General features: G+C 64.0%; 52 protein-coding genes, 1 tRNA gene and 1 riboswitch (1 of these 54 only partly in view). Of the genes, 19 read left to right on the top strand and 34 right to left on the bottom strand.

All coding sequences use genetic code 11. The features are described from left to right. Positions 1-762 carry the 5' end (the start) of a diguanylate cyclase domain-containing protein gene (locus ACNJYA_RS00790; protein WP_439401849.1) on the bottom strand. Its footprint begins 942 nt before the window's first position, so the window shows 762 of its 1704 coding nt (coding positions 1-762); the start codon lies at positions 760-762; its stop codon lies beyond the left edge, outside the window. 108 nt (positions 763-870) lie between these two features. On the opposite strand from ACNJYA_RS00790, the gene ACNJYA_RS00785 reads away from it, so the two are divergent. After that, positions 871-1560 (top strand): YggS family pyridoxal phosphate-dependent enzyme, encoded by a 690-nt coding sequence (locus ACNJYA_RS00785; protein ID WP_439401848.1) that lies wholly within the window; start codon positions 871-873, stop codon positions 1558-1560. A gap of 169 nt (positions 1561-1729) precedes the next feature. Here the strand turns inward: ACNJYA_RS00785 and ACNJYA_RS00780 are convergent, their stop codons facing one another. Beyond that, positions 1730-2299 carry a L,D-transpeptidase family protein gene (locus ACNJYA_RS00780; protein ID WP_439401847.1) on the bottom strand — a complete coding sequence of 190 codons (570 nt, stop codon included), beginning with the start codon at positions 2297-2299 and terminating at the stop codon, positions 1730-1732. 201 nt (positions 2300-2500) lie between these two features. On the opposite strand from ACNJYA_RS00780, the gene ACNJYA_RS00775 reads away from it, so the two are divergent. Together ACNJYA_RS00775 and ACNJYA_RS00770 are read left to right on the top strand one after the other, a co-directional pair. Then, entirely contained in the window at positions 2501-3187 is a 687-nt protein-coding gene (locus ACNJYA_RS00775) for a response regulator transcription factor (RefSeq protein ID WP_008142830.1), read from the top strand. Between the two features lie 58 nt (positions 3188-3245). Then, on the top strand, positions 3246-3689 hold the full coding sequence (locus ACNJYA_RS00770; protein WP_018646009.1) for a cyclic nucleotide-binding domain-containing protein: 444 nt from the start codon (positions 3246-3248) through the stop codon (positions 3687-3689). Between the two features lie 124 nt (positions 3690-3813). Here ACNJYA_RS00770 and ACNJYA_RS00765 read toward each other — a convergent pair whose 3' ends face one another. The 9 genes from ACNJYA_RS00765 to ACNJYA_RS00725 all read right to left on the bottom strand — a co-directional run bounded on the left by ACNJYA_RS00765 (position 3814) and on the right by ACNJYA_RS00725 (position 14120). Then, positions 3814-4629, bottom strand: a complete 816-nt coding sequence (locus ACNJYA_RS00765) for an exodeoxyribonuclease III (RefSeq protein ID WP_212257861.1) — start codon at positions 4627-4629, stop codon at positions 3814-3816. A 124-nt stretch (positions 4630-4753) separates the two neighbouring features. Further along, positions 4754-5512, bottom strand: a complete 759-nt coding sequence (locus ACNJYA_RS00760; RefSeq protein WP_172787899.1) for an outer membrane lipoprotein carrier protein LolA — start codon at positions 5510-5512, stop codon at positions 4754-4756. Between the two features lie 152 nt (positions 5513-5664). Then, positions 5665-8145 carry a DNA translocase FtsK gene (locus ACNJYA_RS00755; protein ID WP_439401846.1) on the bottom strand — a complete coding sequence of 827 codons (2481 nt, stop codon included), beginning with the start codon at positions 8143-8145 and terminating at the stop codon, positions 5665-5667. Positions 8146-8154: 9 nt separating this feature from the next. After that, positions 8155-9369 (bottom strand): aminotransferase class I/II-fold pyridoxal phosphate-dependent enzyme, encoded by a 1215-nt coding sequence (locus ACNJYA_RS00750; protein WP_172787840.1) that lies wholly within the window; start codon positions 9367-9369, stop codon positions 8155-8157. Between the two features lie 232 nt (positions 9370-9601). Continuing rightward, entirely contained in the window at positions 9602-10006 is a 405-nt protein-coding gene (locus ACNJYA_RS00745) for a GFA family protein (protein WP_439401845.1), read from the bottom strand. A 204-nt stretch (positions 10007-10210) separates the two neighbouring features. Further along, positions 10211-11659, bottom strand: coding sequence for an ammonium transporter (locus ACNJYA_RS00740; protein WP_212257864.1), 1449 nt, complete (start codon positions 11657-11659; stop codon positions 10211-10213). A 37-nt stretch (positions 11660-11696) separates the two neighbouring features. Beyond that, positions 11697-12035, bottom strand: coding sequence for a P-II family nitrogen regulator (locus ACNJYA_RS00735; protein WP_008142813.1), 339 nt, complete (start codon positions 12033-12035; stop codon positions 11697-11699). A 310-nt stretch (positions 12036-12345) separates the two neighbouring features. Further along, positions 12346-13647: an ammonium transporter gene (locus ACNJYA_RS00730; protein WP_172787843.1), complete on the bottom strand. Its 1302-nt coding sequence runs from the start codon at positions 13645-13647 to the stop codon at positions 12346-12348. A gap of 134 nt (positions 13648-13781) precedes the next feature. Beyond that, positions 13782-14120 carry a P-II family nitrogen regulator gene (locus ACNJYA_RS00725; protein ID WP_008142802.1) on the bottom strand — a complete coding sequence of 113 codons (339 nt, stop codon included), beginning with the start codon at positions 14118-14120 and terminating at the stop codon, positions 13782-13784. 248 nt (positions 14121-14368) lie between these two features. Here ACNJYA_RS00725 and ACNJYA_RS00720 point away from each other — a divergent pair, with 248 nt between their 5' ends. Both ACNJYA_RS00720 and ACNJYA_RS00715 read left to right on the top strand, forming a co-directional pair. Further along, positions 14369-15259, top strand: coding sequence for a DUF4339 domain-containing protein (locus ACNJYA_RS00720; protein WP_439365069.1), 891 nt, complete (start codon positions 14369-14371; stop codon positions 15257-15259). Between the two features lie 31 nt (positions 15260-15290). Then, complete coding sequence (locus ACNJYA_RS00715; RefSeq protein WP_439401844.1) at positions 15291-16154, top strand: DUF4339 domain-containing protein; 864 nt, start codon at positions 15291-15293, stop codon at positions 16152-16154. Here ACNJYA_RS00715 and tesB read toward each other — a convergent pair. Further along, positions 16151-17014 (bottom strand): acyl-CoA thioesterase II, encoded by an 864-nt coding sequence (gene tesB, locus ACNJYA_RS00710; RefSeq protein WP_439365067.1) that lies wholly within the window; start codon positions 17012-17014, stop codon positions 16151-16153. The two genes, ACNJYA_RS00715 and tesB, sit on opposite strands and share 4 nt — an antisense overlap. 149 nt (positions 17015-17163) lie before the next feature. On the opposite strand from tesB, the gene ACNJYA_RS00705 reads away from it, so the two are divergent. Continuing rightward, entirely contained in the window at positions 17164-18384 is a 1221-nt protein-coding gene (locus tag ACNJYA_RS00705; RefSeq protein ID WP_439401843.1) for a ubiquinone biosynthesis hydroxylase, read from the top strand. Between the two features lie 196 nt (positions 18385-18580). On the opposite strand, the gene ACNJYA_RS00700 is transcribed toward ACNJYA_RS00705, so the two are convergent. Together ACNJYA_RS00700 and ACNJYA_RS00695 are read right to left on the bottom strand one after the other, a co-directional pair. After that, positions 18581-18778 (bottom strand): Trm112 family protein, encoded by a 198-nt coding sequence (locus ACNJYA_RS00700; protein ID WP_027535355.1) that lies wholly within the window; start codon positions 18776-18778, stop codon positions 18581-18583. A gap of 120 nt (positions 18779-18898) precedes the next feature. Continuing rightward, positions 18899-19429 carry a TetR/AcrR family transcriptional regulator gene (locus ACNJYA_RS00695; RefSeq protein WP_212257866.1) on the bottom strand — a complete coding sequence of 177 codons (531 nt, stop codon included), beginning with the start codon at positions 19427-19429 and terminating at the stop codon, positions 18899-18901. 90 nt (positions 19430-19519) lie between these two features. Here ACNJYA_RS00695 and ACNJYA_RS00690 point away from each other — a divergent pair, with 90 nt between their 5' ends. The 4 genes from ACNJYA_RS00690 (at position 19520) to ACNJYA_RS00675 (ending at position 23719) form a co-directional block, all read left to right on the top strand. Next, on the top strand, positions 19520-19870 hold the full coding sequence (locus ACNJYA_RS00690; RefSeq protein ID WP_172787848.1) for a hypothetical protein: 351 nt from the start codon (positions 19520-19522) through the stop codon (positions 19868-19870). Between the two features lie 223 nt (positions 19871-20093). Continuing rightward, positions 20094-20372, top strand: coding sequence for a PepSY domain-containing protein (locus ACNJYA_RS00685; RefSeq protein ID WP_025033089.1), 279 nt, complete (start codon positions 20094-20096; stop codon positions 20370-20372). Positions 20373-20435: 63 nt separating this feature from the next. Further along, positions 20436-21029, top strand: coding sequence for a cytochrome b/b6 domain-containing protein (locus tag ACNJYA_RS00680; RefSeq protein WP_212257867.1), 594 nt, complete (start codon positions 20436-20438; stop codon positions 21027-21029). Positions 21030-21217: 188 nt separating this feature from the next. Further along, entirely contained in the window at positions 21218-23719 is a 2502-nt protein-coding gene (locus tag ACNJYA_RS00675) for an EAL domain-containing protein (protein WP_439401842.1), read from the top strand. A gap of 136 nt (positions 23720-23855) precedes the next feature. Here the strand turns inward: ACNJYA_RS00675 and ACNJYA_RS00670 are convergent, their stop codons facing one another. After that, entirely contained in the window at positions 23856-24533 is a 678-nt protein-coding gene (locus ACNJYA_RS00670; RefSeq protein WP_172787851.1) for an LON peptidase substrate-binding domain-containing protein, read from the bottom strand. 85 nt (positions 24534-24618) lie between these two features. Beyond that, positions 24619-25542, bottom strand: a complete 924-nt coding sequence (trxA, locus tag ACNJYA_RS00665) for a thioredoxin (RefSeq protein WP_172787852.1) — start codon at positions 25540-25542, stop codon at positions 24619-24621. A gap of 272 nt (positions 25543-25814) precedes the next feature. Here trxA and ACNJYA_RS00660 point away from each other — a divergent pair. Beyond that, positions 25815-25889: transfer RNA gene (locus tag ACNJYA_RS00660), tRNA-Gly, on the top strand. Between the two features lie 293 nt (positions 25890-26182). On the opposite strand, the gene dcd is transcribed toward ACNJYA_RS00660, so the two are convergent. The 3 genes from dcd to ACNJYA_RS00645 are packed head-to-tail and all read right to left on the bottom strand — an operon-like array spanning position 26183 to position 28578. Beyond that, positions 26183-26797: a dCTP deaminase gene (gene dcd / locus ACNJYA_RS00655; RefSeq protein ID WP_439401841.1), complete on the bottom strand. Its 615-nt coding sequence runs from the start codon at positions 26795-26797 to the stop codon at positions 26183-26185. After that, positions 26794-28128 (bottom strand): hypothetical protein, encoded by a 1335-nt coding sequence (locus tag ACNJYA_RS00650; RefSeq protein WP_439401840.1) that lies wholly within the window; start codon positions 28126-28128, stop codon positions 26794-26796. The genes dcd and ACNJYA_RS00650 overlap by 4 nt, the downstream gene beginning before the upstream one ends. Positions 28129-28140: 12 nt before the next feature. Further along, positions 28141-28578, bottom strand: coding sequence for a hypothetical protein (locus ACNJYA_RS00645; RefSeq protein ID WP_439401839.1), 438 nt, complete (start codon positions 28576-28578; stop codon positions 28141-28143). A gap of 342 nt (positions 28579-28920) precedes the next feature. On the opposite strand from ACNJYA_RS00645, the gene ACNJYA_RS00640 reads away from it, so the two are divergent. Next, positions 28921-29370 (top strand): hypothetical protein, encoded by a 450-nt coding sequence (locus tag ACNJYA_RS00640; RefSeq protein WP_439401838.1) that lies wholly within the window; start codon positions 28921-28923, stop codon positions 29368-29370. Between the two features lie 321 nt (positions 29371-29691). Here ACNJYA_RS00640 and ACNJYA_RS00635 read toward each other — a convergent pair whose 3' ends face one another. Then, entirely contained in the window at positions 29692-29952 is a 261-nt protein-coding gene (locus ACNJYA_RS00635) for a hypothetical protein (protein WP_439401837.1), read from the bottom strand. A 191-nt stretch (positions 29953-30143) separates the two neighbouring features. Here ACNJYA_RS00635 and ACNJYA_RS00630 point away from each other — a divergent pair, with 191 nt between their 5' ends. The 3 genes from ACNJYA_RS00630 (at position 30144) to ACNJYA_RS00620 (ending at position 33575) form a co-directional block, all read left to right on the top strand. Then, positions 30144-31130 carry an NAD-dependent epimerase/dehydratase family protein gene (locus tag ACNJYA_RS00630; RefSeq protein WP_439401836.1) on the top strand — a complete coding sequence of 329 codons (987 nt, stop codon included), beginning with the start codon at positions 30144-30146 and terminating at the stop codon, positions 31128-31130. 384 nt (positions 31131-31514) lie between these two features. Then, positions 31515-32789, top strand: a complete 1275-nt coding sequence (locus ACNJYA_RS00625) for a PQQ-dependent sugar dehydrogenase (RefSeq protein ID WP_172787854.1) — start codon at positions 31515-31517, stop codon at positions 32787-32789. Between the two features lie 192 nt (positions 32790-32981). Next, positions 32982-33575, top strand: a complete 594-nt coding sequence (locus tag ACNJYA_RS00620) for a c-type cytochrome (protein ID WP_439401835.1) — start codon at positions 32982-32984, stop codon at positions 33573-33575. Between the two features lie 82 nt (positions 33576-33657). Here ACNJYA_RS00620 and panE read toward each other — a convergent pair whose 3' ends face one another. From panE to ACNJYA_RS00600, 4 genes are all read right to left on the bottom strand, one after another. Continuing rightward, positions 33658-34581: a 2-dehydropantoate 2-reductase gene (panE, locus tag ACNJYA_RS00615; RefSeq protein WP_439401834.1), complete on the bottom strand. Its 924-nt coding sequence runs from the start codon at positions 34579-34581 to the stop codon at positions 33658-33660. A 120-nt stretch (positions 34582-34701) separates the two neighbouring features. Continuing rightward, on the bottom strand, positions 34702-35310 hold the full coding sequence (locus ACNJYA_RS00610) for a 2-hydroxychromene-2-carboxylate isomerase (RefSeq protein ID WP_172787857.1): 609 nt from the start codon (positions 35308-35310) through the stop codon (positions 34702-34704). Positions 35311-35412: 102 nt separating this feature from the next. Beyond that, positions 35413-36762, bottom strand: a complete 1350-nt coding sequence (locus ACNJYA_RS00605) for an MATE family efflux transporter (RefSeq protein WP_439365061.1) — start codon at positions 36760-36762, stop codon at positions 35413-35415. An 89-nt stretch (positions 36763-36851) separates the two neighbouring features. Beyond that, positions 36852-37433: a DUF2239 family protein gene (locus tag ACNJYA_RS00600; protein WP_439365060.1), complete on the bottom strand. Its 582-nt coding sequence runs from the start codon at positions 37431-37433 to the stop codon at positions 36852-36854. Positions 37434-37617: 184 nt separating this feature from the next. On the opposite strand from ACNJYA_RS00600, the gene ACNJYA_RS00595 reads away from it, so the two are divergent. After that, a complete protein-coding gene (locus ACNJYA_RS00595; protein ID WP_439401833.1) occupies positions 37618-38283 on the top strand; it encodes a glutathione S-transferase family protein in 666 nt (221 codons plus the stop codon). Positions 38284-38312: 29 nt separating this feature from the next. Here the strand turns inward: ACNJYA_RS00595 and ggt are convergent, their stop codons facing one another. Continuing rightward, the gene (gene ggt / locus ACNJYA_RS00590; RefSeq protein WP_439401832.1) at positions 38313-40064 is read right to left on the bottom strand and encodes a gamma-glutamyltransferase; all 1752 of its coding nucleotides are present in this window, start codon (positions 40062-40064) and stop codon (positions 38313-38315) included. A gap of 101 nt (positions 40065-40165) precedes the next feature. Between ggt and ACNJYA_RS00585 the strand changes: the two genes are divergently transcribed. Further along, the gene (locus tag ACNJYA_RS00585; RefSeq protein WP_439401831.1) at positions 40166-41551 is read left to right on the top strand and encodes an MFS transporter; all 1386 of its coding nucleotides are present in this window, start codon (positions 40166-40168) and stop codon (positions 41549-41551) included. A gap of 157 nt (positions 41552-41708) precedes the next feature. On the opposite strand, the gene purH is transcribed toward ACNJYA_RS00585, so the two are convergent. The 3 genes from purH to ACNJYA_RS00570 form a co-directional block, all read right to left on the bottom strand. After that, on the bottom strand, positions 41709-43301 hold the full coding sequence (gene purH / locus ACNJYA_RS00580; protein WP_439401830.1) for a bifunctional phosphoribosylaminoimidazolecarboxamide formyltransferase/IMP cyclohydrolase: 1593 nt from the start codon (positions 43299-43301) through the stop codon (positions 41709-41711). Between the two features lie 24 nt (positions 43302-43325). After that, positions 43326-43407, bottom strand: a riboswitch (ZMP/ZTP riboswitch). A gap of 59 nt (positions 43408-43466) precedes the next feature. Further along, positions 43467-45185 carry a heparinase II/III family protein gene (locus ACNJYA_RS00575; RefSeq protein ID WP_439401829.1) on the bottom strand — a complete coding sequence of 573 codons (1719 nt, stop codon included), beginning with the start codon at positions 45183-45185 and terminating at the stop codon, positions 43467-43469. Between the two features lie 157 nt (positions 45186-45342). After that, positions 45343-46689 (bottom strand): RsmB/NOP family class I SAM-dependent RNA methyltransferase, encoded by a 1347-nt coding sequence (locus ACNJYA_RS00570; RefSeq protein ID WP_439401828.1) that lies wholly within the window; start codon positions 46687-46689, stop codon positions 45343-45345. Positions 46690-46877: 188 nt separating this feature from the next. Between ACNJYA_RS00570 and ACNJYA_RS00565 the strand changes: the two genes are divergently transcribed. Continuing rightward, the gene (locus ACNJYA_RS00565; protein ID WP_172787866.1) at positions 46878-47081 is read left to right on the top strand and encodes a DUF1674 domain-containing protein; all 204 of its coding nucleotides are present in this window, start codon (positions 46878-46880) and stop codon (positions 47079-47081) included. Between the two features lie 40 nt (positions 47082-47121). Here the strand turns inward: ACNJYA_RS00565 and cysN are convergent, their stop codons facing one another. The 4 genes from cysN to ACNJYA_RS00545 all read right to left on the bottom strand — a co-directional run bounded on the left by cysN (position 47122) and on the right by ACNJYA_RS00545 (position 52877). Next, entirely contained in the window at positions 47122-49017 is a 1896-nt protein-coding gene (cysN, locus tag ACNJYA_RS00560) for a sulfate adenylyltransferase subunit CysN (RefSeq protein WP_439401827.1), read from the bottom strand. Beyond that, complete coding sequence (gene cysD, locus ACNJYA_RS00555) at positions 49017-49979, bottom strand: sulfate adenylyltransferase subunit CysD (protein WP_439401826.1); 963 nt, start codon at positions 49977-49979, stop codon at positions 49017-49019. Before cysD ends, cysN begins: the two co-directional genes overlap by 1 nt. 5 nt (positions 49980-49984) lie before the next feature. Next, a complete protein-coding gene (locus ACNJYA_RS00550) occupies positions 49985-51004 on the bottom strand; it encodes a sulfotransferase family protein (RefSeq protein WP_439401825.1) in 1020 nt (339 codons plus the stop codon). 154 nt (positions 51005-51158) lie between these two features. Continuing rightward, a complete protein-coding gene (locus ACNJYA_RS00545; protein ID WP_439401824.1) occupies positions 51159-52877 on the bottom strand; it encodes a methyl-accepting chemotaxis protein in 1719 nt (572 codons plus the stop codon). Between the two features lie 313 nt (positions 52878-53190). Here ACNJYA_RS00545 and ACNJYA_RS00540 point away from each other — a divergent pair, with 313 nt between their 5' ends. Further along, positions 53191-53691 (top strand): thermonuclease family protein, encoded by a 501-nt coding sequence (locus tag ACNJYA_RS00540; protein WP_439401823.1) that lies wholly within the window; start codon positions 53191-53193, stop codon positions 53689-53691. A 54-nt stretch (positions 53692-53745) separates the two neighbouring features. Here ACNJYA_RS00540 and ACNJYA_RS00535 read toward each other — a convergent pair whose 3' ends face one another. Beyond that, a complete protein-coding gene (locus ACNJYA_RS00535) occupies positions 53746-54261 on the bottom strand; it encodes a L,D-transpeptidase (protein WP_172787872.1) in 516 nt (171 codons plus the stop codon). A 439-nt stretch (positions 54262-54700) separates the two neighbouring features. Then, entirely contained in the window at positions 54701-56647 is a 1947-nt protein-coding gene (gene acs, locus ACNJYA_RS00530; RefSeq protein WP_212257910.1) for an acetate--CoA ligase, read from the bottom strand. Positions 56648-56871: the final 224 nt, after the last annotated feature.

Below are 56871 nucleotides of genomic sequence, written 5' to 3'. Positions count from 1 at the left end.
CAGCGAACCCTCATCCTGATCGGAGCGCAGCGCCTTGTCGGCGATCGCGGACATCAGCGGCATGTGGTCGAGCGGACGGCCGACCGCGCTGTGCTGATCGGCCGGCGCCGCCAGCACGGTGCCCGCGCTGTCGACCAGCACCGCGGTGATGCCGGCGCGACCGCCCAGATTGTTCATGACCTTCGACATCCAGTCGAGATTGACGGTGGCGAGCACGACGGCATCGGCCACACCGCTGAAGGCGGACACCGGATAAACCGCCATCACCGTCGGCGAGGGCACCGGCCGCGACATGATGAAGTCGCTCAGCACGAAGCGGCCGGTTTCTTGGGCCTGCTGGAAGTACGGCCGGTCGCTGAGATCGAGGCCGACATACATGTTGTTGGTGGCGCATTGGATGCGGCCGTCCTGGCCGGCGATCAGAAGCGTGCGGATCCAGGGGAGGCTCGACGGCAGGCTCGCCCGCAGCACGTCGCAGCTCTTGGTGATTCCGCCGGCGGAGGCGCGGATGAAGGCCTCCGATTTCAGGATGGTCTCGACCGACGAGATCACCTCGCGCTGTGCATCGGCGCTGTGCCTTGCCACAATGGTGAATTCAGCCGCAGCCTGCGCGATCTGCCGCGCGCGCGTGTCTTCGAGGGACCGGATGCGCTCGATCATCAGGGGCGTCACGAGAATCACCGCGAGCAACGCAAGCCGCGCCCGGATGCCGAGAACCTGCTTGAGTTTCGCGCGCTTGCGGTTGAGACTGACGCTTGCCATTTTCGCTACCCACCCCGCGGGCTAAGGTAAAGCGAAGGGTTCAAAAACTGTTTCTTGAACTCGGTAAAATTGGACCTAACGCGGGTTCCGTCACAGCTAAGAGACGTCATGACAGAAGCCAACGCCGCGCCGGTAACCGGCGATTCACCAAATGCGCTCGCCACAGTCGAAGCCGAAATTGCACGCGCCTGCAGGGACGCGCAGCGTGACCGCGCCTCGGTCACGCTGGTCGCCGTGTCCAAGACTTTCGCGGCGGACGCAATTACTCCGGTTATCGCCGCCGGACAGCGCGTATTTGGCGAGAATCGGGTGCAGGAAGCCAAAGCCAAGTGGCCGGCATTAACGTCTGCTTACCCCGGTATCGCGCTGCATCTGATCGGGCCGCTGCAATCCAACAAGGCGAAAGAGGCAGTCGCGCTGTTCGACGCCATCCATTCGGTCGACCGTCCGAGCATTTGCCAAGCGTTAGCCAAGGAAATCGAATCCCAGAACAAGCACCCGCAGCTGTTCGTCCAGATCAACACCGGCGAGGAGCCGCAGAAGGCCGGCGTTGCGCCTGGCGAGGCCGATGCCTTCATTGCGAGCTGCCGCGACACCTACGGGCTGACGATCTCCGGGTTGATGTGCATCCCGCCGGTCGACGAGCCCCCTGCCGCGCACTTTGCGCTCACCGCCAAGATCGCCGCGCGCAATGGCTTGACGAATCTCTCGATGGGCATGAGCGCCGATTTCGCGACCGCCATCATGTTGGGCGCCACCCATGTGCGCGTCGGGAGCGCGATCTTCGGGCATCGGTGATAGCCGTAAGCCGGGTCAGGGAGCCATACACGTCCTCGATTTCGTCATTGCGAGCGAAGCGACTTGTCCGCCGAAGCCTTGGCGAAGGCGGAAGCAATCCAGAGTCCCTCCGCAGAAAGATTCTGGATTGCTTCGTCGCAAGGGCTCCTCGCAATGACGGCGGCGTGCCTCACCCGATGATGATCTTTGTTCGCGGGCCCAGGCGCCGCAGCAATTGCAGCATCGCGGATTTCGTCATGGAGACGCAGCCGGCGGTCGGGCCGAATTTGTCGCGGGCGAGGTGCAGGAACACCGCGCTGCCGCGGCCGGCGATGCGGGGGCGCGTGTTGTGGTCGATCTCGATGATGAAGTCGTAGAGATGATCGCCGCGCTCGAGGCGGTCGCCGCCCTGCCCCTCGCCGAGCCGGATGCTCTGGTTGTAATGGCGATCCCGCGGATCCTCGCACCAGGCGTCCTCGCCGGTGATGATCCGGGCCGGCAGGAATGTCCGGGGACGGCTGTGCCGGTCGCCCCGCCACCACAATTGCCTGGGCCGGAAGCTGCCTCTGGGGGTGCCGCCATCGCCCTCGCGCTTGTTGGCGAGGATGCCGCCTCGCCCCAGCGCAACCGGAATGGTCAGCGCTCCCATCGTCAGCCAACCCCGCCGCGGATTACCGGCAGCAGGCTTAACGCGGATCGCCGACAGCGGCCCGGCACTTCGATTCCTGGTGTAACCGACTGAAGCTGCTTTATTTTTCATGTGAACGCGCAATGTCGAATTCATTACAGGACATTCATCAAAACGGCCTGCTATTCTGAGTTAGAGTGCTTCTGGCTTGTGAATCGGTAACAGCCCACTACTTCAACACGAACAACAATAATAACGGCGACCTTAAACTTCCCTCGCGGCTGGGTGCGGCATGGATGCGCGCCGAGCCGGACCCTAAAAGGATGACCCCCCATGGCCAATGCCCGCAAGATCCTGATCGTGGATGACGATACCGATCTGCGCGATACGTTGGTGGAGCAATTATCGCTACACGAAGAATTCGAGGCCTCCGCCGTCGATACCGGCGCCAAGGGCGCCAGCGCCGCGAAGGCCAACTCCCCCGATCTGGTCCTGATGGATGTCGGCCTGCCCGACACCGATGGCCGCGAGGTCGTCCGCTCCCTGCGCAAGGGCGGCTTCAAGGCCCCGATCATCATGCTGACCGGGCACGACACCGATTCCGACACGATCTTGGGCCTGGAATCCGGCGCCAACGACTATGTGGCAAAGCCCTTCCGCTTCGCCGTGCTGCTGGCCCGCATCCGCGCCCAGCTCCGCCAGCACGAAGCCAGCGAGGACGCGGTGTTCTCGGTCGGCCCCTACTCCTTCCGCCCCGGCTCGAAGATGCTGACCGCGGCCAATGCCCGCAAGGTGCGGCTCACCGAGAAGGAAACCGCCATCCTCCGCTTCCTCTATCGGGCCGGCCAGATGCCGGTGTCGCGCGAGACCCTGCTCCAGGAGGTCTGGGGCTACAATTCCGGCGTTACCACCCACACGCTGGAAACCCACATCTACCGCCTCCGCCAGAAGATCGAGAAGGACGCGGCCAACCCGGAGATCCTGGTCACGGAAGCCGGTGGCTACAAGCTGGTGCCGTGATACGCTTCGACGGCGTGCGAATCGTTTTAGATCGCATGCCTTCGAGCCTCGGACCTGAATGTCAATCGACGATGATGTAGCGCTTCTCGAGCGTGTCCCGACACTGCGCCTGTTGGGAGACGCCTCGTTGCGCATGCTGGCGATCGGCTCCGAGCAGCGTGACTTCGTACGCGGCGACGTGCTGTTCAATCTCGGCGACGACGCCGATGCCGGTTTCGTGGTCCAGCGCGGCGCCTTCCGGGTCGAGGACGGCGCCGGCGCCGAAATGATCGCCGGCCCCGGTGCGCTGATCGGCGAGCTCGCGCTGGTGGTGCCGATGAAGCGGCCGTCGAGCGCGATCGCGCTGGAGCATTCCTCCGTCATCCGCGTCGCACGCAGCCTGTTCCAGCGTGTGCTCGAAAGCGATCCCGCCGCGGCGGTGCGCCTGCGCGACGAATTCGCGGTGCGCTCCAGCCAGATCGCCAGCGATATCCTGATGGCGGGCGCGAAGCTCACGAGCTGAGCTCTCTCCGCTCGTCATTCTGGGGCGCGACGAAGTCGCGAGCCCGGAATCCATTCATCCACCGTCTGTGTTGCAAGATGGATTCCGGGCTCGCGCTGCGCGCGCCCCGGAATGACAGGCGGGGCTAAACCTCCAGCGTCACCGTCACGGGGACATGGTCCGACGGACGCTCCCAGCTGCGGGCATCGCGCAGAATCCTGAAATCCTGCACCGCGTCCTTCAGCGCGCGCGAGACCCAGATATGGTCGAGCCTGCGGCCGCGATCGCCGACGGTCCAGTCGGCGGAGCGATAGCTCCACCACGTATAGACCTTCTCCGACATCGGAATGCGATCGCGCGCGACGTCGATCCATTCGCCGGCTTCGAGCGCCGCCTTCAGCTTCTCGGTTTCGACCGGCGTGTGCGACACGACTTTCAGCAGCTGCTTGTGCGACCACACGTCGTTCTCATGCGGGGCGACGTTGAGATCGCCGACCAGGATGTGACGATCCTCACCGCGCGGATGCAACGGCTCGCACGCCGTCATCTCGTCGAGGAAGCGGAGCTTGTGATCGAACTTCTCGTTCACGAGGGGATCGGGAATGTCGCCGCCCGCGGGCACGTAGAAATTATGCAGCACCAGCGGTCTTGCGATGCCCGCCTTGTCGCCGAACGACACCGAGATGTGGCGCGAATCCACCTTGTCGCAGAAGGTGCGGATGTCCTTTGATTCGAACGGGATCTTCGAGACGATGGCGACGCCGTGATAGCCCTTCTGCCCGTTCAGCGCGATGTGCTCGTAGCCGAGCCGCTTGAAGCGCTTCAGCGGAAAGGCGTCGTCGATGCACTTGGTCTCCTGCAGGCAGAGCACCTCCGGCCGCGCGCTCTTGAGAAACTTCGCGACCAGGTCGATGCGCAGCCGCACCGAATTGATGTTCCAGGTTGTCAGGGAAAGACGCATGGGGAATGCGTCTTAGCAAGCTCTCGTAGGGTGGGCAAAGGCGCAAAGCGCCGTGCCCACCGTCTTTTCAAGTCCGAGAATCGTGGGCACGCTTCGCTTTGCCCACCCTACGGCAGCGGAGCGCTCAACCCGGCGACGGCGTGCTGTAATTGGTGAAATCGATCTTGAACATGTTGGGGTCGAGCCTCTTGCTCGAATCCAGATTGTAGACCGCAATCGTGGTGTCGTAGCCCTGCGGATCGGTGACGGTCCACTGCTTGAGCTGGCCGTCCTTGGCGCCGAACATCAGCAGGAGGCGGCTGGTGCCGACCAGGGCCTGCTTCTCCTCGATGGTGACGCTGACGAAGACGTCGTCCGCCGAGACGTTGACGACGTTGGTGTCCTTCATCAAGTCGATGCGATCGGAGAGCAGGAAGCGCAGCGGCGTCTGCGACAGCGGATAGACGTCCTGGGTCGCGAGCTTGCGGTCGCGCACCACGAGCGAGGATCCGTCGGCGACGATGTCGATCGGGCTCGGCGCGTCATATTCGAAGCGCACCTTGCCGGGTTTCTGGATGTAGAAATCGCCCTGCGTCTTGCTGCCGTCGGGGCCGACCTGGACAAAATTCCCGACCAATGTCTGCAGCGACGACAGATAGGCGCTGACCTTGGCCGCCTGCGCCTTCTGGTTGGCGTCGAACGTCTGGAAGATGCTGCTCGGCACGTTGCGCCGCGGATCCGGGATCACCGGATTGGGCGGCGCCTGCGTCGCGCCGGTGACGGCCGGCCCGCCGGCGGACGCGCCACCGTCACGCCCCTTCGGCGCGGGTTTCGGCACCGGCACGGTCTGCGCGAACGACGCGGCGGTCACCATCGCGGCGGTGACGAGAAGCACGCCGGCCATGCGCGCGCTTCGTGCGGCGATGGTGGCAGTGAATCGAATGTCCGGATGTCTGATCAACGCGTCGTCCTGTATGGCTGGGCGCCCTTTTACCGTGATTTCGGGCAAAAGCAGATATCGAATTTGCGTGAAATGATGTTCAGAGGCTCCTCGCCTCACATATGGCTGTCTTCTTCCTCGACCAGAATCTCGCGCTTGCCGGCATGGTTGGCGGGACCGACGATGCCCTCCAGTTCCATACGCTCCATCAACGATGCGGCGCGGTTATAGCCGATCTGCAGACGACGCTGGATGTAGCTGGTCGAGGCCTTGCGGTCGCGTTTGACGATCGCAACCGCCTGCTGGAAGAGATCGCCGCCGCCATCGCCGCCCATGCCGGTGGCGTCGAACACGGCACCGTCCTCGTCCTCGGTCGGCTCTTCGGCGGTAACGGCTTCGAGATATTCCGGCTGTCCCTGCGTCTTGAGGTGACGCACCACCTTCTCGACCTCCTCGTCGGAGGCGAAAGGTCCGTGCACGCGGCTGATGCGGCCACCGCCCGCCATGTAGAGCATGTCGCCCTGGCCGAGCAGCTGCTCGGCGCCCATCTCGCCCAGAATGGTGCGGCTGTCGATCTTGGACGTCACCTGGAAGGCGATGCGGGTCGGGAAGTTCGCCTTGATGGTGCCGGTGATGACGTCGACCGACGGACGCTGCGTCGCCAGGATCACGTGCAGGCCTGCGGCGCGTGCCATCTGCGCGAGACGCTGCACCGCGCCTTCGATGTCCTTGCCGGCGACCATCATCAGGTCGGCCATTTCGTCGACGATGATGACGATGTAGGGCAGCGGGTCGAGCGAGAGCTTCTCTTCCTCGTAGATCGCCTTGCCGGTTTCCTTGTCGAAGCCGGTGTGCACGGTCCGCGTCGGCTCCTCGCCCTTGGCCTTCAATTCGAGCAGGCGCGAGTTGTAGCCGTCGATGTTGCGCACACCGAGCTTGGCCATGTTCTTGTAGCGCTCCTCCATCTCGCGCACGGCCCATTTCAGCGCGACCACCGCCTTCTTCGGGTCGGTCACGACAGGCGTGAGCAGATGGGGAATGCCGTCATAGACGGAGAGCTCGAGCATCTTCGGATCGACCATGATCAGGCGGCACTGATCGGGGCGCAGCCTGTAGACGAGGCTGAGGATCATGGTGTTGATCGCGACCGACTTGCCCGAACCGGTGGTGCCGGCGATCAGCATGTGCGGCGTGCGCGCGAGGTCGATGATGACAGGGTCGCCACCGATGGTCTTGCCGAGGCAGAGCGGCAGCTTTGCCACCGTATCGGTCGCCTCCTTCGCCACCAGCAATTCGCGCAGGTAAACCTTTTCGCGATGCGCGTTCGGCAATTCGATGCCGATGGCGTTGCGGCCGGGCACGACCGCGACGCGCGCCGACAGCGCGCTCATCGAGCGGGCGATGTCGTCGGCAAGGCCGATCACGCGCGACGACTTGATGCCGGGCGCCGGTTCCAGCTCGTACAGCGTGACAACGGGGCCGGGATTGGCCTTCACGATCTCGCCGCGCACGCCGAAATCCTGCAATACGCCTTCGAGCGAACGGGAATTGTTCTCCAGCTCGGCTTTGCTGAGCGGCTGGCGATCGCCGGCCTTCGGCGCGGCCAGCATGGAGACGGAGGGAAGATCGAACTTGTCGGAGGATTTCTTGGAAGCGGCCTTCGAAGCAGCCTTCTTCTTTGGGGCGCGCGCGGCGGGCTCCTCCTCTTCCTCCTCCTCGTCTTCCACGTCCTCTTCGTGCTCGTCCTCGTCGTCCTCGTCGTGAGACTGCGGCGAGATAGACGGCGCTGAGCGGCCGCCGCCGAGATTGGGCTCCTGGCGGCTGAAGGCGACAGCCTTGGTCTTCGGACCGCTCGAGACCAGCGAGCGGTAGGCAGCGCCTAGCAACCAGATCAGCCGCGCCTTGGTGCTCATCAGCGCATGGAATAGCCAGCCCAGCGAGACCGAGCCGCGATCGCTCTCCTCGTCTTGGTCGAGCGGCTTGTCGTCTTCCTCGATCTCCGCGAGCTCGTCGTCATGCTCGCGTGCGCCGAGGCCGCAGGCGATCAGGAAAGTCGCGGTCATCGCGGCGAACAGGATCGTGCCCAGCACGATGCGATAGATCGTGCCGGCCGGCCCGAAGATCACCGCGGGCGCGCGCACCAGCGCATCGCCGACCACGCCGCCGAGGCCGGTCGGCAGCGGCCAGGCGCCGCCGTGCTGAAAGCAACTGACGAAGCCTGCCGCGATCACCGTGCAGAGAACCCAGGAGCCGAGCCGCAACGCCTCTCGATCGAACGGGCGATGCGTCATCATGCGCCAGCCCCAGACCGCAACGGTCAGCACCAGCATGATCGCGCCGAGCCCCAGGATCTGCATCGCGAGATCGGCGCCGATCGCACCGGCATAGCCGAGGATGTTGCGGATCGGCCGCGAGGTCGCGTGGCTGAGGCTGGGATCCTGCACCGACCACGTCATCAGCGCCGCGGCGGCGACGCCCGCCAGCGCGATCAGGCCGAGGCCGGTGAGCTCGCGCACGCGCCGCGCCAGCCCCTCGCGGATCGAGGGCGGCAGATGGCCGACCAGAGGAATGACACGTTCGATTGCCGACATGCTCACGGGCCCCGCCTAACCCAGAGTCTCGACCAGCCGGTGCAGCGCCTGCGCCGTGGTCTCGCCGTCCTGCACCAGCGCAAGGCGGATATAGCCTGCGCCGGGATTGAATCCGTCAGGCTGCCGTCGCGCCAGGAAGCTGCCGGGCACCACGCGCACGCCGGCTTCCCTGAACAGCTTGAGCGTCACCGACACGTCGTCGCCGATCTCGGAGGTGTTGAGCCAGACGCAGAAGCCGGCATCGGGCCGGCGATAGCCGTAACGATTGCCGATGATCTGGTCGGCGAGATCGAACTTGATCCGGTACAGCCGCCGGTTCTCCTCGACATGCGCCTCGTCGCCATAGGCGACAGTCGCGACATGCTGGAGCGGCACCGGCACTTGGGGTGCTGCGATGTTGCGCAGCTCGAGGAACATGCCGATCAATTTCTTGTCGCCGGCGGCGAAGCCGACGCGCAGGCCCGGCAGGTTGGAGCGCTTGGACAGCGACTGGAATGCAACCACGCGCGTGAAGTCGGGACCGGCGCATTCCAGCGCGCTGCCGGGAGCCTCGCGGGTGTAGATCTCGGAATAACACTCGTCGCTGAGGATCACGAAGCCGTAGCGGTCGGCGAGCTGCTTCAAGCGCTTGAAATAATCGGGCTTCGCGACCGAGCCCTGCGGATTGGCGGGCGAAGCCAGGTAGAACGCCACTGTGCGCGCCAGCGTCGCTTCGTCGATGGCGTCGAGATCGGGCAGGAAGCCGTTCTCGACGGTCGTCGGCAGATGGATCGGCTCGCAAGCGGCCGCAAGAGCGCCTGCGCCGTAGACCGGATAGAACGGGTTCGGCATCAGGATCGCGGGCTTGCCCGGACGCGGGCCGACATAGCGGGCGGCCGCGATCGCGGCGAGGAACAGCCCCTCGCGGCTGCCATTGAGGACGAGAATCTCGGTTTTGGGGTCGAGCGACCGCGGCAGCTTGAAGCGCGATGACAGCCAGGCGCCGGCGGCGTTGCGGAACGGCTCGGTGCCCTGGTTCATCGGGTAACGGCCGAAATCGGCGATGTGCTTGGCCAGCACCGGCCCAACGAAGTCGGGCACGGGATGCTGGGGCTCGCCGACCGCAAGCGAAATCAAAGGCTTGCCCGGCTGATGCGGGGCCAAGAGCTCATTCAGCCGGACGAAGGGCGAGCGTTCGGAATCGGAGCTTCCACTGGCCTGCGGCGCACGGGATGAAGCGGTCATGACCATTCTGGGCGCCAGTACTCTTGGAACGGCCGGTCGCACCAAGGCGCCGGCGGGAAGCGGTTCAGTTCACCATAGATAGGGCGAGGTTAAGACGCGATTAACCATCGGCCGCCGCCCGCGTCCAGAGCGGGAATAATCGGGCCGGACAACAACAGGATGGGAGCGACCAGGCGGGCAGGTTCCCCCACCTCTCCCGCTTGGCTTGCGAGAGAGGGAGCGCACCGTCATGGCGGCTTCAGCGCCCCGGCAGCTTCTCGAACGTCTTCATGCCCTCGGGGACCGTGTGGAATTCCTGCATGTCGCAGGTGTAGATCGCCATCTGCGGCTGGAACTGCGCCGGCTCGTCGAGCGTGCCGACCTTCAGGATCGCGGCGGGCAGGCCCGGAACCTTGGTCACGAGATGCGTGCCGCATTCGGCGCAGAATTCGCGCGTGACGGGGCGTTCGAGGTCCTTGCGCCGGAACTGCTTGGGTTGACCGGTGATGTAGGTGAAGCCGGCCGCCGGCATCGCGATGAAGGTGTTGGGCGCGCCGCCCGAGATGTACTGGCATTCGCGGCAATGACACTGCGCCTGCATCATCGCATCGCCCTCGGCCACGTAGCGCACCTCGCCGCAATAGCATCCGCCTTCCAAACGCATGACGACCTCCCGTTTGTTATCTTTGTGGTCGATATTTCTGCGCCGCCCGCGCGGAATGGCAATCCTTTTCTTCAACGCCCCGGTCAAAAGAAAGGGGCTCCAGCTTGCGCCGGAGCCCCTCAACGGTCAGGGCATTGCCGGGTATGTGCCCGAACCGTAGTTGTGGGCGCGGTCCCCGAGGAGACCGCGCCCGGGAGGAGAGGGTTACATGTTGTAGGCGCGCTCGGTGTGCTCGGTGATATCGAGGCCTTCACGCTCGCTCTCGACATTGGCGCGGAGGCCAACGATCACATCGACCACCTTGTAGAGGATCGCCGAACCGACGCCCGACCACACCAGCGTGGTGGCGACAGCCTTGAGCTGAGCGAGCACCTGAACCGCGAAGTCGTAGTCGGCGACCTTCGGCGGGATCGCGGTGTAGTCGATGATGCCGGCGCCGCCGAGGGCGGGGTTGACGAGAATGCCGGTGCCGATGGCGCCGACGATGCCGCCGATGCAGTGCACGCCGAACACGTCGAGCGAGTCATCGTAGCCGAGCGCGTTCTTCACGACGGTGCAGAAGAACAGGCAGACCACGCCGACCACGAGGCCGAGGACGATCGCGCCCATGACGCCGGCAAAGCCAGCCGCAGGCGTGACGGCCACGAGACCCGCGACGGCGCCGGAGATGACGCCCAGCACGGAGGGATGGCCCTTGATGATCCACTCCGCGAACATCCACGACAGCGCAGCGGCCGCGGTGGCGACGAAGGAGTTGGTCATGGCGAGCGCAGCGCCGCCGCTGGCTTCGAGGTTGGAGCCGGCGTTGAAGCCGAACCAGCCGACCCAGAGCAGCGAGGCGCCGATCATCGACATGGTCAGCGAGTGCGGAGCCATCAGCTCCTTGCCGTAGCCGACGCGCTTGCCGATCAGGAGAGCGCCGACGAGGCCTGCGATGCCGGCGTTGATGTGCACCACGGTGCCGCCCGCGAAGTCGATGGCGCCCATCTTGAAGATCCAGCCGGCGTCGGCGTTGATCTCGTCGAGCTTGGCCTGTGCCGCGGTCTTCGCCGCCGCATCACCCGCCGCAGCGAGCGCCTTGGCAGCGTCCTGGATCATGTCCGGGCCGGGCCAGTACCAGACCATGTGCGCGATCGGGAAGTAGATCAGCGTGACCCAGAGCGGAATGAAGAGCGCGATCGCCGAGAACTTCATGCGCTCGGCGAAGGCGCCGACGATGAGGGCGGGCGTGATCGCCGCGAAGGTCATCTGGAAGCACATGTAGATGAGCTCCGAGATGTTGGCGTCGACCGAGAAGGTCGCGGCCTTCGAATCGGTGGTGACGCCCATCATGAAGGCCTTGGAGAAGCCGCCGATGAAGTCGGAGCCGCCGGTGAAGGCGAGGCTGTAGCCGTACACGGCCCAGATCACGGTGACGACGCAGACGGTGTAGAACACCTGCATCAGGACCGAGAGCATGTTCTTGGAACGGACGAGACCGCCGTAGAACAGTGCGAGGCCGGGGATCGTCATCAACAGCACGAGCACTGTCGATGTCAGCATCCAGGCGTTGTCTCCCTTGTTGACCGTTGGCTCGGCGTAGGCTGCGGTCGCAGCGAACAGGCCGACTGCGAGAGCCGCCAATCCCGCGCCATGGGGACGCTTGAACGTCATATTATTTACTCCTGCTTGGATAAGGTTGAGCGCGAAATCAGAGGGCCGCGGCATCGGCCTCGCCGGTGCGGATGCGCACGGCGTGGTCGAGGTTGATGACGAAGATCTTGCCGTCGCCGATCTGTCCGGTTTTCGCGGCGGACGTGATGGCGTCGATGGTCTTGTCGACCTGGTCGGAGGCGACAGCGACCTCGATCTTGATCTTGGGCAGGAAGCTCACGGCATATTCAGCGCCGCGATAGATTTCCGTATGGCCCTTCTGGCGGCCATACCCCTTGACTTCCGTCACCGTGAGACCGTGAACGCCGATGGCGGTCAGGGCGTCACGGACTTCTTCAAGCTTGAATGGCTTGATAATCGCCATAACAATTTTCATGGGTCCTATCCCCGCTTGGGCCCGGTCCGGACGTGGCCGGGCGTTCTCGACTGGTTCGCCACGAGGGAGAAGTTTCACTACGCGGGCACAGCCGGGACCCCTAGAATCAAATGCCGTGCCAGATCAGGCGTGTTGCCTAACGGACTATGAAGACGGGCGTTTTCGCGTTTGACGGGTATTGCAATGCAGTGCGTTATTACGTCGCGCTTAAAAGGTGATCACACCTGCTCAAAACGAGGGCACGACAGCCTCCCGACACAATGTTGCTCACGTGTCGGGCAGCAGGAAGGTAATTACGTAGCAGCAGGGCCTATTGCAGGGCTTCACCGTGCTGCGAAATATCCAGTCCCTCGAGCTCGTGCTCGCGGGATACGCGCAACGGCACGAACAGGCCGACCAGCTTGAGCAGGATGAAGCTGACGCCCGCCGACCAGACGAAGGTCACGGCGACGCCGTAAAACTGGATCAGGAGCTGCTGCGGATGGCCCTCCAGCAGGCCGGCGGTGCCGCCGATGGCGCTGGTGGCGAACACGCCGCCGAGCAGGGTCCCGGTCAGGCCGCCGATGCCGTGGACACCGAAGACGTCGAGCGAATCGTCGTAGTCGAAGCGGTGCTTCAGCCAGGTACAGGCCCAGTAGCAGACCGCACCGGCAATGATGCCGATGACGATGCCGTGCCATGGCGCGACGAAGCCGGAGGCCGGCGTGATGGTGCCGAGACCTGCGACCGCGCCCGAGATCATGCCGAGCACCGAGGGCTTGCGCCGCGTCGACCACTCGATCGCGCCCCAGGTCAGCGCGCCCGCGCAGGCGGCAAGATGGGTCGCGATGATCGCCATCACTGCGCGCGAATTGGCCGCGCCCGCCGAGCCGCCGTTGAAGCCGAACCAGCCGACCCACAACAGGCCGGTGCCCATCACCGCGAGCGACAGATCGAACGGCGAGAGATTCTCGGTGCCGTAGCCGTGACGGCGTCCCATCACCTTGGCCGCAACGAGGCCGCCGGTGCCGGCCGACAGATGCACGACGAGACCGCCGGCGAAATCGAGCACGCCCATGCTGTTGAGGAAGCCGCCGCCCCACACCCAATGCGCCAGCGGAATGTAGACGAAGATGAACCAGGCGACGGAAAACAGGAGATACGCCGAGAACCGCATGCGGTCGGCGACCGAGCCTGCGACCAGCGCCACCGTGATGATGGCAAATGTCATCTGGTACAGCATGAACAGCGCTTCCGGGATCGTCTTGGCCGCAGGGTTGACGCTGTCCAAGGTCATGCCGGCGAGAAACCAGCGATCGAGCGTGCCGATCCAGGGGCCGTCGCCGACGAAGCACAGCGAATAGCCGAACGCCACCCAGAGAATGGAGATCAGCGTCACCGCGGCGAGGCTCTGCGCCATGGTGGCGAGCACGTTCTTCTTGCGCACCATGCCGGAATAGAACAGCGCGAGCCCGGGGATCGTCATCATCAGCACCAGCGCGGTCGCGACGATCATCCAGGCCGTGTCGGCGGTGTTGATCTCATTGGCCGCCGCGTGCGCCGGCGAAGCTACGACGGACACAAATCCGATTGGCGCAGCCATAGCAGCTGCGCGGCGCAACAATCCCGCCATGTCATTCCCCCCGGCATCAATTGGCGTCGCACGCTGTGGCGTCGTTGCCCGGTGCGATCGAAGCAGTCGTGTCAGAGCGTTTTCGAGCGAAGTGGATACCGGTTCGCGTGAAGAAAACGCGTCAAAACAAAAAGTCAGAGCGCGTCGCTGTCGGTCTCGCCGGTGCGGATGCGCAGCGCGTGGTCGATCGGCGTGACGAAGATCTTGCCGTCGCCGATCTGCCCGGTGCGCGCCGTCGCGGTGATCACGGCGACCGCCTTGTCGGCGACGTCGGAGGCGACCGCGATCTCGATGCGCAGCTTCGGCAGGAAGTTCACGACATATTCGGCGCCGCGATAGATCTCGGTGTGGCCCTTCTGCCGGCCATAGCCCTTCACTTCGGTCACGGTCATGCCGTGCACGCCGATTGCCGTCAGGGCCTGGCGGACCTCATCGAGCTTGAAGGGTTTGATGATCGCGACGACGAGTTTCATGGTCTGGCCTATTCCCCGGGATGCGCCGCGCCGTATGTCCCCGGCGCTGCGTCAATCTGGCATCTTTCCGGGCAAATGGCACAAAAAAGTTGCAGATTGAAGCGGAAAAACGTTTGGCCAAGGGTGGTCATGTGAACGGCCGCCTCTGTACAGGGCAGCTGTTCATCCTTCACAATGCATTTTTGGCATGGATGCGGTGAACCCAGGCGTCCCGGCCGGTACATACGTAAGTTCGAGGGGGACGTTCCATGGCGAGTTGGTTCTACGCATCCGAGGGCAAGCAGCAGGGGCCCTTTCCGGAAGGGCAATTCCGCGATCTCGTCGCCCAGGGCGTGGTGCGTCCGGACACGCTGGTGTGGACCGAGGGCATGGCCGGCTGGCAGAAGGCCGCCGAAATTCCCGGCCTGATTGGTGGCGGCGCGCCGCCGATGGTCCCAGGCGGCGGGCCCCCGATGATGGGTGGCGGTGGTTATGGCGGCGCAGTGCGCGGCGGATCACTCGGCGTCGATTTCGGCATCTGGGACTTCACCTGGCGCACGCTCGTGCTCGCGATCGGCTCGTGCTTCATTATCCCGGTGCCGTGGCTGTTCGTCTGGTACACGAAATGGATCGTGCCCTGCATCAAGGTCCCCGGGCGCCCCAATCTCAGCTTCACCGGCAGCGCGATGACGCTGGTGCCCTGGTTTTTCGGCTTCATCGTTCTGGCGATCGCGCTCGGCTTCGTCGGCAGCCAATTGCTGAGCAATCTGCTGTTCATCGTCCAGATCGTGCTCTACTGGCTGCTGATCAAATGGATGATCGCGAACCTCGCCTCCAACGGGCAGCCGCTGGGCTTGAGCTTCACCGGTTCGGTCTGGGCCTATGTCGGCTGGAATCTGCTGTTCGCGATTTCCATCATCACCATCATCGGCTGGGCCTGGGTGGCCGCGGCCCAGATGCGCTGGTTCTGCCGCAGCATCGAGGGTACGCGGCGCGAGATCGTTTTCAAGGGCTCGGGTCTCGACATTCTCTGGCGCGGCATCGTGGCTGCGATCCTGTGCAGCCTCATCATCCCGATCCCGTGGGTGTATCGCTGGATCATGAACTGGTTCGCCTCGCAGACCGAGCTCGCGCCGCGCGGCTCGCAGGCAGCCATGTGACGCCGCTGGCTTTCGCTAGCGAGCAGACGAGATGTCGAATCGCATCTGGTTTCACGCATCCGGCGGCAAGCAGAATGGTCCGTTTCCGGAGGCGCAATTTCGCGACCTCATCGCCCAGGGCGCAGTGACCGCCGATACGCTGGTCTGGGCTGAAGGGATGGCGGGCTGGCAGAAGGCCGGCGAGGTGCCGGGGCTCATTCCCGGCGCCGCGCCGTCGTCCTTGCCGGTCGATGGCGGTTCGGGCGGTGCCAGCGGTGGTCCGCTATCGGTGGACCTTCCCGTCTGGTCGTTCCTGGGATGGTGGATTCTGCTGATCCTAGGTAGTCTCCTTGTGATCCCGTCGCCCTGGACCGGGACAGGCTATTATCGCTGGCTCTTCCCGCGCATGCACGTTCCGCGGCGGCCGAACCTTGCCTTTACCGGCCAGGTTGGAGACCTCTGGTACGTCTTCATCGGGATGGCGCTGGCGGCCTATTTGGGCCATATCGACAGCACCCTTCAGATCCTGACGCTACCGATTCAGGCGATCTTGTCCTGGGTGCTCATACGCTGGGTGGTCGCCAATATCAGCTCGAACGGTCAGATGCTGCCGATGACGTTCACCGGCAGCGTCTGGAGTTTCCTTGGCTGGCAGATCCTCATGATCCTCGCCGTGTTCACGATCGTCGGCTGGGCCTGGGTCATGGCCGCGTGGACGCGATGGATTTGCCGTCACGTCAGCGGAACGCGCCGCGAGATGGTCTTCACCGCCACCGGTTTTCAACTGCTTTGGCGCACCGTCGCTTTTTTCCTCGGATGCCTTTTCATCATTCCGATTCCGTGGCTGCTACGCTGGTATTTCGCCTGGGGCATGACACAGTTCGTACTCGTCGAGCGCACGAGGGCAACGATCTAAGACTTCCGCTCGCGCACCGAGCCTTCCTGCGCGACGGAGGCGACCAGCGTGCCGTCCGGCTTGAAGATCGAGCCGCGGGTCAGGCCGCGGCCGGATTGCGCGCTCGGCGAATCCTGCGCATAGAGCAGCCATTCGTCGGCACGGAACGGGCGGTGAAACCACATCGCGTGGTCGAGGCTCGCCGGCATCATGCGCTTGTCGAACAGCGTGCGGCCATAGCGCGCCATGATCGCGTCGAGCAGCGAGAAGTCCGAGGCATAGGCGAGCGCGCACATGTGCAGCGCCGGGTCGTCAGGCAGCTTCGCGGCGGTCCTGATCCAGACGTGGATGCGGCCGTCGTCGATCTTCTGGCCGAAATAGCGGCCGAGCTCGACCGGACGAAGCTCGATCGGCCGATCGGATTCGTAGTAGCGGCGGATGAAGTCCGGCATCTCCTTGAACATCGGCTGCTTCGCCACCTCCTCCGCCGTCAGCTTTTCCGGCGGCGGCACATCAGGCATCTTGTCCTGGTGGTCGAACGCAGTCTCTTCCTCGGCATGGAACGACACCATGATCGAGAAGATTGCGTTGCCGTGCTGGATCGCGGTGACGCGGCGGGTCGAATAGCTCTTGCCGTCGCGCAGACGCTCGACCTGGTAGATGATCGGGATCTGCGGATCGCCCGGCAGGATGAAATAACAATGCAGCGAATGCGGCAGCCGGCCCTCGACGGTGCGGCAGGCCGCGACCATCGCCTGCCCGATCACCTGGCCACCGAACACCCGCTGCCAGCTCGTCTTCGGGCTGTTGCCGCGGAACAGGTTCACCTCGAGCTGCTCGAGGTCGAGGATCGCGATCAGGTCGATCAGGCCTTTGGACATGAACACAGCACTCTGAAGTCGTCATTCCGGGCTCGCGACTTCGTCGCGCCCCGGAATGACACAATGGGGCTAGCTGCCCTCGTTTCACCGCACTGTTTCGCCCAGCTCAAGTCTGCTAGCAAGACCGAGAATTGACCGGGAAGCTTGGTATGTCGGTACAGGGTAGCATTGTCATTGGTGGCGGCGCGTTTGCCGGCCTCGCGCTGGCCTTGGCGCTGCGCCAGGGGCTGGGGCCCGAGATCCCCGTCGTCGTCGCCGATCCCGCGCTCGGCACGCGGCCGAGCCGCGACCCACGCGCCACTGCGATCGTCGCCGCCTGCCGCCGCCTGTTCGAGACGATCGGGGCCTGGGACGACGTGCGGGGCGAGGCCCAGCCGATCCTCGACATGGTCGTCACCGATTCCAAGCTGGAGGACGCCACCCGTCCGGTGTTCCTGAACTTTGCCGGCGACGTCGCGCCGGGCGAGCCCTTCGCGCATATGGTCGAGAACCGTCGGCTGATCGATGCGCTGGTGGTGCGTGCGGAGGCCGAAGGCATCGATCTCAGCGCCACCCCGGTCGCGTCTTACGATGCGCGCTCCGACGGCATCGACGTGACGCTCGGCGACGGCAGCGTGATCGCGGCGAGCCTCTTGGTCGCCGCCGATGGTGCGCGCTCGAAATTGCGCGAGCGCGCCGGCATCGCCACCCATGGCTGGGAGTACGACCAATCCGGCATCGTCGTCACCGTCGGCCATGAGCGCGATCATGAGGGCCGCGCCGAAGAACACTTTCTGCCGGCCGGTCCCTTCGCGATCCTGCCGCTCACCGGCAAACGCTCCTCGCTGGTGTGGACCGAGCGCCGCACGGAGGCCGCGCGCATCATCGCCCTCAGCGACGAGGAATTCCATGCGGAGCTCGAGCAGCGCTTCGGCCTGCATCTCGGCGAGGTCAAGGTGCTCGACAAGCCGCGGGCCTTTCCGCTGTCTTATTTCGTCGCGCGGTCCTTCATCGCCGAGCGCCTTGCGCTGGTCGGCGATGCCGCCCATGTCATCCATCCGATCGCGGGTCAGGGCCTCAACATGGGCCTGAAGGACGTCGCCGCGCTGGCCGAAGTGGTGGTCGATGCCGCGCGGCTCGGCATGGATATCGGCGGGGCGGACGTACTCGAACGCTACCAGCGCTGGCGCCGCTTCGACACGATGGCGATGGGCGTCGCCACCAACTCGCTGAATTTCCTGTTCTCCAACCAGTCGACGCTGTTGCGCACGGTGCGCGACATCGGCCTCGGCCTCGTCGACCGCGCCCCGCCGCTGAAGAACCTCTTCATCCGCCAGGCCGCCGGCCTCACCGGCGAGGTGCCGCGGCTGTTGAAGGGCGAGGCGTTGTAGCCGCAACCTCTCCTGTCATCCCGGGGCGCGCGTAGCGCGAGCCGCGATCCATAGCCACGGGATGTAGTTTGGCGAAGACCCGGAGTTACCAGCTCGCGTCAGAACCTCTCCCTGTGGTTATGGGTCCCGGGCTCGCTTCGCGCCCCGGGACGACAGCGAGAGTGTTGCATGGCCGTCGTGCGATACGGCCATCCACTCAATCGATCTTGCGCGCCTCTTCCGGCAGCATGATCGGGATGCCGTCCCGGATCGGATAAGCGAGCTTGGCGCTGCGCGAGATCAGCTCCTGCTTTGCGGAATCGAATTCCAGCGGGCCCTTGGTCAGCGGGCAGACCAGGATCTCCAGCAGTTTTGGATCGACGCTGGGTTCGGGACGTTCGGTGGGCGCGTTCATGGGAGTCTCCGGCACTCGCCTGCCTTTACCATAGAAATTCGCACCCGCCATCACGGCCTCAGGTTGTTGTTTACGCATGATCTTTCCGGAAAACCGCTTCGCACTTTTCCGGATCATGCTTTAGGCGCAGACCATCGCCAGGAGCTCGTCGAGCATGGCCTGCAGCCGCGCGGCCGTGATTGACGGGCCCGACAGGGCGAAACCGAGAAATGTCCAGTACAGGATCTGCGCGCGGGCCACCGCCGTTGCCGGGGCCTGCCCACGCTTTTGCAGCAGCTCTTCGATGTAGTCGAGCCTGCGGCGGTCGATTGCGCGCACCGCCCCTTGCGCGCTCGCATCGAACGCCGCCCAATTGCGCACGGCGCGCTCGAGGTCGAGCCGCGCGCCGAAGGATCTCCGCAGCAGCATCCTGAGCGGCTCGTCGCTGGCCGCTTCGACGTCGGCGATGATCTGCTCGGCCGCGATCTCGCGCCAGCGCTTCAGCACCGCGGCGTGAAACGCGGCCAGATCGGCGAAATGCCAATAGAAGCTGCCGCGCGACACCCCCATGGCCTTGGCGAGCGGATCGGCCTTCAGCGCCGTGAAGCCGCTTCTGGCCAGTGCCTTGAGGCCCTGGCTGGTCCAGTCGTCGGCGGAGAGCTGTTGGTTCATGTCACTTCCCGGAATCGTGCCATACACTAGTGTATTGACAGGCGACTGGCCAGGCGCTATCGATCCATACATCAGTGTATGGAGGCGTTGATGCGTGATCTGCTGCTCCAGTGCGCCGGCGTCGTGACCATCGCCTCGGCCCTCATCCACGGCTACCTCGGCGAGGCCAAGGTCTTCGCCCGCGTGCGCATCGAGCCGGAGCGGCTCCGCACCCTGATCCGGCTGGTGTGGCAGACCTCGACCGTAGCCTGGATCGGCGGTGGCATGCTGCTGATTGCGGTGCCGTGGATGCAATCGGAGCCGGCTCGCCACTGGATCGTCGCCACCATGGCCTGTGTGCTCGGCCTTTCCGCCCTCGCCAACGCCTGGGCGACGCGCGGCCGGCATTTCGGGTGGATGGCGCTCAGTGCGGTCGTCGTGATGTCGGTTGCCGGGTACTAGCTGCGCTTCCACGGATGAGGCGTAAGGCCGCGGCGGTGACGCAAAATCCCCATTCTCCGCAGAGAGCGCTCACGTTTTCGTTCATCTTAGAACTGATCTAAATTCAACAATAGAACTTATCTAAAGCGGACCAAGCCCCTCATTGTTGACTTCACCCCCCTCTTTGCTTCCTTCGGTGTGCTCCGCGGCTCCGCGCAGCGCCCACGACAGAGAGGAGAAGTTCGTGAAGGTCATTCGAGTTGTTGCCATTGCACTGACGATCGGGATTGGCGCGGGATCGACGGCGATGGCCGACGGTTTCAAGAATTGCACCAAGCTCGACAAGGCGTCGTGGAAGCCCGCCAGCGAAGCCGAAGCCAAGGCCAAGGCACTGGGCTATGAGGTGCGGCGCTCCAAGGTCGAAGGCTCCTGCTACGAGGTCTACGGCGTCAAGGAAGGCAAGCTCTACGAGCTGTTCTACAGCCCCGAAGATCTCAGCCTGAAGCACACGATCGCCAAGTAGGTTGCTAATAGGTCGGCTGCGCGACGCGTTCTGCGCAAAGCAGGGCTCGAGGATGGTCTTTGCTTGATTGAAGAAGCGATGCCAGAAGCTCGCGGGGTGTCCGACCGGACCCCCGCCGAGCGAACCGCGCCGCGGACGATCGCTGTCTGGGACCTGCCGCTGCGCCTCTGGCACTGGGCTCTCGCAGTCGGCGTTCTGGCCGCCTGGTTCACGCCGACCGTCTATGACGGCCTTCACCGCGTGGTCGGCTATACGGTGCTGGGGCTTCTCGCGTTTCGCCTGGCCTGGGGCGTCTGGGGAAGCCGCTATTCGCGCTTCCGCATGGTCGGCGTCCGGCTGCGCGCCTCGCCCCGCTATCTCTGGAATCTGCGCCGCGGCATCACCGGCCGCTACATCGGGCTCAATCCCGCCGGCACGCTGATGCTGGTCGCGCTGCTGGCCTCGCTCGCCGTTTCGACCATCACGGGAGCGATGTCGGTGACCGTCACGTTCTTCGGCGTGTGGTGGGTCGAAGACGCTCACCATTATTCATCGGATGCCGTCATCGTTCTGGTCGTGCTCCACGTCGTTGGCGTGGTGCTGATGGGAATCCTGCAGCGCGAGAACCTGATCCGCGCAATGATCACCGGACGCAAGCGCATCCGCGGCCACCTTTAGAGCATGAGCCGGAAACGCGCATAGCTGTTTCCCAGCGCGACAAGCGCGAAGCGCGTTAGCCCGACAGATCAAATTTTACGGACGACGTTAGCATGCCGCTAAGCGTGCAATCAGGCGCGGCACAAAATTAACGCGAATGGCGATTAGCCCGTCCAGCATCGACAATATCGACGATGAGGCGAGACTGGATGTTCCGCGTTTTCTCCTGCCTTACGACCGAGCACGATTGGCGGCTCGTCGTACTCGCTGCCCTGGTCTGCTTCGTTGCCAGCATCGTCGCGGTCAGCATCTTTCACCGCGCGATCGCGACGCGCGCGAGAACCCGGTGGATCTGGATCGCCATTGCCGGCGCGGCCATCGGATACGGCATCTGGGCCACGCATTTCGTCGCGATGCTCGCCTACGAGCCCGGCGTCACGACGGGCTACGGCATCGTGTTGACCGCGTCCTCTCTCGCAGCGGCAATGCTGCTGACCTCGGTCGGCTTCGGCGTCGCGGTCGTCACGTCCGGCCGCTGGCGCGCGGCGGCTGGCGGCATCATCATCGGCGGCGGCATTGCCAGCATGCACTATATCGGGATGTGGGCTCTTGAAGTGCCGGGCCGAGTCTCCTGGTCCGTCGACCTCGTCCTCCTCTCCATCGTTCTGGGCATGTGCCTCGGCTACGCTGCGCTGGCGGTCGCGCTCACCCGCCAGGGTTATCGGGGCACGCTCGCCGCGGCCGTCCTGCTGACGCTCGCCATCGTCTCGCATCACTTCACGGCCATGGGCGCCGTGCAGATCACACCGGATCCGGCGCGCGCGACCGATACGCTTTCGCTTTCTCCGGCCTTCCTCGCGCTCGCCATCGCCGGTGTCGCATTGTCCGTGCTGGGGATGAGCCTGATCGGCGTGCTTGCCGATCGTCGTCTGGCGACCAGAACCGCCAGGTTCGAGGAGATCATCAGCCAGCTTTCCATCGCACGGCAGCAGCTCGAAGGGTCGCAGAACGACCTCAAGGAACAGAAGCTGAGGCTGGACACGGCCATCAACCACATGGTCGAGGGCCTTTGCATGTTCGACGCCGAGAAGCGGCTCGTCATCTGCAACGAGCGTTACGCCCGGCTGTACCGGCTGCCGTCGGAATTGCTGCGCGCGGGAACTCCGCACCGCGATATCATCAGACATCGCGTCACCAGCGGCATACTCGAAGGCGAGGCCAGCGATTTCGCCGCCGAACGGCAGATCGCCAAGCTCGATGCACTGCCGATCCATGCCGTGTCGAGCCGCATCGACGCGTTCGCCGATGGCCGGCTGATCTGCGTGACGCGGCAGCCGATGGCCGGCGGCGGCTGGGTGGCCACGCACCTGGATGTCACCGAGCAACGCCGGTCCGAAGCCAAGATCACCTACATGGCGCAACATGATGCGCTGACGGAGCTGCCGAACCGCGTGCTGCTCAAGGCGCGTCTGGAGCCCGCTCTTGCCGATACGCGTGGCGGAAACCTCCATTTGGCGGTTCTCTTGCTCGATCTCGACCGCTTCAAGGAGGTCAACGACACGCTCGGACATCCGGCGGGTGACCTGCTGCTGCGTTCGGTCGCCGCGCGCCTGCTGGATTGCGTCAGGGAGACGACGTTCGTCGCCCGATTGGGCGGCGACGAATTCGCAATCGTCGATTACGTGACCAATCCAGCCGCGGACGCGGCCTCTCTCGCCGAGGCGATTCATGCCGCGCTCAGCGCGCCGTTCGATCTCGGCGATCATCAGGTCATCGTGGGCACCAGCATCGGCATCGCCCTTGCACCCCAGGACGGCGCCGATTCCGACACGATCCTCAGGAGCGCGGATCTGGCCCTCTACTCGGCGAAGAGCGCCGGACGTGGCGCATTTCGCTTCTTCGAGCCGGAGCTGGACCAGCTCCTGCGTGCGCGCCGCAACCTGGAGCGGGATCTGCGGAAGGCGCTTGCGAGAAGCGAATTCGAGCTCCACTACCAGCCGTTCGTCAATTTGAACAGCGGCGAGACCTGTGGTTTCGAGGCGTTGCTGCGTTGGCATCACCCCGAGCGCGGTCTGGTCTCGCCAGGCGAATTCATTCCCGTCGCAGAGGAAACCGGCTTGATCCTGCCGCTGGGGGAATGGGTCTTGAGAACCGCCTGCGCCGAAGCGGCAAAATGGCGTTCCGACCTGAAGATCGCGGTCAACCTGTCTCCAGCGCAATTCAGGAGCAGGGAGCTCGTGTCGACGATCGTGGGCGCATTGGCGGCTTCGGGGATTGCGTCAGACCGGCTCGAGCTCGAGGTCACCGAAACCGTCATCATGCACGACAGCGGGACCGTATTCGCAGCACTCAGCCAGCTGCGCGAGCTCGGGGTGCGGATTGCCCTCGACGATTTCGGCACCGGCTATTCGTCGCTCAGCTTTCTGCAGAAGTTTCCGTTCGACAAGATCAAGATCGATCGCAGCTTCGTCAGCGAGCTGTCCAGTCCGATGGAGGAGCCTCATCGGATCGCGCGGGCCGTGGTCCAATTCGCCACGAGCCTCGGCAAGACGTCCACCGCCGAAGGCGTCGAAACCGCCGAGCAACTGGACATCCTGCGCCAAGAGGGCTGCGTCGAGGCACAGGGCTTCTATCTCAGCCCGCCGATGCGGGCCTCGACGATCGCGCGGCTGGTGGACCGAAAGGCCGAGGCGGGCGAGTTTGCCGCTTAGAGCATGATCCGGACCCGAAGGGCCGCGTCAGCGCAAAGTGCGTAGCGGTTTTCCGAAAAGATCATGCTCAAACAAAAACCCAAAGCGCGATGAGGATTCATCCTGATCGCTTCGCGCTTTAGGTCGCGCGGGACCTTCACTGCAGCGGCGGATCGCCGCTGGTGCGCTTCTTGGCGAGGTCCATCTCGGTGACGGCGATCAGGATCTCGGCGCGGGTCTTCAGGTCGGGCGCCTCCAGCATCGCCTGCTTCTCCGCGGGGCCGTAGGGCGACATCATCGCCAGCGCGTTGACCAGCGCCTCGTTGGGCGCGCTCTCGACGCCTTCCCAGTCGACCTTGAGATTGTTGGCCTTCAGGAAGTCCGCCAGCACCGCCAGCAGCGCCTCGCGGTCGACCTCCTCCTCGCCCATGCGCGCGGTGAAGTCGTCGACGAATGCGAAGAAGTCCACCTTGCACTGCCGATAGGGGGTGAGCACCTCGAGCTCCTCGACCACCTTGAAGCGCGAAACGCCGGTGAGCTCGAGGATGTAGCGGCCGTCGCCGGATTCGGCGAGCTGGGTGATGCGGCCGACGCACCCGACGCGGAACAGCGCCGGCTTGTCGGAATCCTTCCGCGAATGCGCAACGTCGGGCTGGATCATGCCGATCAGGCGATGCCCGTCGCGGAAGGAATCGTCGACCATCGCGAGGTAGCGCGGCTCGAAGATGTTGAGCGGCATCTGGCCGCGGGGCAGCAGCAGCGCGCCCGGCAGCGGAAAGACCGGGATGATCTCCGGGAGGTCGGCGGGCCCGCGATATTCGATGTTGATCGGCATCTGCCCGGTCCCACTGGCGTTGCTAGCGCATGATCCGGAAAAGTGTGGAGCGGTTTTCCGAACAGATCATGCTCAAAAAAGGCCGTTACGAAAACAGGATCGTCGACAAACGTTTGCGGCCTTCGACGGTTGCATCATCCGTGCCGCCCCAGGCCTCGAAGAACTGCACCAGCTGCTTGCGGGCGCCGTCGTCGTTCCATTTGCGGTCGCGCTTGACGATCTCGAGCAGCTGCTCGGTCGCCGCCGCGCGGTTGCCTTGGGCGTTGAGCGCGGTGGCAAGGTCGAAACGGGCCTGATGATCGAGCGGATTTGCGGCGACTTTCTGTTCCAGCTCGGCGACCGGCCCGAGCGATTTCGCCTGCTCGGCGAGATCGATCGCGGTCTGCACGGCCTTCACGGCCGGGTCGTTGCGCTTGGATTCCGGCACCATGGCCAGCGTCTGCTTGGCCTGCTCCATCGCGCCGGAGACGGCGTAGCACTTCGCGAGGCCCGCAAGCGCCGCGATGTTGGTCGAATCATGCTGCAGCGCCTCGGCATAGATCTGCGCGGCCGCCGCCGCGTCGCCCTCGGCGAGCACCGCGTCGGCCTCCTGCACGATCTCGGCGACGTTGACCTCGCCCGGCGCGGTGACGCCCTTGGTCAGCCGCTCGATGAAGGCGTTGACCTGGCTCTCCGGCACCGCGCCCATGAAGCCGTCGGCCGGCTGGCCGTTGACGAAGGCGATCACGGCCGGGATCGACTGGATGCCCATCTGGCCCGGGATCGCCGGATGGTGGTCGATGTTCATCTTGACCAGCTTGACCTTGCCCTTGGCCGCCTTCACCGCCTTCTCCAGGACGGGGGTGAGCTGCTTGCAGGGGCCGCACCATTCCGCCCAGAAATCGATCAGCACGGGCTGGCGCTTCGATTCCTCGATGACATCCTTCACGAAGGTCTGGGTGGTGGTGTCCTTGATCAGGTCGGCCGCAGCCGGGCCCGCCGCTCCGTTACCCTGGTCGATGATCGTCACGGGATTCCCTCGTCATGTCTGGAATGGCGGCTCTTTAGCACGCCGCCGCGTCATATGCTTGTGGTCGGCTCCTAAATTGGGCCGAATGGGCCGAATTTCAATCCAGGCCGCGCGATTCGCCGGTTCCGGGACATTTCCGCCCGATTTGGCCAGCTTCGGGCTCCATATGGGGGCCTCAAATGCGAATTGATGCCGCCGGTAGCTGTTGCATTCCCCTCCCGCTTTTGGCATACGACAGCCGTTGCCGGCGCGTCACGCGACCGACACAGGATGCGGGTGTAGCTCAGTGGTAGAGCACGACCTTGCCAAGGTCGGGGTCGAGGGTTCGAGCCCCTTCGCCCGCTCCAATTTTCTCCCAAAGCATCCAGCCAAACCGGATCGGGACGCGGTTTTCCGCGCCGCTGGCGGCTGTTCGGGTTTGCAATGGCAATTCTCCGTCACCGGCAGGCGACGGACACCTCAGGGAGGCAATTCTGCAAAAGCTTGCCGAAGCGGTCGCCGCCTCCATCTTGCCGCGTATTATGCGACTGAATCCCGGGCGGCCTCTAACGATACCCGAATACGCAGGGCAAGTATCTCAGCCGCTGAATACGCGCACCAGCGACTAGTTTAGGTGCGAAAGTGTTGTGAATAGCGAGCATTAGGTGTCGGGAATAAAAGGGCCGTCGTGCTTCGAAATATCACCTTGGGTCGGTTCGAAGGACAAGGTGAACTGGCTCTTATTCTCGTCCGGCCTCGTCGTGTCGCCGTCGACCAATGAAAATGCAATTTGAGCGATTCTCAATCCTGGATATAGCGCAATTGGGATGTCGCCAAGATTAGCAAGCTCCAGCGTTGCGATACCTTCGTAGTTGGGCTCGATAAGTACGGCGGTGGCGATACTCAAGCCTTCCCGAGCCCACGTCGATCTCGCGGTCACATTGCCCATGATGTTGCTAGGCAACTTAATCCATTCGAGTGTTGGAACGAGTGCTAGCGATCCAGGGTGAAGTAGAAACCTTGTATCGAAGGGTATCTCGTATCGCTCATGCTTCTGCTGGCGATACAGTTGGTCTCTTTCAGATGAGGAACGGGATCGTTTGGATTCCGCCGGATCTACGTGAGATGATCCGCGCGATCGAACCATCAGAACAACGTTTCCCATCCTCAAATCTATGCTGGCAGCCCCGATCTGACGTTTAGAAAGAATAGGGGAAACAACGAGCGATTGATCACGCAATCGTCTGAGTAATTCGCCTCTGCCAAGTACAGTCATTTCATTTTCTTCAGGATGGCGATTGCAATAGCTCGCTGTTGGAGCAGCGCTTGATCGCAAAGCATGTTGGCTTGCAGAAACGACAGCGGCTCGGTTGTAAGATGTTTGTGGCCAAGCGAGTAAATCCAGCCGGCGTATAGCGTGTGGGAAATGCTGGTATCACTGAGTATCGGCTCACCAAGTGGACCAAGTTCCGCGATAATGGGCGGAAGCCGCTTTTGCAATTGAAGAACTAGTTTAGTGAGGCTGTTGTCAGTTGGTGCAACATAACCAAGCTGACCGTACCTTGCGAACACTTCCTGAATTCCATCAATCGCGGTTTGCAGCTGGGCATCCGATAGAAGAGTGCACCAAGCGGCAAAAGAGTCGTGATGTATGTAGTTTAGTAATTCCTGCTCGGCCTGTCTTACGGGAGATTGAGAAGTAACCGGCTTATCCCAACCAAGGAGTTGGATTGCTTTAACGATCAACCTGTCTCGCATCGCATAAGGTGGATGCGTGGGGTCTGTCGCGGGCGCGAACTCATATGGATTAGGATGCGTGGGGCTCAAATAGAACTTATGTGCCGCAGCGAATCCAGGCCCAAATAAGATCAATCCGAACAGATCGCATATAAATTCATCGATCCACGAAAGCAGGTAGAAGTCGTTCATTCTGTAAGTTACGCCGGGATTCAAAGCCTCGTATTGGCGAAGCTCAATTTTGATTTCCTGTGGCGCGTTGTTATCATGAAGCCAAGCCGTCATCGCCGCAGCATTAGAAAGAGGACCGTGTGACTGCAGCGCGGACATGACCTTTTTTTGTAGGATCGTGCCAGCGCCGACAGTATGAAGGGCTGTGTGCCCTAACTCGTGACCGAAGAGAGAATGCAGGAGTACGTGATGTTTTAACGGCTTTGGAAAGGCAATGAATGCGAACTTATTCTTGCTACTAGGTGAGGTTCCTTCGTAATGAATTAGATAACCTTCGCCATCTGACACAATGTGCACAATGGGAGGGGTACTTGAGCCTAGTAGGTTCGTATCGGCCAGAAGCGTTTCGGCCATCTTGCGGAGCGCTTCCGCGAAAGGCCACGAAAACTCTCCAAGGCGGGAGCGCTCGATAAGGGATATCCAAACAGAGAGGCCTGATAGCTCATCAAGCCGCGCTTGGATTTTGTACAGGTCGCTTTCGCGAGTTGTCTTGATAGCTTCTTTGATGCGCTCCAGTCGGTCACAGCACTCGCGATAATACTCGCGAGTTGGTGAGGGACCGTAGTCATAACGAAGCGTCTCGCTGAGCGCCCTCTCGACGTTACCTGATTGCTGTTTCAGAAACTCAAGAGGGGTCATTCAAGCCCACTATTAGAGACGCTCAACTAATGCTTGAAAAAAAGAAACGACACGCGCTTTTACCTCTGGGGCGGGAAGCTCCGCAACTGTTGGATATGCGATGGCGCGTAAAACGTTTTCGACGGTCTCAATCGCTTGATCTCTCGGTTGCCCCCCAAATGCAGTCTGGGTGGCTTGATCGAGAGCCTCCCGCACTTCTCTCACATTCCTCTCAATAGGAGGGCGCAAAGTAAGTCTATTTGGATCAGTTTGAGCTTGTTCGCCAGACGAGATCTCTTGTCCAAAAAAGGCGTCTTTCCGGAAAGACTGAAGCAGGCGATACATATTATTCAGCGCGACTTCTTGGGATTCGCCTGCGGATGGGTTGTCGATGCTGGCAAGCGCCATGCTTGCCAAAAGCCGCGCCGTTCCGCGGGCGTCGCTTCTGCCCTGTGCAGCCATGATGGGCATTTTGTTCTCCTAGAATTTTACCCAAATTGCTCTACGGTACGCGGGAGCGTCGAAGCTGATGGAACTTGCGAACAGCGGACCTGCCGTTGTCCGAGGTAACGCCAATCAGACAATCATCAGAAGCTAAGGGTGTTCAAATGCCCCTGATATTGCGATGATTTTACTTACAATACACCAGATGTGGATATTCGCCAGCCCCCGACGCCTTCGCTCAAGCTCATTGATAGAACAAATTGAGAACATCCACAAGACTTCCCTTGTGTCGTTGCGCTAGAGTTATACCCAAATTGACCCATGGCTCGGCCTAGCGGAACCCCCCTTATCAGCGAGAGAGATTCGAAAGTGAGCGTTGCGGTAGCGCACATAGAATCGCGTGGCCGGCTCAATATCCTTCCGCGGTGGCGCAGCAAGGTGTCGTGGCTTCGTTCTGCCAGCGAGGATGTTGAAGCATTAATGATCTTTTCCGAACCGGGACTAATCTCTATTCGGGATTGGAATACTCATAGCCCTTCGATCTTGAGTCGGATTGAGGAGCTATCAGCGTCCAGTGGTGAAGACTCGCTGGAAGCCCTGAGACTCATTCATGATCGCTATCAGAAGTTGGTAATACCCTTCAAAGAGCGCCCGACCTTGTGCGACGAAGCTCTCGCGCATTTAGAAATAGACTTGGATAACGATACGAAATCATTGGTCTATGTTTGTACGTTTCCGGATTGGATTGACCTCATGTCGTCGGGGTATCGAAAGATTAAACTATTGCAGGGACATCCTCTTATCAGCGATTTGCCGTAGCTGCACTGATTGCGGCGATGTCGGAGAAAATGCATGGCACGACAAAGCTAGAAATGGAAAGTGGTTCTGTCGGTTGTCGTGATGCCTTTGGCAACCATCTCCGATATGATCTACCGCGCGCTCAAGAAAGCGGATGGCCAGCGAATTGCTCTATCGCCGGTTTAGATATAGCGCGCTCGATATGCGCCCATCTGCTCACTGCCGATTGCGCACACCCCAAGCGAGGTGGCGCTCAGAACTTGACTGCGCGCGCCATCAGAGCAGCCCTTAAGCGTAGAGCGATTTTCGCAGCACCTTGGCGCTCGAAGTTTGATCGCAACGCTACGCCGCGAGTGGAAAAGATTGTTCCGAAAATTCGGCAAACGCCTTCGCTGCGGCCACCAGTTGATCGTGGCTGATGCCGTGCATCTCAGCGAATGCGATTTGCAATTCGGGTCTAACGTCACCAAAAAACGACGACATAGGGCCGCAGGCCGCCTCCGCCAAAGAGGGATCCAGCAGACAATGGGCAAGCTCCTGCGCGTCCAGCTTTTTGCTGTACGCCGCATTTACGGTCGTCAGAACGAGGATGGGACTCTTCATCTGCGTCACTATCTCGATAACCGGTCAATATAGATTGACATGGGAGCACCTACACTCCCCCTAACAGTCTTCGCGGTCAATTGTTTGCTTTTTGTTCCATCCGGGCGATGAATTAGCGGCAAACGTCGGCTAAACGCTTCGGAACGGACGGTGGTTTTCCGTCGTTTGCGGGTTGGTACATTCGGTCTCACATGACAATCCTGGTTACGGGTAGCGCGGGCCACCTCGGTGAAGCCATTGTCCGGACCCTCCGCGGGCGTGGTGCCCCCGCGCGCGGGATCGACCTGAAGCCCTCCCCCTTCACCGATGCCGTCGGCTCCATCGTCGATCCCGGCTTCGTCCAGGCGCAAATGGACGGCATCTCCGCCGTGATCCACACCGCGACGCTGCACAAGCCGCATGTGGCGACCCATTCCAAGCAGGACTTCGTCGACACCAATGTCACCGGCACGCTGAACCTGCTCGAGGCAGCAGCGGCGGCCGGCGTGAAGAGTTTTGTCTTCACTAGCACCACCAGCGCGTTCGGCTCGCAGCTGCGGCCTGAGGCGGGACAGGCGGCGGTGTGGGTCACCGAGGGGCTGCCCTCGGTGCCGAAGAACATCTACGGCACGACCAAGCTGATGGCCGAGAACCTCTGCGAGTTGTTCTTTCGCGAGCGCGCCCTGCCCGTCGTTACCTTGCGGACCTCGCGCTTCTTTCCGGAGGACGACGACGATCCGGCGATGCGGTCGGCCTACGCGCTGGAGAACGCGCAGGCCAACGAGCTGCTCTATCGCCGGCTGGATATCGCGGACGCGGTGAGCGCGCATCTGCTGGCCGTCGAGCGCGCGCCCGGCATTGGCTTCGCCCGCTACATCGTCTCGGCGACGAGCCCGTTCGAGCAACGTCATCTCGGATCGCTGGCGCGCGATGCCGCCGCTGTCGTGCGCGAGCTCTATCCGGAGTGTTCGCAGCTCTATGCAGCGCGCGGCTGGCGACTCTTCCCCGCGATCGACCGCGTCTATGTCAACGAGCGCGCGCGGCGGGAGCTCGGCTGGCGACCCGAATTCGACTTCGCGCATGTGCTGCGCAGCCTGCGCGATGGTCGCGATGTCCGCAGCACGCTGGCACGCGAGGTCGGATCGAAAGGCTATCACGACACGCTGTTTGACGACGGACCCTACCCCGTCGCCTCGTAAGCGCCGCAATTGCTATTTTGCTCGACGCTTCAAATGACTGTCCGGCGCCACCGGGTGCGGATCAACTTGCGTCGTTTCTACTGTGCATGGGGTTGTTTTCGCGCCTTTGTATGTCCACCCCGGCGGAGCGCCTGACGACGATGCGCGCGCGCGGTTGATTCCGCGTTGCAGCGGGAACGCGGTCGTCGCAGCGTTCATCCGTTCATTCACATTCCGTCTCAATTTTTGATGAGCGCAGCCGCGCTGCATCCGGCGCGCTTCTCACGATGGGCAGATGTGCTAACCTTTTTGCGTCTGTCGTCCCGACGGGCTCAAAACTTCGCCTCTCGACTAGCAAAACAAAATAACGCGCAGCCCTGACGGCTGCCTTAGGGGAGTGATGCGATGATATCGATGTTCCACCGATCCGTGTTGGCGCTTGCGGCCGTGGCCCTTCTCGCGGGGACCGGTGCCGGCAACGCGCAACAACAGGACAAGAACAAGCCGCTGAAGAAATACGAATCCGGCACCAAGGAATTCTGGACCCATCCTCCGGACGATTGGTTCCTCGGCGACGAGACCGAGGCGCAGAAGGGACTCGCGCCGCCCTCGGGCCCGCCGACCGGCGCCTCCGACGCCGAGCTCGCCAACATCGTCAAGAAGATCAAGCTGCCGTCGGGCTTCAAGATCGAAGTCTACGCCTCGGGCGTGCTGGCCGCGCGGCAGATGGCCTGGGGTGACAAGGGCACGTTGTTCGTCGGCTCGTTCGGTCTCGGCAACGTCTATGCCATCAAGGACAACAACGGAAAGAAGGAGGTCAAGACCGTCCTCAAGGGCCTGAACATGCCCACCGGTCTCGCCTTCAAGGATGGCGCGCTTTATGTCATCGCGGTCGACAAGCTGATCCGCTACGACGATGCCGAAAACAAGCTCGACAATCTCGGCGAAGGCAAGGTCGTCTATGACGACATGCCCTCCTATGCCGCGCATGGCTGGAAATACATCGCGGTCGACAAGGAAGGCTGGTTCTTCCTGCCGTTCGGACCGCCCTTCAACATCGGCATTCCGCCGACCAGCGTCTCGCAGATCCGGCGCGTCGATCCCAAGACCGGCAACGCCGAAATCTGGGCGCTCGGCGTCCGCAACTCGGTCGGCGCCGACGTCGACCCGCGCACCGGCAAGCTCTGGTTCACCGAGAATGCCCGCGACTGGATCAGCGATGATCTGCCCTCGGACAAGCTGAACATGATCAACAGGATCGGCGAGCATTTCGGCTATCCCTATTGCCATCAGGGCAATCTTCCCGACGACAAGTTCGCGATGGGCCACAAATGCTCCGAGTTCACGCCGCCCGTCCTGAATCTCGGTGCCCATGTCGCGCCGCTCGGCATGAAGTTCTACACCGGCGACCAATTCCCCGCCGACTACAAGAACAACATCCTGATCGCCGAGCACGGCTCCTGGAATCGCCACAAGTACCAGGGCGCGCGCATCGTGCGCGTGATCGTCGGGCCCGACGGCAAAAACCCGAAGCAGGAGATCTTCGCTTCTGGCTGGCTCGAGGGCGACCAGGGCTATCTCGGCCGTCCCAACGACATCATCCTTGCCAAGGACGGATCGATCCTCGTTGCCGACGATTGGGCCGGCGCGATCTATCGCATCAGCTACAGCAAGAAGTAGCGACCTGACGGAGAGGCTGCGACCGGGTAACGGCCGCAGCCTCTTTCATTTTGAAGCCTCACGCTGTCGTTCCGGACTGCGCGCCACTTGCGCGCAAGTCCGGAACCCATAACCACGAACGCGGATTATGGATTCGGGCGCGCGCCAAGTGACGCGCCCTGGAATGACGCAGTACAGAACGGATCTCCAATCATGCGCCGTCAGCTCTCTTGGTCCGCAATCGGCGCGCTATCGCTCGCATTGATCGCCTTCATCCCAGCCGAGGCCGCCGACAATGCCGCGATCAAGGAGAAGGCCGCCGCCTGCGCCGGCTGCCACGGTGAGAACGGCATTTCGCAGACCGAGAACATCCCCTCGCTCGCCGGCCAGCCCGATCAATTCCTGCAATGGCAGCTCGTGTTCTTTCGCGCCGGCTCGCGCAAGAACGACCAGATGCAGCCGATCGTCGAAGAGATCACCAACGAGGACATCCGCAATTTCGGTGCCTACTTCGCCACGCTGACGCCGCCGAAGGGAGCCGAGGACGGGGATCCCGACTTGTCGAAAAAGGGCGCGCAGGTTGCCGCCGGCCGCCGCTGCGCTTCATGCCATACGGACAGCTATGCCGGCACCAAGGCGGTGGCGCGGCTCGCCGGCCAGCGCGAGGAATATCTCGTCAAGGCGCTGCATGACTACAAAGCCGGCCAGCGTGTCGGCGGCGGCGTCGCCGCGATGGCCGACGTCGCCTATCACATGAGCGACGAGGAGATCACCGCCGTCTCGCACTATCTCGCGCATTTGCAGTAGCGCGGAGCTGTCGCCATAAACTCAGCTGTCGTCCCGGGGCGCGCGTAGCGCGAGCCCCGGGACGACGGCGGTGTATGACGCCCTACCCCGCCCGCTGCCTCTCATACGCCTTCAGATGCGTATACGCGATGCGCAGCTTCGGCACCGGCACCTTGGCGGCGTCGGCGCGCGCGATGAGGTCGCCGATGACGTGATCGGCTTCGACAGGCAGGCCCGCCTTGATGTCGCGGAACATCGACGCCGTCAGCGGCGAGCCCTCGGTGGTGAGATTGCCTTTGACGCGCTCGAAGAACGGCCCGCCCGGCGGGTAGCCCGCTGCAGCAGCGACCGAGCTGGTCTCATCCAGCATGCCGAGGAGGAAATCCCGGCCGCCGGGCGCGGCGAGGATATTGCCGACGGACGTCCGCATCAGGCTGGTGCTTGCCGCGAGCGAAGACAGGAACACCCACTTCTCCCACATGTCCTGCATGATGTTCTGGCTGGCGCTGGCGCCATTGATGCCGCTCCTGAAGGCCTCGTCGATCGCCTTCACCCGGTCCGACATCGCGCCGTCGCGCTCGCCGTAAGTGATCGACTGCATCGGCTGGAGCTGCACCACCTCGCGCTTTTCGTTCAGCGTCGCCGCGATGGCACAGAGGCCGCCGAGCACGCGCTCCTTGCCGAACCTGGCACCCAGCGTGTCGAGATGCTTCATGCCATTGAGCATCGGGATGATCGCGGTGTTGGGCCCCACCGCCGGGGCGAACGACTTGATGGCATCGTCGAGGTCGAACGCCTTGCAGCTGAGCAGCACGACGTCGAACTTGTCCTTGATCGCGTCGGCCTGAACCGTCGGCGGGTTCTTCAAGGTCACATCGCCGTTCGGGCTCTTGATGACGAGGCCGGCGCTCGCGAGCTCGCCGGCGCGGCGCGGCCGGACCAGGAAGGTGACGTCGCGGCCGGCCTGCAACAGCCTGCCACCAAAATAGCCGCCGATGGCGCCGGCGCCGACCACGAGGATACGCATGAGACAAGCTCCGTTATTGTTGTTCTTCGGACAATGGCGAATGGCGAATAGGGACTAGCGAATAGGATAGCAGATGACGAAACGCGAGTAACGTTTCCACTACTCGCCATTCGCCATTGACTACTCGCCCTTCACCATCTCCTCGACTTCGCGCAGCTGCTCCTTGCCGAAGAACATTTCATTGCCGACGAAGAAGGTCGGCGAGCCGAAGGCGCCGCGGGCGACCGCCTCCTCGGTATTCTTGATCAGTCTGCCCTTGACCTCGGGTTCCTGGCTGCGGGCAAACAACTTTTGCGCATCGAGGCCCGATGAGGTCAGCGCCTTCGCCGCGATCTCGGGATCGTCCATCTTCTTCGGCTCGCGCCACATGTGGTGGAAGGCGGCCTCGACATATTTTTCGAAGACTCCCTCGAGCTGCGCCGCGATCGCCGCGCGCATCAAATTCAGCGTGTTGACGGGAAAGTGCGGATTCCAGACATAGGGCTGGACATGGAAGCGCTTGATGAAGCGCTCGGTCTCGATCTGCTGGAACTCGCGCTTGTTCTTGATGCCGGCGAGCGTCTCGGCCGGCGACTTGTTGTTGGTCGACTTGAAGATGCCGCCGAGCAGGATCGGCACATATTCGAACTTGACGCCGATCCGCTGTTCGATGGCCGGTATCGCCAGATGGCTGAGATAGGCGTTGGGGCTACCGAAATCGAACAGGAATTGCGGGGCGGTGCGGGTCAAGATCATTCTCCCTGGCCTGGCTTTTTGAGTTGGCTTTTCCTCATTGTGGCGCAGGGCGCGCCACAGGTCCATCGTTTAATGACGGTCATAATACTTTGACGGTCAGATCAGGCGCGGGATCGCCCGCTTGCGCCACACCAGGTGGTAATAGCCCATCTGCAGAATCAACATGGCGCAGAACACGATGGGATAGGCAGCCCACACGCCGGTCAGGCCGACGGCATGGCTGAGGATGATTGCGGCCGGCAGCTCGATTGCGGCAATCGCGAAGATCGACAGCAGCATCGGCGTCAACGCGACGCCGGCGCCGCGCATCGCGCCCGAGAACACGGTGGCGAGCCCGAACGGCACCGAGCTCCACAAGGCGATGTTGAGCAATCCCTTCGCCAGGTCCAGCACGGCGCCGTCGGTGATGAAGATGCCGAGCACCGCGCGCGGCGCAAGGTAGATCAGCGCCACCAGCCCGCCGGTCAGGACGATGTTGAACGCAAGGCCCATCCGCACGATGCCGTCGACCCGGGCCCGGTCGCCGCCGCCGACGGCCTGGGCGCCGAGGATCGAGACCGCGATCGAGATCGACATCGCCGTGAACTGCGCATAGCCCATCACCTGGTTGACGGCGCCATAGGCCGCGGTGGCATTCGAGCCGAAGCCGTTGACGAGGCCGAGCAGCACAAGCTCGGCAATCGCCATCACCACCATGCCGATCGCGCTCGGCAGGCCGATGCCGAGAATTTTGCCGAACACGGCGCCGCTCAGCCGCAGGTGACGCAGCAGCGTCGCGTCCGGCGCGAGCGCGTGCTTTTTCCGCAGCAGATAGACGGCGAGTACGATCAGCGTCAGCGCGTTGGCGGTCGTAGCCGCCCAGGCAGGACTGGTGATGCCGACCGGCGGCAATCCGAACGTGCCGTGGATCAGCATCGGCGTCAGGATCAGGCCGATCGCCGTCGACAAGGCCAGCGCCAGCAGCGGCGTCAGTCCGTCGCCGACCCCGCGGATCATCGCCGTCATCAGCAGGAAGACGAAGCCGAGCGGCATGGTCAACAGCATGATGCGCGCATAGGCGCTGGCCTCATCGAGAATGTCCGCGGGCGTCGCGAGCATCACCATCAAGTGCCGGCTGAAGAGCCCGCCGACGAGTGCAATCGCGATCGAGAGCAGCAGGCCGGCGGCGAGCGTGGTGCCGACGATGATCTTGATCTGGCCATGCTCGCCGGCGCCGAAGGCCTGGCCGATCAGCACGGTGGCGCCGGTGCTCAGGCCCATGACGAAGGCGAACAGGAAGAACATCACCGGGAAGAACGCCGAGACCGCGGCGAGCGCGTCGACGCCGATCATCTGGCCGAGATAGACGTTGCTGACGGTGCCGAACAGCGATTGCAGGGCGTTGCCCAGCATCAGGGGGACGAGGAAGCGGAGGAATGTGGTCCAGAGCGGTTTTGCGGCAGACATGGCATTGGCCTTTCATCAGGGCGTGCGAAGCCGTTGCCGCGCAATGCGCGGCTCGGCCGTCGATGGGGTTGTGAAGAGCGATGCGCGGTTTAAGCGCGGTCGCTGTAGGCGAGCTTGACGATGTGGTCGCGGATATCGGCCGGCCAGTCGGCGATCAGCCCGGTGAAGCGCCGCCGGTCGCCTGCGAACAGCGCGCGCGAAGCTTCCTCGAACTGCGGCAGGTTGCCGGCCATGGTCGACATGAAGTGGTAGGCCGCATCGCGCGCCTGACGCTCACGGTCCTTGTCGCCGCTGGCGCGCCTCGCCTCGTCGACGAGCTTGCGCAGCGCGACCGAAGCACCGCCGGCCTGCGCGTTGAGCCACTCCCAGTGCCGCGGCAGCAAGGTCACCTCGCGCGCGACCACGCCGAGCTTCGGCCGGCCGCGTCCGCGCGGCTCTGCGGGCGCTTCCGTCGCCTCAGCCGACGGCGGGGCAAGCTTCGCAAGCCGGGCCAGCACCTCGCGGTCGTCACCGCGCAGGTCGAAATCGATCGACCGGCCCGTGCCGTCGTCGAAGATGATGATCGGCTGGTCCAGCGGCTGCGTGGCCCGTTTGACGGCAAGCGCGACATCGCCCGCCGTGCCGGAGGCCAGCCGGCGCTGGCCGGCGAAAGCTGTGTAGGTCCCTTGCATTGGAATCATTACCATATTGACCGAGCTGCCGGTTTAATACCCGGGTAAATTCGCCGCGTCAATATACCCGGGTGAAAATATCTGCAGCGACGGCTCGACAATGTGTTCCCGGGCTGGCACCAACGGCGCGGGACCACGCCCACGTCCAAGTTTAAGCCTAAGTCCAAGCCTTGAGGACCCCGCGATGCTGACCGTTCACCACCTCAACAACTCCCGCTCGCAGCGCGTGCTGTGGCTGCTCGAGGAGCTGGGCGTGCCCTACGAGATCGTGCGCTATCAGCGCCAGCCGGACATGCGTGCGCCGAAGGAGCTGCGCGCCATCCACCCGCTCGGCAAATCGCCCGTCATCACCGACAACGGCAACACCATCGCCGAGTCGGGCGCGATCATCGAATATCTCATCGCGACCTATGGCAACGGACGGCTGATCCCCCCGGCGAACACGCCCGAGCGGTTGCGCTACACCTATTGGCTGCATTATGCGGAAGGATCCGCGATGCAGCCGCTGCTCTTGAAGCTGCTGTTCACGCTGATGCCGAAGCGCGCGCCGGCGCTGCTGCGCCCGCTGGTGCGCAAGGTCTGCAACCAGGCGCTGACCGCGCTGGTCAATCCGCAGATCAAGCAGCACATGGACTATTGGGAAGGCGAGCTTGCGAAGAGCGAGTGGTTCGCCGGCAGCGAGTTCACCGCGGCCGACATCCAGATGAGCTTTCCGCTCGAAGCCGCCCAAGCCCGCGGCGGGCTCGAGCAGGGCCATCCCAAGGCGATGACGTTCCTGGAGCGCATCCACGCCCGGCCTGCGTACAACCGCGCGCTTGAGAAGGGCGGGCCGTATCAGGTCGGGCGGTAAAGTCCCTCACCCCGTCATTCCGGAAGCAGTTACTGCCCCGCCGCCTCCGCGCCGCGTGTGCGCGGATCGGCTGCGCCGAGTGGCCCGTTCGGCGTCACGAGAATCGAGTTGGCCGATGTCTGCCCCATCGGCTCGACGACGAGGTGCCCCATCGCCTTCAGCTCGAGCAGCACGCCCTCGGGAAAGCCGCGCTCGAGGCGCACCTCGTCCGGCAGCCATTGATGGTGCAGCCGCGGCGTTGCCACGGCGGCCGCAACATCCATCTTGTAGTCGAGCACGTTCACGATCACCTGGAGCACGGTCGAGATGATGCGGCTGCCGCCGGGCGAGCCCGTCACCAGCACCGGCTTGCCGTCCCTCAGCACGATGGTCGGCGACATCGACGACAGCGGCCGCTTGCCGGGTCCGGGCAGATTCGCTTCAAAGCCGACGAGGCCATAGGCATTGGAGGCACCGACCGCCGCGGTGAAATCGTCGAGCTCGTTGTTGAGCAGCACGCCCGTGCCGTCGGCGACGAGGCCGACGCCGTAGCTGAAGTTCAGCGTGTAAGTGTTGCTGACGGCGTTGCCGCGGGCATCGACGACGGAAAAATGCGTGGTGTTGCTGCCCTCGCGCGGCGCGGCAGAAGCAGACACGAGCTCCTTTGATGGCGTGGCGCGTTCGGGGGAAATGCCCGCGCGCAGCTTGGCGGCGTAATCCTTCGCGATGAGGGTCTCGATCGGCGCGTTGACGAAGGCGGGATCGCCGAGATGGCGGGCGCGGTCGGCATAGGCGCGCTTCATGGCTTCGATCAAGAGATGCAGCGACGCCGCCGATCCCTGCTTCAGATCGGCAATAGGAAAGCCTTCGAGGATGTTGAGCGTCTCGATCAGCACGACGCCGCCGGATGAGGGCAATGGCATCGAGACGATGTCATAGCCGCGATAGCTGCCGCGCACCGGCGCGCGGACGACCGGCTGATAGGCCTTGAGGTCGGCCGGCGTCATGATGCCGCCGGCATCGGTCACGGCCTTGGCGAGTTTATCGGCAACCGGCCCCTCGTAGAATCCGCGCGGCCCCAGTGCGGCGACGGCCGCCAGCGTTTCGGCGAGATCGCCCTGCACCATCCGATCGCCTTCGCCCAGCGGCGTGCCATCCGGACGTGAGAAGATCTTGGCCGAGGAAGGCCAGCGTGCCAGCCGCCGGTGCCAGCTCGGCAGCGTATCGGCCATGTCGTCGCTGACGATGAAGCCGTCGCGTGCGAGCGCGATCGCGGGCGCCAGCAGTTGCGCCAGCGTGAACTGACCCGAGCCGTATTTGTCGAGCGCGAGCGCGAGGCCCGCGACGGTGCCGGGCACGCCGATGCCGAGCGCGGAATCCCGTGACTTCGTCGTGTCAGGCTTGCCGTCGGCGCCGAGGAATATCTGCGGCGTGGTCGCGGCCGGTGCGGTCTCGCGATAGTCGATCGTGATGTCTTCATTGCGGTCGGCGGAATGGATCACCATGAAGCCGCCGCCGCCGATATTGCCGGCACGCGGATAGGTCACCGCCATCGCAAAGCCGGTGGCGACTGCGGCGTCGATCGCATTGCCGCCGCGCCGCAGGATGTCGGCGCCGATCTGCGCGGAGATCTTCTCCTGCGCCACCACCATGCCGTGCTCGGCGGCGACGGCCCGCACCGCATCGCGTGCCGGCGGGACATAGCCCGACCGCGCGTCCTGAGCGGCCGCCGGCGTGAGAGCGAACGCCAGACTGGCGACGATCGCGAAAAAAGTTCGCCGTGTTGTATATGACGACATCATCGAAATTACCGTCGCACGCTCGACCCGGTTCACAGCTGTCTCGGTAATGCTATACGGTTTGCGCCGAGAGAGACAAAACTGTTCGTGATGAGGACTGCGTGATGACGACGATCGCCCCGGATCTGCGTATGGCTGGCGCGCCGCGGTCCTACCCGCCGCGCGCTGCCGTCGTCAGCTGGATCTTCTTCGACTGGGCTGCGCAGCCCTATTTCACGCTGATCACGACCTTCGTGTTCGCGCCCTATTTCGCGACCAGCGTGGCACCAAATCCCGCCACCGGGCAGTCGCTGTGGGGCTTTGCGATGGCTGCGGCGGGCCTTGCGATCGCGCTGCTGTCGCCGGTGCTGGGAGCGATCGCCGATGCCGCCGGCCGCAGGAAACCGTGGATCGGGGGGTTCGGTGCGGTTCTGGTGCTGGCGTCCTGCACGCTTTGGATCGGCAAGCCGGGCGATGCCGCCGTCATTCCCCCGCTGCTCACTGCGGTGGCGCTCGCCAGCATCGGCGCGGAATTCGCCACCGTCTTCAACAATGCGATGATGCCGACCCTGGTGCCACCGGAACGGATCGGCCGGCTCTCCGGCACCGGCTGGGCCACGGGCTACATCGGCGGCATCGTCAGCCTGATCATCGTGCTCGGCTTCCTCGCTGCCAATCCCGAGACCGGCCGCACGCTGCTCGGCTTCACGCCGTTGTTCGGGCTCGATCCCGTCACGCATCAGGGCGACCGTGCCGCCGGCCCGCTGACCGCGCTGTGGTTCATCATCTTCGTGACGCCGATGTTCCTGTTCACGCCGGATTACCCGTCGAAGCGGCCGTTGCGCGAGGCGCTACGCGAGGGTCTGTCGGAGCTGAAGCAGTCGATCGAGAGTCTGCCGAGGCAGAAATCGCTCGCGGCATTCCTGCTCGCCAACATGATCTACACCGATGGTCTGGTGTCGCTGTTCGCCTTCGGCGGCATCTATGCCGCCGGCACCTTCGGCTGGCATACGATCCAGATCGGGACGTTCGGCATCATGCTCGCGATTGCCGGTGCGCTCGGCGCCTGGCTCGGCGGCAAGCTGGATGATCGTCTCGGGCCGAAGCGCGTCATCGCCGGCAGCCTGCTGGTCCTGCTGCTGTCGGTGGCCGCGATTCTCCTGGTCGACAAGGACAGTGTCCTGTTCGTCAAGACCGCGCCGCCGCAAGCAGGCGCTCCCCTGTTCTCGAGTGCGGCCGAGCGCGCCTATCTCGTGCTGGGCTGCCTGATCGGTGCAGCCGGCGGCCCGCTCCAGGCCGCTTCCCGCACGTTGCTGATCCACCTCGCACCGAAGGACCGCATCGCGCAGTATTTCGGCCTGTTCGCGCTGACCGGGAAGGTGACGTCCTTCATCGGCCCGCTCCTGATCGGCATGGTCACCGCGCTGACCGCCAGCCAGAAGGCCGGCATGGCCGTGCTGGTCGTGTTCTTCGTCGCGGGCCTCGGGCTGTTGATGCGGGTGCGGGATTAGCCACACTACGCGATCTCACCCCCTGTCATTGCGAGGAGCGAAGCGACGAAGCAATCCAGACTTCCTCTGCGGAAAGATTCTGGATTGCTTCGCTGCGCTCGCAATGACGAGGTCGATAGGATCGTCGTAGCTCTTGCAGCCCGCTACGCAGATCGTGTCAATGCCTGAAGTGCCGCGTGCCCGTGAACACCATGGCGATGCCGTGCTCGTCGGCGGCCTTGATCACCTCGTCGTCGCGCATGGAGCCGCCAGGCTGCACCACGGCGGTGGCGCCGGCTTCGATGCAGGCGAGCATCCCGTCGGCGAACGGGAAGAACGCATCCGAGGCCACCACCGAACCCTTGGTGAGCGGCTCGGCGAGCTTCAGCTCGCTAGCAGCATCCTGCGCCTTGCGCGCCGCGATCCGCGCGGAATCCACCCGGCTCATCTGGCCCGCGCCGATACCGACGGTGGCGAGATCCTTGGCATAGATGATGGTGTTGGACTTGACGTGCTTTGCGACCCGGAACGCGAACTTCAGGTCGCGCATCTCTGCGTCGGTCGGCGCGCGCTTGGTCACCACCTTGAACGTCATGTCGTCGACGACCGCGTTGTCACGGCTCTGCACCAGTAGACCGCCGGCCACCGTCTTGGCGGTCAGGCCCGGCGCACGCGGATCGGGCAGACTACCGGCGAGCAGCAGGCGCAGGTTCTTCTTGCCGCCGATGATGGCGATCGCTTCGTCGCTGGCGTCGGGTGCGATGATGACCTCGGTGAAGATCTTGGTGATCTCGCGCGCGGTGTCGGCATCGAGCGGACGGTTCATCGCGATGATGCCGCCGAACGCGGACGTCGAATCGCAGGCCAGCGCGCGGCGATAGGCCTCGACGAGGTTCGGTCCTTCGGCGACGCCACAGGGATTGGCGTGCTTGACGATGACGCAGGCCGCGGTGCGCTTGGCGTCGAACTCGCCGATGCATTCATAGGCCGCATCGGTGTCGTTGATGTTGTTGTAGGAGAGCTCCTTGCCCTGGAGCTGCCGCGCGGTGGAGACGCCCGGGCGCCTGTCCGGGGTCGCATAGAATGCGGCACTCTGGTGCGGATTCTCGCCGTAGCGCAACGACTGGATCAGCCGGCCGCCGAAAGCGCGGAAGTCGGGCGCGTCGATCTCGAGCTGACGGTTGAACCAGTTGGAGATTGCGGCGTCATAGGCCGCGGTGCGCGCATAGGCCTTTGCGGCCAGCCGACGGCGCAAGCCCAGCGTGGTCGCACCCTTGTTGGCGGCGAGCTCGTCGAGCACGGCCTGATAGTCCTGCGCCTCGACCACGACGGCGACGTCGTCATGGTTCTTCGCAGCGGCGCGGATCATCGCGGGGCCGCCGATGTCGATGTTCTCGATGCAATCCTCGAAGCCCGCGCCTTTGTCGACGGTCGCTTCGAACGGATAGAGATTGACGACGAGCAGGTCGATCGGCGCGATGCCGTGCGCCTTCATCGCCTCCGCATGGTCCTTGTTGTCGCGGATCGCGAGCAGGCCGCCATGCACCTTCGGATGCAGCGTCTTGACGCGGCCGTCCATCATCTCGGGGAAGCCGGTCAGCTCGGAGACGTCCTTCACCTTGAGGCCGGCCGCGGCGATCGCTTTAGCGGTGCCGCCGGTCGAGACCAGCTCGACTTCGTGCGAGGCAAGCGCCTTGGCGAACTCGATCAGGCCGGTCTTGTCGGAGACGGAAAGGAGAGCGCGGGTGACGCGGCGGGGATGATCAGTCATGAGCAAGATCCTCTGTTCAGGGAGTGTCTATGCCCAGGCGCGCGGCGGATACGTCCCGCGCTTCCCGATGGTGCTCCATCCAAGGTCGCCAGTCGCGCGAGCGAGCGCTCGATAGCAGCTTTTGGCCTCGCTCTCAACGGGTAGATGGGGCCGGATCGCGCCTGTTTACAACGGAAGTTCCGGCTCGCGCCGGGCGTTGCGGCGGGCATTGGTTACCGCGGGCGAGGCGGTGGAGCGGACAAAGCTCCAGCGGATCGAGGGGGCCTGGCGGGCGTTCTGACGGATCACGATCTGGGCGGTGCGGCGCGGGCCGTCATTGCCGGCCAGGAACACGCTGTCCTCGAGGTCGACCTTGTCGTCCAATGCCTCGAAGGTCCAGACGTCGCGGTTCGGCAGCACCAGCATGACGCCGCGCGCATCCGACAGCCGGCTCGCCTTCACCGCCGGATGCAGATGGAAGCGCAGCGCGAAATCGGCATCGGCGCCTTTGAAGCGTCCGCCCTGCGGCGGCGACAGCGTGTCCTCGCCGTCGATGCGCGCCCCGTCATTGGCGATCATCAGCACGCGGCGGTGGATCGCGCCGAACTTGCCGAGATAGCCGTCATGCGAGGTCGTGAGCAGCGTGCCGTTCTGCACGACCTCGCGATAGCTCTCGACCTCGACCGGGCCGCTGGTGACGGGCGCGCCGTGCAGGAGCCGCTTCATCGCCGACATCTCGATGAACTGGCATGACGACGTCTCGTGATAGGTCAGCGTCGAATGCGCCGCCGTGCTGCGCGCGAAGGGCCGCCAATTGTCGCGGCCCGTGGTCGGCATGCCGCAATTGGTGACGATGCGGCTGATGCCGGAGGACAGCTCGAACGACAGACAGCCGGCATGGGCGTCGTGGCTGACGCCCGCCGGCGGCGGCGGGCCGGTGTCGATGATGACGGTGGTCTGGCCGGCATCGAGGCGCTGAAAGCCGGTATGCGGCATGTTCGCCATCGGCGCGCCGTGGGTGTCGTCATAGGCGAGCAGCGTCGCGAGCAGGTCCGAAGACGTCGCGCTCATGCCGTTGAACAGGGCGAAATTCCCGTCGCCGTGCCGGAAAAAGCGGAGCATCGGCATCATGCGGTCGATCGCATTGAGCAGCGCCGGCGGCGGCGCGATGTTGCGCGCGGCAAAAGTCTGCCGCAGCGGCAAGAGGTCGATCAACAGTTCGATCAGCGCGCCCGGATTACGCGAGATGTGGCCGCCATCGGGAAGGATCTGCCGCTGCAATTCGTCGGACAGCTTCTTCGAGGCGGTGCGGATATGACGTGTCTGGTTGGCGAGGCACAGGGACGCATAGCACAGCGCGATCAGCACCTGCAGCTTCGGCACCCCGTCCGGAATGTCGACCATGGTGTAGCGCAGGAAGCGGATCTCGCGCGCGAGGGCGCGCAAGTAGCGGCGGTAGAACTTGTTGTCGGTCTCGTTCAGCACCAGCGGCGCCTGCGACAGCAGCGAGATCACGCGCCGCGCCAGCACATCGGCGCGGCGTGCGACGGGACGGCGCTTGTTGGCGGGGTTGCCGATCCAGTCCTCGATGAGTGCGCGCGCATTCGCCCGCGTCAGCGCCGTGTCGGCGGCGCGCAAATGACGCAGCCAGCCGAAGCCGAGCAGCGCAACCTCCCAATCCTCGGACGGCGGCTCGAGATCGAAGATCGATCGGCCGTGGCAATTGACGATCTTGCCGGCGAAGACGAAGCGGCCGGCATAGATCTCGGCGGCTCGGGTCGCGTCTGCGGTGCGCAGGTCATGCGGAGCGATGATCAGCCGGTCGGTGCGGCCGGGCCAGACCCGCGACAGCACAACGGAGCCGCCGCTCGCGCGCGCGAGCATGTTCCGCGCGAAGCGGTTCATGACCAGCGTCGAGATACGTCTGCGTTGAGCGACCGACACGCCTTGCCTTGATGGGGGAGAGGATCAGTGACGAATCCTTATTAATCCCAAAATCGGACGTCTGACACCACCTTGAACGGCGCGAATCAGCGTCGTGGTCGCAAAATCCAGTGCAAAATCAGGATTTAACGAGCCGGGCCGCGAAAAATCCGTCGAGCCCGCCGAGCCTGGGATCGGCGTTCGGGAGATGGCAGGGCAGGGTGCGCAGATCGCCGTCCCGGTTGAGGATTTCGTCGAGGCCCGCAACTTCCGAGGCCAAGATCGGGGCGCGGCGAAGCGCGGGCTCTGCGGCGAGCAGTGCCGCCACCGCTTGCTCGCCTTCCTCGGGTTCCAGCGAACAGGTGCAATAGACCAGTGTCCCGCCCGGCTTGAGCAGCGAGACGGATTTCTTCAGCAGCCGCTGCTGGAGCGCGGCCAAGGGGGCGATGTCGGATTCCTGCCGCAGCCATGCGACGTCGGGATGCCGGCGGATCGTGCCGGTGGAGGTGCAGGGCGCATCGATCAGAATACCGTCGAATGCCTCGGCCGGGCCGGCCCATTCGACGGCGTCAGCGACGACGGTCTCGGCCTGCAGCGACAGCCGCGTCAGGTTTTCGCGCAAACGCGCCACCCGCGCGGGCGAGCGGTCGATCGCCGTCACATGCGCGCCTGATAGCGCCAGCTGCGCGGTCTTGCCGCCGGGGGCGGCGCAGAGATCGGCAATGGACTTGCCCTTGACGTCGCCGAACAGCCGCGCCGGTAGCGCGGCGGCGGCGTCCTGCACCCACCATTGTCCTTCGGCGAAGCCGGGCAGCATGGTCACCGCACCGTGCAGCAGCATCCGCACCGTTCCCGTCGGCAGCGTCTCGCCATGCAGGCGGCTCGCCCATTGCGCGGGATCCGATTTCACCGTGAGATCGAGCGAAGGCTCGTGGCCGAGCGCTGATGCCATGTCGCGTGCGGTCGCCTCGCCATAATGCGCGCTCCAGCGCGCGAGCAGCCATGGCGGCAGATCCAGCGATTGCGTCGCGACCTCCTCGACCAGCGCCTTGCCCTCGCGCGCGCAGCGGCGCAGCACGGCATTGACGAGGCCGGCATAGCGCGCGGCGCGGCGGTCGGATTGCACGAGGCGGACGGAGAGATCGACCGCGGCGTGATCCGGAACGTCCATCCAAAGGATTTGCGCGGCTCCGATCAGAAGTGCGCTCTGCGCCCGCGGCGCTTCGGAGGGGATGCCCTTGTCGAGCAGGCGGGACAGCACATGGCCGAGCGTGCCGAGCCGGCGCAGCACGGTGGCGACCAGGCGCCGCATCAGCGCGCGGTCGCGGTCGGCCAGCGTCTTCAGTCCGGGATGGGCACCGCCGCCGTCGAGCTGGTCGTCGAGCGTGCGGTGCTTGTGCAGCACGCCGTCGACGATGTCGGCGGCAATCCGTCGCGCCGCAAGGCCGGGCACTTCGGACGGAGGGACGAAACGTTGAGATGGCATGCGGAAGCAAGGTTCTGAACGAGCGGCAGTTCCGCCGCAATGGGCGCATGCCTTGAGAACTCGATCTCTGACACGCGAATATGCCAAATGTAAGAATCGCTTGCGGGTTTTTCAGCGCTCCGAGCCGATTTCAGGAATGCGTTATTGGGCATCGCGTTACGCCCGGTCCTGCGCTAGAACGCGCGGCGATGAGTGACCCCGTTCCCGATCGCAAGCCGCTGTCGCCGGCCGCCCAGCGTGCGCTGGCCGAGGCCGAGGCGCGCCGGCAGGCTGCGGCCGCCCAGGCCAAGAACGAGGCCGAGGTCAAAGCGAAGGAGTTGCAGGGTCCGCAGGGGCCCGAGCCCACCCGCTACGGCGATTGGGAGCGCAAGGGCATCGCTTCCGACTTCTGAACTTGCGGTCGGATAACGCCGGCATGGCTCGTCCCGGTCGTCACAGGTAATTGTGCTCTCGCAAGTAGCGGATGATGCGTTCGCAGGCCGCCTCGCTCGACAGCTCCGAGGTGTCGAGGGTGATGTCCGGTGCCAGCGGCGCTTCGTAGGGATGATCGATGCCGGTGAATGCCGGCAGCTCGCCCGCCCGGGCCTTGCGATAGAGCCCCTTGGGATCGCGGCGCTCGCATTCGGCAAGCGGCGTCGCGACGTGGATCTCGATGAACTCACCCGCCTCGAGCCGCTGGCGGGCCAGCTCGCGCTCACTGCGAAACGGCGAGATCAGCGCCACCAGCGCGATCAAGCCGGCATCGACGAACAGTGCCGCGATCTCCGCGACGCGCCTGACGTTCTCCGTTCTCTCCGCATTGGAAAAGCCGAGGTCGCGGTTGATGCCGTGACGAAGATTGTCGCCATCGAGCAACGCGGCATGGCGCCCGAGCTCGGCAAGCCGGCTGTCGACGAGATTGGCGATGGTCGATTTGCCGGCGCCGCTCAGCCCCGTGAACCAGAGCACGCAGGGCCGTTGCTGCTTCAGCCGGGCTCGCACGGATTTGTCGACCGCAAGCCGCTGCCAATGAACGTTGGTGGCGCGGCGGAGCGACATGTCGATCATTCCCGCCGCGGCGGTGCGATGGCTGATCGGGTCGATCAGGATGAAGCTGCCCATGTCGCGGTTGTCGCGATAGGCCTCGAACACCAGCGGCCGGTCGAGATCGAGATGGACATAGCCGATCTCGTTGACGTCGAGCGTGGTGGCGCTTTCCCGCGCCCTGGTGTCGATGGCGACCCGGTGCTTGAGCGTCGTGATCACCGCGCCGGTCGAGGCGGCGCCGCACCGGAGCAGATAGCGCCGGCCGGCGACCATGGCTTCGTCATCGAACCAGACGAGATGGGCCGCGAGCTGGTCCGACACCGGCGCGGCAGATCCGGCGGTCAGCACGTCGCCGCGACTGACGTCGATCTCGTCGGCGAGCGTGAGGGTGATGGACTCGCCCGGCCCTGCGTGATTGCGTTCGCCAGCGGGCGTGAGAATGCGTGCGATGCGGGTCTGGTGTCCCGACGGCTGCGCGCGGACTGCATCGCCCACCGCGATCGTCCCGCTCGCGATCCGTCCGCAGAAGCCGCGAAAATCCGCATGCGGCCGGCTCACCCATTGCACCGGCAGCCGGAACGGCTGCTGCGAGGCGTCCCCGGCCGCGTCCACGGATTCCAGATAGGCCGTAATGGTCGGCCCCGTGTACCAGGGCATGCGCGTGCTCGCGGCGACGATGTTGTCGCCGTCGGGCGCCACGACCGGGATGCACTGGACCTGGGAGATCCCGAGCTGGCCGGCCAGAGTCAGGTATTCGGCGGTGATGGAAGCGAAGCGATCACCGTCGAATCCGATCAGGTCCATCTTGTTCACGGCGAGCACGACGTGGCGGATGCCGAGCAGCGACAGGATGTGGCTGTGGCGCCGCGTCTGCGTGATCACGCCCTTGCGCGCGTCGACCAGCACCACGGCGAGGTCGGCATTGGAGGCGCCGGTCGCCATGTTGCGGGTATATTGCGCATGCCCCGGCGTGTCGGCGACGATGAAGCGGCGCAGCTTCGTGGCGAAGAAGCGGTAGGCCACGTCGATGGTGATGCCCTGCTCGCGCTCGGCCTGCAACCCATCGACCAGCAGCGCGAAGTCGAGGTCGCCGCCGGTGGTTCCGGCGGTCTTGCTCTCCGAGGCGAGCGCGTCGAGCTGGTCGTCGAGCAGCGTCTTCGAATCGTAGAGCAGCCGGCCGACCAGCGTGCTCTTGCCGTCGTCGACGCTGCCGCAGGTGACGAAACGCAGAGTCGGCCGATCGTCAAGCTCGAGCCGCGGCGCACCGGTCGCGGCGATCGTCGGTGCCTCGTGATAGGACATCAGAAATAACCTTCCGCCTTCTTGCGCTCCATCGATGCGGGACTGTCCCGGTCGATCATGCGTCCCTGTCGTTCGGAGGTGCGCGATGCCATCATCTCCTGCACGATCTCGGGCAGCGTTGCCGCCGTTGAGCTCGTTGCGCCGGTGAGGGGATAGCAGCCGAGGGTGCGAAACCTGACGGAGCGCCATTGCGGCTCTTCGCCAGGCTGGAGCGGCATCCGGTCGTCGTCCACCATGAGCAACGCGCCGTCGCGCTCGACCACGGGGCGCGAAGCTGCGAGATAGAGCGGAACGATCGGGATGTCCTCGAGCAGGATGTAGTCCCACACGTCGATCTCGGTCCAGTTCGACAGTGGAAACACCCGCATGCTCTCGCCGGGCGCGAGCCTCGTGTTGTACAGGCCCCACAGCTCCGGCCGCTGGTTCTTCGGATCCCAGCGATGCGCAGCGCTGCGGTGCGAGAACACGCGCTCCTTGGCGCGCGACTTCTCCTCGTCGCGCCGCGCGCCTCCGATCGCGGCGTCGAAGCCGTGGAGGTCCAGCGCCTGTCGCAGCGCTTGCGTCTTCATGACGTCGGTGTAGCGGGCCGAGCCGTGGGTGAAAGGGTCGATGCCCTGGCTCAATCCGTCAGCGTTGGTATGGACGATCAGGTCGAGGCCGAGCTCGCGCGCGCGTCGATCCCGAAACGCGATCATCTCGCGAAACTTCCAGGTCGTATCGACATGCAGCAGCGGAAACGGCGGCTTGCCGGGATCAAAGGCCTTCATCGCCAGATGCAGCAGCACCGACGAATCCTTCCCGATCGAATACAGCATGACCGGCTTGCGGAACTCGGCCGCCGTCTCTCGCAGGATGTGGATGCTTTCCGCCTCCAGCCGTCGGAGATGGCTTGTGACGTGAAGCTGCTTGCCGCCGGCACTTTCAGGGAGGGCGGATCTGGCGGTCGTGGGGATGTCCAGCATGCTCATCACGCGGCCGCAGCAAACCAATCGCCGAACAGTCGCGCCGACATTGCCGCATTCAGGCCGAGATCGCGAACGCAGGCCGCAACGGAGGTGCGATAGGATTCATTGACCCCACAGCGCTCGAGAGTTTCGAGCTGAGCTTCGCTGAGAGAGGCCGTCGCGCGGCGCTGGTAGCGATAGGCGCTGTCGGAGGTGTGCAGATTGGGCACCTTGTAGATCGCCGCTTCGCTCGGGAAGATGACGCGCGCGTTGTTCGCCTCCATTTGTCCGGGCTCCCGCCACGACGTCACGGCATTCTCGGTAAAGCTGCCGGACAGTCCGAGGCGGTCGAACAAGACGCGCACGGACGACAAAGCCTCCTTGCTCACCTCGTAGACGTAGTGAGTGACGGGAACGCCCTGCCGCTCGGCGTAGCTAGAGATCCGAGCCGCGCTGAGCGCTGCGACCACATAGTGCCGCAGCAACACGTCTGCTGGCGCGCGCGAGATCAGCTTGTCGAGCCACGACGCCAGCGAACTCGCCGGCTCCCGATCAAGCATGATGAGATGGAGCCGGTGCCGCGGATAGCCCGCTTCGATCAAGAGCTGCAACGGATTGAACAGGCTCTCGGCAAGCACGTAGGGCCCGATCGTTTCCTTGCTGAAGATGTGCGGCTCGTCGGTGGCCGATGGAACGATCCAGGGCGTCAGCGGGCGGCCGACCAGCGCGTCGCGCAAGATCGCCTTCAGCGGCTGGTAATATGACGGCATCCCCGTCATGCCGAACAGATTGCTCAGAGCCGTCGAGCCGACACGAGCCTTGCCGCATGCAAAATAAAGCATCGGGAAGTCTTGCGCCGGGCGATGCCGGAAATTCTCCGCAAGGCACCCGGTGACCTCGCGCATCAAGCTCTCAAGCGCGACGGTCCTGGTCTGGAATTCGCCGACCGGCGAAAGCGGCAAAGTATCGAGGGAGCCGTGCTGTTGCCGAATCAGATCGGCGATTCGTTGGAGCGAATCGGGGAAAGTCCCGTCGATGTTCATATGGGGGAGCTCACTCTAGTGGCTCCGCAAACGAGGTTGCTTGCGGCATCACATGCAGGCTATAGTTGTGGGATGGCTGTCGTCAAACCCGGAGAATCCCGGGGGTGCCGCCCACGCCCGCGAGCACTGCGAATGCTCGCCGACGTTTTGCAGATCAGGCCGCGCGCACGGTCTTGAGGAACTTCTCGAGCTCTGTCTTCAAGAGGCTGCTTTCGCTCGACAGCGAGCGCGCCGATGCCAGCACCTGTCCCGATGCCGCGCCGGTGGCGCTGGCGCCTTGACTGACCTGCGCGATCTTATTCGTAACTTCGACGGTGCCCTTGGCGGCTTCGCTGACGTTGCGCGCAATCTCGGCCGTCGCCGCGCCCTGCTCCTCGATGGTCGCAGCGATCGTCGTCGAGATGTCCGAGATGCGGGCGATGGTTGCGCCGATCTCCTTGATCGCGCCGACGGAATCCTCGGTCGCCGCCTGCATGCCGGCGATCTGTGCGCTGATCTCCTCGGTCGCACGCGCGGTTTGTGCTGCGAGCGCCTTGACCTCGCTGGCGACGACCGCGAAGCCGCGGCCGGACTCGCCCGCCCGCGCCGCCTCGATCGTTGCGTTCAGGGCCAGGAGATTGGTCTGTTCGGCTATCGCGGTGATCAGCTTGACGACGTCGCCGATGCGGCCCGCAGCCTTGAGCAGCTCATTGATCCTGACGTCGGTGCGCTCGGCCTGCTTGACCGCGTCGCTAGCGATGCGGCTGGAATCGTGCACTTGGCGGCCGATCTCGACGACCGACGTGCTCATTTCCTCGGCTGCGGACGCCACGGCTCCGACGTTGGTGGAGGCTTCTTCCGAAGCGGCGGCGACCATTCCCGAGAGCTGCTGGGTCTGTTCCGCCGTGCCGGACAGTGTGCCGGCGGCGGATTCGAGTTGGTGGGAGGCCGCCGACACGGAGTCGATGATACCGCCAACCGCAGTTTCGAATGCGCTCGCGAGCCGCGTCATCTCCTGCTTGCGCTGAGCGGCCGCGGCGATTTCCTGATTCTTCGTCTCGGCTTCCATCTGCTCGATGCGGATCAGATTTTCCTTGAAGGTCTGGGCGGCGCGAGCATTGTCGCCGACTTCATCGCCGCGGCCCGTGTAGGGAATCTCGATCGCCTTGTTGCCGCCCGCGAGTTGCAGCAGCACGTCGCCGATGCGACGGACCGGCCTGGCGATACTCATCACGGAAAACACCGCGGACCAGACCAACGTCAGAACGACGAATACGCCGACGATCAATGCGAAATTGGCGACCCGGTCCAGCTCGGTGAGCATCTCGCCCTTGCGGCGCGCGGCGAATTCGTTGGCGACGCCGACGAGGTCGTCGATGCGTTTGCTGACTTCCAGAGCGGCCGGACGCATGTGCTCTGCGAGAATGCTTGCCTTCGCCGATTCCGCTGCAATCCTGGCACCACCGGCAGGAGCGGCAATGAGGGCCTTTTGCGCCCCCGCCAGCTCGATGCCACTGGTCAGATACGCTTCGACGAATTTTTTGGTCTCACGGTAGGCGTCCTGGGTGACCTTCCGGGTCGCCCGCTCGGTCGCGGCATCGATTTCCGACCCGGCCTCGCCCCCTCGGGTGCGGAGAAGCTCGAGGAGCCTGTCGACCTCTCCGGCTGTTGGCGCCGAGCCGAGTTCGAGAGCGGCGAGCTGCGCCCGTGCCATCGCCGTCTGCGCTGCCTGCGCATTGCCCTTGTTGAGGTAGTTGATCGTGACCAGGCGATTGGATTCGGCGATCGAACGGTTACCGAGCATCTGGTTGATCAGCATGCCGCCGACCAATACGACACTTATGCCCGTCACGATGCCGAGCTTGGTTCCGATGCGAAACCTGAATGTCCCCACCTCTGCCTCCTTGGATCGTCACCCTACAGCAATCGTATTCGCAACCAAAGATTGAAAATTGGGTAACATTCGATAGTGACCGTAGAAGTACGGCCGATTAGCCCGTGCAACTACAGGGGGTCACCGCCGGAGAGCGCTTGGAACAGCGATAGCGACGCAGTCGGCATTGAAGTGCGTGGAAGGCACGCGCTTGCGAGGTTGCCCGACTCAGCTCTAGCGTGGAACGATGCGTTCCCCCGGTCGTATCAATCCTCATCGGTCGTCGTTCAGCGGTTCTCCGTTCCGCCGCCAATTATCAGGCCTGCTGCCATGGATGTTCGTGGTCGGCGTGGCGGTGGCGATCGTGATCACCTTTCGTCACGGAACAAACTGGCCGCAGCCGCATGCGACTGACGAGCAGGGGCAGAATGCCGAAATTATCCTGCAGCAGACCGGCAATGCCGACCTCCGTCCGGTCGAGGTCATCCGCACCGTCGATGGCGACACTTTTCTCGCGCGCCTGCGCCACCGTGACGGCCGCGGTCTCGTTGCGCGCGTTCGGCTGCGCGGCATCGATGCGCCTGAATTGAAGGCGTCCTGCCAGGAGGAGCTGGACAAGGCCGAAGCTGCGACCCGCGCATTGCGCGATCTGCTCGGCCAGGGCGGCGTCACGATCGGCAATCTCGGCGCCGACAAGTACGGGCGAGTCCTCGCCGATGTTGCGACCAGACGGACCGCCGACGTCGCGGCCGCGCTGCTCGCGGGCGGCTACGTGCGCAGCTACAATGGCGGCCATCGCGACGGCTGGTGCGCGCGGGGCTGGCGCTTCTGGTAGCAAAAAGCCGCGTCGAGCGACGCGGCTTTGACTGACTTCTGGCGATCTCCTCGATCAGCGCGTCACGACCACCGTCGTGCCGACGGAGACGCGGCCATAGAGGTCGGTGATGTCGTCATTGAGCATGCGGATGCAGCCATAGGAGACGAAGCCGCCGATCGAGCCCGGCACGTTGGTGCCGTGGATCGCATACTCACCGCCGGCGAGCGTCATCGCCGCAACGCCCATCGGGTTGCGCGGCGAGCCGCCCGGAATGACGTCGGGCATGTTCGGCTTGTCGCGCTTCACCTCGGCGGGCGGCGCCCAGGCCGGATTGAGATATTTGCCGTCGATCCGCGTCGTGCCGGCCCACTGCTTGCCGGCCTTGCCGACGCCGACCGGATAGCGCACGGCCTGGCCGTTGCCGAGGATGAGATAAAGCCGCCGCTCGCTGGTTTTGACCACGATGGTGCCCGGCGAATAGTCGGCCAGGTGTGACCCCACCATTTCCGGCCGCGCCTGCGCCGCCGTCGACGTCAAGGCCCCTGCCGCGATGGTGGCGGCCAGCGCCACAGCAATCCTCATCGACATCGATGCTTCCCCTTAACCCCAAACGGATCGTCCAAAATGACGCAGAACCCGGCAATCGCCGCCGCACCAAGCCCTCATCGATGCTCATTCTTAACCGCGCCCGTTAACCCAATGGTTTCCACGCGCGGCTGCCGAGGGCCGGCCAGCAGGGGGAACAAAGGAAATGTTCGAAATAAAGTAAATGACCTGAAAACAACACTCGGCGGGAAAGATGCCGGCGCACCACCGCGCCCGCTGACAAGAGCGTGAGGGTGTGAATGGCTGTTGTCTTTTGGGGGCTGACGCGAAAACTAGTCTCGTGTCCCGGACGCGCTGCAGCGTGAAACGCTGCTGCGCAGAGCCGGGACCCAGCAAGCCACACGCTTGTCGTTAGATGGGCCCCGGCTCAGCAGCTCAACGCTGAAGAAGCGCTGCGCTGCGTCCGGGGCACGAGCTTGCCTTACGCTGACTTCTTGTTCTGCCGGTTCTTGACGAGATCATCGACGACGGCGGGATCGGCGAGTGTCGAGGTGTCGCCGAGGCTACCCGGCTCGTCCTCGGCGATCTTGCGCAGGATGCGGCGCATGATCTTGCCGGAGCGGGTTTTTGGCAGGCCCGGGGCGAACTGGATCTGGTCGGGCGAGGCGATCGGACCGATCTCCTTGCGCACCCAGGTCACGAGCTCCTTGCGCAGCTCGTCGGTCGGCTGCACGCCGGCCATCAGGGTGACATAGGCGTAGATGCCCTGACCCTTGATGTCGTGCGGGAAGCCGACGACGGCCGCTTCCGACACCTTCTCATGCGCCACCAGCGCGCTTTCGACTTCGGCGGTGCCCATGCGGTGGCCGGAGACGTTGATGACGTCGTCGACGCGGCCGGTGATCCAGTAATAGCCGTCGGCGTCGCGCCGGCAGCCGTCGCCCGTAAAATACTTGCCCTTGTAGGTCGAGAAATAGGTCTGCTCGAAGCGAGCGTGATCGCCATAGACCGTGCGCATCTGGCCCGGCCAGGACCGCGTCAGGCAGAGGTTGCCGGTGGTCTCGCCTTCCAGCACCTTGCCGTCGGCATCGACGATTTCGGGCATCACGCCGAAGAACGGTTGCGTTGCCGAGCCCGGCTTCAGCTTGGTGGCGCCCGGCAGCGGCGTGATCAGGATGCCGCCGGTCTCGGTCTGCCACCACGTATCGACGATCGGGCAGCGGTCGTCGCCGACGACGCGGTGATACCATTCCCAGGCTTCGGGATTGATGGGCTCGCCGACCGAGCCGAGCAGGCGGAGCGAGGCGCGCGAGGTCTTCTTCACCGGCTCGTCGCCGCTCTGCATCAGCGCGCGGATCGCGGTCGGCGCGGTGTAGAAGATGTTGACCTTGTGCTTGTCGATGACGTTCCAGAACCGCGAATTATCCGGATAATTCGGCACGCCCTCGAACATCAGCGTCGTCGCCCCGTTCGCCAGCGGTCCGTAGAGAATGTAGCTGTGGCCGGTGACCCAGCCGACGTCGGCGGTGCACCAGTAGATGTCGCCGTCGTGATAGTCGAAGACGTATTGATGCGTCATCGAGGCAAACACGAGATAGCCGCCGGAGGTGTGCAGCACGCCCTTGGGCTGGCCGGTCGAGCCCGACGTGTAGAGGATGAACAGCGGGTCCTCGGCGTGCATGTGCTCGACCGGGCATTCCGTGGTCACCATCGCCGCGGCCTCGTGGTACCAGAGGTCGCGCGTCGGGTTCATGTCCACCTTGGCGCCGGTGCGCTTGACCACGACGACCCAGTCGACGCCGTCGGCTTTACTGAGCGCGGCATCGACATTGGCCTTCAGCGGCACCTTCTTGCCGCCGCGCAGGCCTTCGTCCGCGGTGATGATGACCTTGGACTGGCAATCGTTGATGCGCTGAGCAAGGCTGTCGGGCGAGAAGCCCGCGAACACCACGGAGTGGATCGCGCCGATCCGCGCGCAGGCCAACATCGCATAGGCGGCCTCGGGGATCATCGGCAGGTAGATGGTGACGCGGTCGCCCTTCTTGACGTTGCGGGTGCGCAGGATGTTGGCCATCCGGCAGACCTCGTCGTGCAGCTCCTTGTACGTGATGTGGCGGGACTGCGAGGGATCGTCGCCTTCCCAGATGATCGCGGTCTGGTGGGCGCGCGTGTGGAGATGCCGGTCGATGCAGTTATGGGCGACGTTGAGGATTCCGTCCTCGAACCATTTGATCGAGATGTTGCCGGGCGCGAAGGAGACGTTCTCGATTTTCGTCGGCGCCTTCATCCAGTCGATGCGCTTGGCCTGCTCCGCCCAGAAGCCGTTCGGGTCCGAGATCGAGCGGGCGTACATCTCCTTGTACTTGGCCTGGTCGACCCAGGCGCGCTTCGCCCACTCCGCGGGGACGTCGTAGATCTTCTCGGACATGCTTCCCTCCACATGCGGCAAGCTCAGGCAATGCCGACAGCATCGTTTGACGGATTATGCGTCGGGCTAACCGGACCCGACAAGGAGCACAAGCTGGACCTTCGGCGGGCAGCCGGCCATGCGGAGGATCAAGGTCCGGAAGGCCCGCTGTCGCAATTCTGAAACAGGCCGACAGGCGCCTTTCGGCTCTTGACCCAAGCCGCCAGAAGGGACGCCGCAGAGCC

The sequence above is a fragment of the Bradyrhizobium sp. BLXBL-01 genome (assembly GCF_051853025.1).
Taxonomy (GTDB): domain Bacteria; phylum Pseudomonadota; class Alphaproteobacteria; order Rhizobiales; family Xanthobacteraceae; genus Bradyrhizobium.
Note: the sequence above shows the minus strand (reverse complement) of the source record. Positions and strands in the feature narration are given on the sequence as shown.

Bases quoted from the DNA above. Each gene is read 5' to 3' on its own strand.
- ACNJYA_RS00785 (WP_439401848.1), top strand. From the start codon at position 871: ATGACAGAAGCCAACGCCGCGCCGGTAACCGGCGATTCACCAAATGCG.
- ACNJYA_RS00780 (WP_439401847.1), bottom strand. From the start codon at position 2,299: ATGAAAAATAAAGCAGCTTCAGTCGGTTACACCAGGAATCGAAGTGCC.
- ACNJYA_RS00775 (WP_008142830.1), top strand. From the start codon at position 2,501: ATGGCCAATGCCCGCAAGATCCTGATCGTGGATGACGATACCGATCTG.
- ACNJYA_RS00770 (WP_018646009.1), top strand. From the start codon at position 3,246: ATGTCAATCGACGATGATGTAGCGCTTCTCGAGCGTGTCCCGACACTG.
- ACNJYA_RS00765 (WP_212257861.1), bottom strand. From the start codon at position 4,629: ATGCGTCTTTCCCTGACAACCTGGAACATCAATTCGGTGCGGCTGCGC.
- ACNJYA_RS00760 (WP_172787899.1), bottom strand. From the start codon at position 5,512: ATGGCCGGCGTGCTTCTCGTCACCGCCGCGATGGTGACCGCCGCGTCG.
- ACNJYA_RS00750 (WP_172787840.1), bottom strand. From the start codon at position 9,369: ATGGTCATGACCGCTTCATCCCGTGCGCCGCAGGCCAGTGGAAGCTCC.
- ACNJYA_RS00745 (WP_439401845.1), bottom strand. From the start codon at position 10,006: ATGCGTTTGGAAGGCGGATGCTATTGCGGCGAGGTGCGCTACGTGGCC.
- ACNJYA_RS00740 (WP_212257864.1), bottom strand. From the start codon at position 11,659: ATGACGTTCAAGCGTCCCCATGGCGCGGGATTGGCGGCTCTCGCAGTC.
- ACNJYA_RS00735 (WP_008142813.1), bottom strand. From the start codon at position 12,035: ATGAAAATTGTTATGGCGATTATCAAGCCATTCAAGCTTGAAGAAGTC.
- ACNJYA_RS00730 (WP_172787843.1), bottom strand. From the start codon at position 13,647: ATGGCGGGATTGTTGCGCCGCGCAGCTGCTATGGCTGCGCCAATCGGA.
- ACNJYA_RS00725 (WP_008142802.1), bottom strand. From the start codon at position 14,120: ATGAAACTCGTCGTCGCGATCATCAAACCCTTCAAGCTCGATGAGGTC.
- ACNJYA_RS00720 (WP_439365069.1), top strand. From the start codon at position 14,369: ATGGCGAGTTGGTTCTACGCATCCGAGGGCAAGCAGCAGGGGCCCTTT.
- ACNJYA_RS00715 (WP_439401844.1), top strand. From the start codon at position 15,291: ATGTCGAATCGCATCTGGTTTCACGCATCCGGCGGCAAGCAGAATGGT.
- tesB (WP_439365067.1), bottom strand. From the start codon at position 17,014: ATGTCCAAAGGCCTGATCGACCTGATCGCGATCCTCGACCTCGAGCAG.
- ACNJYA_RS00705 (WP_439401843.1), top strand. From the start codon at position 17,164: ATGTCGGTACAGGGTAGCATTGTCATTGGTGGCGGCGCGTTTGCCGGC.
- ACNJYA_RS00700 (WP_027535355.1), bottom strand. From the start codon at position 18,778: ATGAACGCGCCCACCGAACGTCCCGAACCCAGCGTCGATCCAAAACTG.
- ACNJYA_RS00695 (WP_212257866.1), bottom strand. From the start codon at position 19,429: ATGAACCAACAGCTCTCCGCCGACGACTGGACCAGCCAGGGCCTCAAG.
- ACNJYA_RS00690 (WP_172787848.1), top strand. From the start codon at position 19,520: ATGCGTGATCTGCTGCTCCAGTGCGCCGGCGTCGTGACCATCGCCTCG.
- ACNJYA_RS00675 (WP_439401842.1), top strand. From the start codon at position 21,218: ATGTTCCGCGTTTTCTCCTGCCTTACGACCGAGCACGATTGGCGGCTC.
- ACNJYA_RS00670 (WP_172787851.1), bottom strand. From the start codon at position 24,533: ATGCCGATCAACATCGAATATCGCGGGCCCGCCGACCTCCCGGAGATC.
- dcd (WP_439401841.1), bottom strand. From the start codon at position 26,797: ATGACTGTACTTGGCAGAGGCGAATTACTCAGACGATTGCGTGATCAA.
- ACNJYA_RS00650 (WP_439401840.1), bottom strand. From the start codon at position 28,128: ATGACCCCTCTTGAGTTTCTGAAACAGCAATCAGGTAACGTCGAGAGG.
- ACNJYA_RS00645 (WP_439401839.1), bottom strand. From the start codon at position 28,578: ATGCCCATCATGGCTGCACAGGGCAGAAGCGACGCCCGCGGAACGGCG.
- ACNJYA_RS00635 (WP_439401837.1), bottom strand. From the start codon at position 29,952: ATGAAGAGTCCCATCCTCGTTCTGACGACCGTAAATGCGGCGTACAGC.
- ACNJYA_RS00630 (WP_439401836.1), top strand. From the start codon at position 30,144: ATGACAATCCTGGTTACGGGTAGCGCGGGCCACCTCGGTGAAGCCATT.
- ACNJYA_RS00625 (WP_172787854.1), top strand. From the start codon at position 31,515: ATGATATCGATGTTCCACCGATCCGTGTTGGCGCTTGCGGCCGTGGCC.
- ACNJYA_RS00620 (WP_439401835.1), top strand. From the start codon at position 32,982: ATGCGCCGTCAGCTCTCTTGGTCCGCAATCGGCGCGCTATCGCTCGCA.
- panE (WP_439401834.1), bottom strand. From the start codon at position 34,581: ATGCGTATCCTCGTGGTCGGCGCCGGCGCCATCGGCGGCTATTTTGGT.
- ACNJYA_RS00605 (WP_439365061.1), bottom strand. From the start codon at position 36,762: ATGTCTGCCGCAAAACCGCTCTGGACCACATTCCTCCGCTTCCTCGTC.
- ACNJYA_RS00600 (WP_439365060.1), bottom strand. From the start codon at position 37,433: ATGCAAGGGACCTACACAGCTTTCGCCGGCCAGCGCCGGCTGGCCTCC.
- ACNJYA_RS00595 (WP_439401833.1), top strand. From the start codon at position 37,618: ATGCTGACCGTTCACCACCTCAACAACTCCCGCTCGCAGCGCGTGCTG.
- ggt (WP_439401832.1), bottom strand. From the start codon at position 40,064: ATGATGTCGTCATATACAACACGGCGAACTTTTTTCGCGATCGTCGCC.
- ACNJYA_RS00585 (WP_439401831.1), top strand. From the start codon at position 40,166: ATGACGACGATCGCCCCGGATCTGCGTATGGCTGGCGCGCCGCGGTCC.
- purH (WP_439401830.1), bottom strand. From the start codon at position 43,301: ATGACTGATCATCCCCGCCGCGTCACCCGCGCTCTCCTTTCCGTCTCC.
- ACNJYA_RS00575 (WP_439401829.1), bottom strand. From the start codon at position 45,185: ATGAACCGCTTCGCGCGGAACATGCTCGCGCGCGCGAGCGGCGGCTCC.
- ACNJYA_RS00570 (WP_439401828.1), bottom strand. From the start codon at position 46,689: ATGCCATCTCAACGTTTCGTCCCTCCGTCCGAAGTGCCCGGCCTTGCG.
- ACNJYA_RS00565 (WP_172787866.1), top strand. From the start codon at position 46,878: ATGAGTGACCCCGTTCCCGATCGCAAGCCGCTGTCGCCGGCCGCCCAG.
- cysN (WP_439401827.1), bottom strand. From the start codon at position 49,017: ATGTCCTATCACGAGGCACCGACGATCGCCGCGACCGGTGCGCCGCGG.
- cysD (WP_439401826.1), bottom strand. From the start codon at position 49,979: ATGCTGGACATCCCCACGACCGCCAGATCCGCCCTCCCTGAAAGTGCC.
- ACNJYA_RS00550 (WP_439401825.1), bottom strand. From the start codon at position 51,004: ATGAACATCGACGGGACTTTCCCCGATTCGCTCCAACGAATCGCCGAT.
- ACNJYA_RS00540 (WP_439401823.1), top strand. From the start codon at position 53,191: ATGTTCGTGGTCGGCGTGGCGGTGGCGATCGTGATCACCTTTCGTCAC.
- ACNJYA_RS00535 (WP_172787872.1), bottom strand. From the start codon at position 54,261: ATGTCGATGAGGATTGCTGTGGCGCTGGCCGCCACCATCGCGGCAGGG.
- acs (WP_212257910.1), bottom strand. From the start codon at position 56,647: ATGTCCGAGAAGATCTACGACGTCCCCGCGGAGTGGGCGAAGCGCGCC.